This is a genomic window from Nonomuraea bangladeshensis (assembly GCF_039529455.1).
In the GTDB taxonomy this organism is placed as follows: Bacteria; Actinomycetota; Actinomycetes; order Streptosporangiales; family Streptosporangiaceae; genus Nonomuraea; species Nonomuraea bangladeshensis.
In genome coordinates, this window is the sequence record NZ_BAAAMV010000009.1 from 389,491 (window position 1) to 445,591 (window position 56,101).

53 protein-coding genes and 2 riboswitches (2 of these 55 running past the window's edge) are annotated in these 56,101 nt (G+C 71.0%); of the genes, 13 read left to right on the plus strand and 40 right to left on the minus strand.

Translation table 11 applies throughout. From position 1 onward, the window contains the following. The 5 genes from ABD292_RS31125 to ABD292_RS31145 all read right to left on the minus strand — a co-directional run. Positions 1–1,327: the 5' portion of an ATP-dependent Clp protease ATP-binding subunit gene (locus tag ABD292_RS31125; RefSeq protein ID WP_329588530.1), read on the minus strand. The gene continues 1,175 nt to the left of window position 1, outside the view; the window shows 1,327 of its 2,502 coding nt (coding positions 1–1,327); the start codon lies at positions 1,325–1,327; its stop codon lies beyond the left edge, outside the window. An 890-nt stretch (positions 1,328–2,217) separates the two neighbouring features. Beyond that, a complete protein-coding gene (locus ABD292_RS31130; RefSeq protein ID WP_329588529.1) occupies positions 2,218–2,550 on the minus strand; it encodes a histone-like nucleoid-structuring protein Lsr2 in 333 nt (110 codons plus the stop codon). Positions 2,551–3,060: 510 nt separating this feature from the next. Then, entirely contained in the window at positions 3,061–3,549 is a 489-nt protein-coding gene (locus ABD292_RS31135; RefSeq protein WP_344213564.1) for an RDD family protein, read from the minus strand. Positions 3,550–3,675: 126 nt separating this feature from the next. Continuing rightward, complete coding sequence (locus ABD292_RS31140) at positions 3,676–5,064, minus strand: RDD family protein (RefSeq protein WP_344213566.1); 1,389 nt, start codon at positions 5,062–5,064, stop codon at positions 3,676–3,678. 85 nt (positions 5,065–5,149) lie between these two features. Then, entirely contained in the window at positions 5,150–5,719 is a 570-nt protein-coding gene (locus ABD292_RS31145) for an amino-acid N-acetyltransferase (protein ID WP_344213568.1), read from the minus strand. A gap of 276 nt (positions 5,720–5,995) precedes the next feature. Next, positions 5,996–6,146, plus strand: a riboswitch (cyclic di-AMP (ydaO/yuaA leader). A 107-nt stretch (positions 6,147–6,253) separates the two neighbouring features. On the opposite strand from ABD292_RS31145, the gene ABD292_RS31150 reads away from it, so the two are divergent. Further along, positions 6,254–7,195 carry a C40 family peptidase gene (locus tag ABD292_RS31150; RefSeq protein ID WP_344213570.1) on the plus strand — a complete coding sequence of 314 codons (942 nt, stop codon included), beginning with the start codon at positions 6,254–6,256 and terminating at the stop codon, positions 7,193–7,195. Between the two features lie 37 nt (positions 7,196–7,232). On the opposite strand, the gene ABD292_RS31155 is transcribed toward ABD292_RS31150, so the two are convergent. After that, entirely contained in the window at positions 7,233–7,445 is a 213-nt protein-coding gene (locus tag ABD292_RS31155) for a LuxR C-terminal-related transcriptional regulator (protein WP_091081333.1), read from the minus strand. Positions 7,446–7,914: 469 nt separating this feature from the next. On the opposite strand from ABD292_RS31155, the gene ABD292_RS31160 reads away from it, so the two are divergent. After that, positions 7,915–8,952: a cytochrome P450 gene (locus ABD292_RS31160; RefSeq protein ID WP_344213573.1), complete on the plus strand. Its 1,038-nt coding sequence runs from the start codon at positions 7,915–7,917 to the stop codon at positions 8,950–8,952. Here the strand turns inward: ABD292_RS31160 and lysX are convergent. Further along, complete coding sequence (gene lysX, locus ABD292_RS31165) at positions 8,946–10,427, minus strand: bifunctional lysylphosphatidylglycerol synthetase/lysine--tRNA ligase LysX (protein ID WP_344213575.1); 1,482 nt, start codon at positions 10,425–10,427, stop codon at positions 8,946–8,948. The two genes, ABD292_RS31160 and lysX, sit on opposite strands and share 7 nt — an antisense overlap. 146 nt (positions 10,428–10,573) lie before the next feature. Here lysX and ABD292_RS31170 point away from each other — a divergent pair, with 146 nt between their 5' ends. After that, positions 10,574–11,053, plus strand: coding sequence for a hypothetical protein (locus ABD292_RS31170; RefSeq protein ID WP_344213577.1), 480 nt, complete (start codon positions 10,574–10,576; stop codon positions 11,051–11,053). Between the two features lie 102 nt (positions 11,054–11,155). Here ABD292_RS31170 and ABD292_RS31175 read toward each other — a convergent pair whose 3' ends face one another. The 5 genes from ABD292_RS31175 to ABD292_RS31195 form a co-directional block, all read right to left on the minus strand. Further along, positions 11,156–11,938: a type III pantothenate kinase gene (locus ABD292_RS31175; protein ID WP_329588513.1), complete on the minus strand. Its 783-nt coding sequence runs from the start codon at positions 11,936–11,938 to the stop codon at positions 11,156–11,158. A gap of 3 nt (positions 11,939–11,941) precedes the next feature. After that, the gene (locus ABD292_RS31180) at positions 11,942–14,470 is read right to left on the minus strand and encodes an L-aspartate oxidase (RefSeq protein WP_344213579.1); all 2,529 of its coding nucleotides are present in this window, start codon (positions 14,468–14,470) and stop codon (positions 11,942–11,944) included. A gap of 79 nt (positions 14,471–14,549) precedes the next feature. Further along, a complete protein-coding gene (panC, locus tag ABD292_RS31185) occupies positions 14,550–15,386 on the minus strand; it encodes a pantoate--beta-alanine ligase (RefSeq protein ID WP_344213581.1) in 837 nt (278 codons plus the stop codon). Between the two features lie 55 nt (positions 15,387–15,441). Beyond that, a complete protein-coding gene (locus ABD292_RS31190; RefSeq protein ID WP_344213583.1) occupies positions 15,442–16,332 on the minus strand; it encodes a Rossmann-like and DUF2520 domain-containing protein in 891 nt (296 codons plus the stop codon). A gap of 313 nt (positions 16,333–16,645) precedes the next feature. Further along, positions 16,646–16,873, minus strand: coding sequence for a chaplin (locus tag ABD292_RS31195; protein ID WP_329588507.1), 228 nt, complete (start codon positions 16,871–16,873; stop codon positions 16,646–16,648). Between the two features lie 198 nt (positions 16,874–17,071). Here ABD292_RS31195 and ABD292_RS31200 point away from each other — a divergent pair, with 198 nt between their 5' ends. Further along, a complete protein-coding gene (locus ABD292_RS31200; protein ID WP_344213585.1) occupies positions 17,072–18,034 on the plus strand; it encodes an SAM-dependent methyltransferase in 963 nt (320 codons plus the stop codon). A gap of 6 nt (positions 18,035–18,040) precedes the next feature. Here ABD292_RS31200 and ABD292_RS31205 read toward each other — a convergent pair whose 3' ends face one another. Further along, a complete protein-coding gene (locus ABD292_RS31205) occupies positions 18,041–19,237 on the minus strand; it encodes a cytochrome P450 (protein WP_344213587.1) in 1,197 nt (398 codons plus the stop codon). Then, on the minus strand, positions 19,237–20,004 hold the full coding sequence (locus ABD292_RS31210) for a TerC family protein (protein ID WP_423451944.1): 768 nt from the start codon (positions 20,002–20,004) through the stop codon (positions 19,237–19,239). Before ABD292_RS31210 ends, ABD292_RS31205 begins: the two co-directional genes overlap by 1 nt. 114 nt (positions 20,005–20,118) lie before the next feature. Continuing rightward, positions 20,119–20,234: riboswitch (SAM riboswitch) on the plus strand. A gap of 43 nt (positions 20,235–20,277) precedes the next feature. On the opposite strand from ABD292_RS31210, the gene ABD292_RS31215 reads away from it, so the two are divergent. Then, a complete protein-coding gene (locus ABD292_RS31215; RefSeq protein WP_425565196.1) occupies positions 20,278–21,570 on the plus strand; it encodes an aminotransferase class V-fold PLP-dependent enzyme in 1,293 nt (430 codons plus the stop codon). Between the two features lie 23 nt (positions 21,571–21,593). Here the strand turns inward: ABD292_RS31215 and ABD292_RS31220 are convergent, their stop codons facing one another. Further along, entirely contained in the window at positions 21,594–22,301 is a 708-nt protein-coding gene (locus tag ABD292_RS31220) for a DoxX family protein (RefSeq protein WP_344213591.1), read from the minus strand. A gap of 138 nt (positions 22,302–22,439) precedes the next feature. Between ABD292_RS31220 and ABD292_RS31225 the strand changes: the two genes are divergently transcribed. After that, positions 22,440–23,585 carry an NADH-quinone oxidoreductase subunit D gene (locus tag ABD292_RS31225; RefSeq protein WP_344213593.1) on the plus strand — a complete coding sequence of 382 codons (1,146 nt, stop codon included), beginning with the start codon at positions 22,440–22,442 and terminating at the stop codon, positions 23,583–23,585. Between the two features lie 77 nt (positions 23,586–23,662). On the opposite strand, the gene ABD292_RS31230 is transcribed toward ABD292_RS31225, so the two are convergent. The 11 genes from ABD292_RS31230 to dacB form a co-directional block, all read right to left on the minus strand. Continuing rightward, a complete protein-coding gene (locus tag ABD292_RS31230) occupies positions 23,663–24,121 on the minus strand; it encodes a DUF3180 domain-containing protein (RefSeq protein WP_344213595.1) in 459 nt (152 codons plus the stop codon). After that, positions 24,118–24,621 (minus strand): 2-amino-4-hydroxy-6-hydroxymethyldihydropteridine diphosphokinase, encoded by a 504-nt coding sequence (gene folK, locus ABD292_RS31235; protein ID WP_344213597.1) that lies wholly within the window; start codon positions 24,619–24,621, stop codon positions 24,118–24,120. The genes ABD292_RS31230 and folK overlap by 4 nt, the downstream gene beginning before the upstream one ends. Next, the gene (gene folB, locus ABD292_RS31240; RefSeq protein WP_344213599.1) at positions 24,618–24,983 is read right to left on the minus strand and encodes a dihydroneopterin aldolase; all 366 of its coding nucleotides are present in this window, start codon (positions 24,981–24,983) and stop codon (positions 24,618–24,620) included. Before folB ends, folK begins: the two co-directional genes overlap by 4 nt. Beyond that, complete coding sequence (locus tag ABD292_RS31245; RefSeq protein WP_020540842.1) at positions 24,973–25,419, minus strand: nuclear transport factor 2 family protein; 447 nt, start codon at positions 25,417–25,419, stop codon at positions 24,973–24,975. Before ABD292_RS31245 ends, folB begins: the two co-directional genes overlap by 11 nt. After that, positions 25,416–26,273: a dihydropteroate synthase gene (gene folP, locus ABD292_RS31250; RefSeq protein WP_449949618.1), complete on the minus strand. Its 858-nt coding sequence runs from the start codon at positions 26,271–26,273 to the stop codon at positions 25,416–25,418. The genes ABD292_RS31245 and folP overlap by 4 nt, the downstream gene beginning before the upstream one ends. A 67-nt stretch (positions 26,274–26,340) precedes the next feature. Continuing rightward, a complete protein-coding gene (gene folE / locus ABD292_RS31255) occupies positions 26,341–26,946 on the minus strand; it encodes a GTP cyclohydrolase I FolE (RefSeq protein ID WP_051112430.1) in 606 nt (201 codons plus the stop codon). Then, positions 26,943–28,943 (minus strand): ATP-dependent zinc metalloprotease FtsH, encoded by a 2,001-nt coding sequence (gene ftsH / locus ABD292_RS31260; RefSeq protein WP_344213602.1) that lies wholly within the window; start codon positions 28,941–28,943, stop codon positions 26,943–26,945. The genes folE and ftsH overlap by 4 nt, the downstream gene beginning before the upstream one ends. Positions 28,944–29,192: 249 nt before the next feature. Next, positions 29,193–29,744, minus strand: a complete 552-nt coding sequence (hpt, locus tag ABD292_RS31265) for a hypoxanthine phosphoribosyltransferase (protein WP_329588489.1) — start codon at positions 29,742–29,744, stop codon at positions 29,193–29,195. Positions 29,745–29,754: 10 nt separating this feature from the next. After that, positions 29,755–30,756: a tRNA lysidine(34) synthetase TilS gene (gene tilS, locus ABD292_RS31270; protein ID WP_344213605.1), complete on the minus strand. Its 1,002-nt coding sequence runs from the start codon at positions 30,754–30,756 to the stop codon at positions 29,755–29,757. 25 nt (positions 30,757–30,781) lie between these two features. After that, positions 30,782–31,858, minus strand: coding sequence for a zinc-dependent metalloprotease (locus tag ABD292_RS31275; protein ID WP_344213607.1), 1,077 nt, complete (start codon positions 31,856–31,858; stop codon positions 30,782–30,784). A 24-nt stretch (positions 31,859–31,882) separates the two neighbouring features. Further along, positions 31,883–33,310, minus strand: coding sequence for a D-alanyl-D-alanine carboxypeptidase/D-alanyl-D-alanine endopeptidase (dacB, locus tag ABD292_RS31280; RefSeq protein WP_344213609.1), 1,428 nt, complete (start codon positions 33,308–33,310; stop codon positions 31,883–31,885). Between the two features lie 80 nt (positions 33,311–33,390). On the opposite strand from dacB, the gene ABD292_RS31285 reads away from it, so the two are divergent. Then, entirely contained in the window at positions 33,391–33,885 is a 495-nt protein-coding gene (locus ABD292_RS31285) for an inorganic diphosphatase (protein ID WP_091081296.1), read from the plus strand. A gap of 19 nt (positions 33,886–33,904) precedes the next feature. On the opposite strand, the gene ABD292_RS31290 is transcribed toward ABD292_RS31285, so the two are convergent. From ABD292_RS31290 to ABD292_RS31315, 6 genes are all read right to left on the minus strand, one after another. Further along, entirely contained in the window at positions 33,905–35,014 is a 1,110-nt protein-coding gene (locus ABD292_RS31290) for a C40 family peptidase (protein ID WP_344213612.1), read from the minus strand. 81 nt (positions 35,015–35,095) lie between these two features. After that, a complete protein-coding gene (locus tag ABD292_RS31295; RefSeq protein WP_344213613.1) occupies positions 35,096–36,955 on the minus strand; it encodes a hypothetical protein in 1,860 nt (619 codons plus the stop codon). Between the two features lie 104 nt (positions 36,956–37,059). Continuing rightward, positions 37,060–37,779, minus strand: coding sequence for a hypothetical protein (locus ABD292_RS31300; protein ID WP_344213615.1), 720 nt, complete (start codon positions 37,777–37,779; stop codon positions 37,060–37,062). 144 nt (positions 37,780–37,923) lie between these two features. Next, complete coding sequence (locus ABD292_RS31305) at positions 37,924–39,534, minus strand: ABC-F family ATP-binding cassette domain-containing protein (RefSeq protein ID WP_344213617.1); 1,611 nt, start codon at positions 39,532–39,534, stop codon at positions 37,924–37,926. Positions 39,535–39,579: 45 nt separating this feature from the next. Then, positions 39,580–40,515: a phage baseplate protein gene (locus tag ABD292_RS31310; RefSeq protein ID WP_344213619.1), complete on the minus strand. Its 936-nt coding sequence runs from the start codon at positions 40,513–40,515 to the stop codon at positions 39,580–39,582. 86 nt (positions 40,516–40,601) lie between these two features. Then, on the minus strand, positions 40,602–41,570 hold the full coding sequence (locus ABD292_RS31315) for a DUF8094 domain-containing protein (RefSeq protein ID WP_344213621.1): 969 nt from the start codon (positions 41,568–41,570) through the stop codon (positions 40,602–40,604). Between the two features lie 169 nt (positions 41,571–41,739). On the opposite strand from ABD292_RS31315, the gene ABD292_RS31320 reads away from it, so the two are divergent. The 5 genes from ABD292_RS31320 (at position 41,740) to ABD292_RS31340 (ending at position 46,057) form a co-directional block, all read left to right on the plus strand. Then, positions 41,740–42,861, plus strand: coding sequence for a glycoside hydrolase family 183 protein (locus ABD292_RS31320; RefSeq protein WP_344213623.1), 1,122 nt, complete (start codon positions 41,740–41,742; stop codon positions 42,859–42,861). After that, positions 42,858–43,871: a DUF4432 family protein gene (locus ABD292_RS31325; protein ID WP_344213625.1), complete on the plus strand. Its 1,014-nt coding sequence runs from the start codon at positions 42,858–42,860 to the stop codon at positions 43,869–43,871. The genes ABD292_RS31320 and ABD292_RS31325 overlap by 4 nt, the downstream gene beginning before the upstream one ends. Then, on the plus strand, positions 43,868–44,638 hold the full coding sequence (locus ABD292_RS31330; protein ID WP_344213627.1) for an SDR family NAD(P)-dependent oxidoreductase: 771 nt from the start codon (positions 43,868–43,870) through the stop codon (positions 44,636–44,638). The genes ABD292_RS31325 and ABD292_RS31330 overlap by 4 nt, the downstream gene beginning before the upstream one ends. A 109-nt stretch (positions 44,639–44,747) precedes the next feature. Further along, positions 44,748–45,170 carry a peptidase inhibitor family I36 protein gene (locus tag ABD292_RS31335; RefSeq protein WP_344213629.1) on the plus strand — a complete coding sequence of 141 codons (423 nt, stop codon included), beginning with the start codon at positions 44,748–44,750 and terminating at the stop codon, positions 45,168–45,170. 68 nt (positions 45,171–45,238) lie between these two features. Continuing rightward, complete coding sequence (locus ABD292_RS31340) at positions 45,239–46,057, plus strand: hypothetical protein (protein WP_344213631.1); 819 nt, start codon at positions 45,239–45,241, stop codon at positions 46,055–46,057. Here ABD292_RS31340 and ABD292_RS31345 read toward each other — a convergent pair. From ABD292_RS31345 to ABD292_RS31380, 8 genes are all read right to left on the minus strand, one after another. Next, positions 46,016–47,452: a S10 family peptidase gene (locus ABD292_RS31345; protein ID WP_344213633.1), complete on the minus strand. Its 1,437-nt coding sequence runs from the start codon at positions 47,450–47,452 to the stop codon at positions 46,016–46,018. The two genes, ABD292_RS31340 and ABD292_RS31345, sit on opposite strands and share 42 nt — an antisense overlap. Positions 47,453–47,461: 9 nt before the next feature. Beyond that, positions 47,462–48,685, minus strand: a complete 1,224-nt coding sequence (locus ABD292_RS31350; RefSeq protein ID WP_344213635.1) for an enolase C-terminal domain-like protein — start codon at positions 48,683–48,685, stop codon at positions 47,462–47,464. Next, a complete protein-coding gene (locus tag ABD292_RS31355; protein WP_344213637.1) occupies positions 48,682–51,588 on the minus strand; it encodes a glycoside hydrolase family 38 N-terminal domain-containing protein in 2,907 nt (968 codons plus the stop codon). Before ABD292_RS31355 ends, ABD292_RS31350 begins: the two co-directional genes overlap by 4 nt. Then, positions 51,585–52,397: a carbohydrate ABC transporter permease gene (locus ABD292_RS31360; protein WP_091081271.1), complete on the minus strand. Its 813-nt coding sequence runs from the start codon at positions 52,395–52,397 to the stop codon at positions 51,585–51,587. Before ABD292_RS31360 ends, ABD292_RS31355 begins: the two co-directional genes overlap by 4 nt. After that, positions 52,394–53,236 carry a carbohydrate ABC transporter permease gene (locus tag ABD292_RS31365; RefSeq protein WP_344213639.1) on the minus strand — a complete coding sequence of 281 codons (843 nt, stop codon included), beginning with the start codon at positions 53,234–53,236 and terminating at the stop codon, positions 52,394–52,396. Before ABD292_RS31365 ends, ABD292_RS31360 begins: the two co-directional genes overlap by 4 nt. After that, on the minus strand, positions 53,233–54,483 hold the full coding sequence (locus tag ABD292_RS31370; RefSeq protein WP_344213641.1) for an ABC transporter substrate-binding protein: 1,251 nt from the start codon (positions 54,481–54,483) through the stop codon (positions 53,233–53,235). Before ABD292_RS31370 ends, ABD292_RS31365 begins: the two co-directional genes overlap by 4 nt. 25 nt (positions 54,484–54,508) lie before the next feature. Continuing rightward, on the minus strand, positions 54,509–55,225 hold the full coding sequence (locus ABD292_RS31375; protein ID WP_344213643.1) for a FadR/GntR family transcriptional regulator: 717 nt from the start codon (positions 55,223–55,225) through the stop codon (positions 54,509–54,511). Positions 55,226–55,308: 83 nt separating this feature from the next. Then, complete coding sequence (locus ABD292_RS31380; protein ID WP_344213645.1) at positions 55,309–55,848, minus strand: DUF305 domain-containing protein; 540 nt, start codon at positions 55,846–55,848, stop codon at positions 55,309–55,311. Between the two features lie 111 nt (positions 55,849–55,959). Between ABD292_RS31380 and ABD292_RS31385 the strand changes: the two genes are divergently transcribed. Next, on the plus strand, positions 55,960–56,101 hold the start of the coding sequence (locus tag ABD292_RS31385) for an LLM class flavin-dependent oxidoreductase (RefSeq protein ID WP_344213647.1). Its footprint extends 749 nt past the window's final position; 142 of the gene's 891 nt are visible here — the first part of the coding sequence; its start codon is at positions 55,960–55,962; its stop codon lies off the right edge, out of view.

Genomic DNA, 56,101 nt, shown 5'->3' on the forward strand with positions numbered 1-56,101 from the left:
CCTTCTCGAAGTCCTGCGCGTCGATCGCGGACTCCTTGTCGCGACGCACGTTGGCGATCTTCTCGTCGTACTCGCGCAGGTCCGGCGGAGCGGTCATCCGGCGGATGCGCATCCGGGAGCCGGCCTCGTCGATGAGGTCGATCGCCTTGTCGGGCAGGTAGCGGTCGCTGATGTAGCGGTCGGCCAGCTGCGCCGCGGCCACCAGCGCGTCGTCCGTGATGGACACGCGGTGGTGCGCCTCGTAGCGGTCACGCAGACCCTTGAGGATCTCGATCGTGTGGCTGAGCGAGGGCTCGGCCACCTGGATCGGCTGGAAGCGGCGCTCGAGCGCGGCGTCCTTCTCAAGGTATTTGCGGTATTCGTCGAGCGTGGTCGCGCCGATCGTCTGCAGCTCGCCGCGGGCCAGCATCGGCTTGAGGATGCTGGCGGCGTCGATCGCGCCCTCCGCGGCGCCCGCACCCACGAGCGTGTGCAGCTCGTCGATGAACAGGATGATGTCGCCGCGCGTGCGGATCTCCTTGAGCACCTTCTTCAGGCGCTCTTCGAAGTCGCCGCGGTAACGGGAGCCGGCGACCAGGGCGCCGAGGTCAAGCGTGTAGAGCTGCTTGTCCTTCAGCGTCTCGGGCACCTCGCCCCTGACGATCTTCTGCGACAGGCCCTCGACGACGGCGGTCTTGCCGACGCCGGGCTCGCCGATGAGAACGGGGTTGTTCTTGGTCCTCCGGGAGAGGACCTGCATGACCCGCTCGATCTCCTTCTCACGGCCGATGACCGGATCCAGCTTGCCCTCGCGGGCCGCCTGGGTCAGGTTGCGGCCGAACTGGTCGAGCACCAGGGACGTGGACGGGGCCGACTCCTGGGGGCCGCCCGCGGCCGCCGGCTCCTTGCCCTGGTAACCGTGCAGCAACTGGATCACCTGCTGCCGGACACGGTTGAGATCAGCTCCAAGCTTGACCAGCACCTGGGCCGCCACACCCTCACCCTCACGGATGAGCCCGAGCAGGATGTGCTCGGTGCCGATGTAGTTGTGGCCCAGCTGCAGAGCCTCACGGAGCGACAGCTCGAGGACCTTCTTGGCCCGCGGGGTGAAGGGAATGTGCCCCGACGGAGCCGACTGGCCCTGGCCGATGATCTCCTCGACCTGCTGGCGCACACCCTCAAGGCTGATGCCCAGGCTCTCCAGAGCCTTGGCGGCAACGCCCTCACCTTCGTGGATCAAACCAAGAAGAATGTGCTCAGTGCCGATGTAGTTGTGGTTGAGCATCCTGGCCTCTTCTTGGGCCAAGACGACAACACGCCTCGCTCGGTCGGTGAACCTCTCGAACATCTCGTCGCTCCTCACAGAGCGGTCAGTCAGGGCCGGTAAATCCGGTCCCGTCCTCCCGCATGCTAGCCCTGGCTCGGCGAACCGTGCCCACTCGCCTCTGACACGCTCTATAGCAGAGACGTTCCCCGAGAGCAGGGCGTTCACCCTCTATCCAACTACTGTTCGGGGGTCACGTGTTCCCGATACGCCGCAAGCGAACGATGTTTAGGCCGCTACGGGGAGACGACACCGAATTGCCGCCGCGGCGTATGCAGATCGACACGGATCGGCCGCCGGACGCCCGGGTGTGCGGCCCGGCGAAGGGGTCGCGCCCGCCGCATCGCCGATGATGCCGCGTCCGTTTCTCATGCGTAATCATCCTATGTCGTGTGGCGGGGATGGCCAAGCGCGGTCACTACGCCCTGAGCATGACCCGGCACCTACCGCTCCCGTCGCAAAAGCTCATCCGGTCAGCCGGGTTACCGGCCTCATCACGCGGGCGCGTGGGGACCGGGCATTGTGCGCACCCGCCCCGCCAAGCCGGTTTTGCCCCGCCTCTCGCAGACGCTTCCCAGCTTTTACTCAGGAACACCCGCGAGGAACAGCGGGAGGAACAGGCGAGGAACGCGGTGGAGGAGCCCGCGCGCATGCCCGGAGGAACGGACAGCGGGGGCCTTTCGGCTTTGGAGCAGGCCGGGGAGGACGCTTCACATATGCGGGCGCGGCCGGCGAATCGGCGGCCGACACCAGCCGCGACAGCCGATCAAAACGCCCGCATATGTGAGCGCATCAGCAGATCGTCCTCTGGGGCGTTCCACCATTCGAGACGCCCCTGAATACGATCATGCGCTTATGGCGGCCGCCGGGGTCCAAGGCGAACGGCATAAGCGCACGGTCGAGCGACGACTCTTTCAGTGAGCCGCCTCGTACTGCTCGACGACGGTGGAGGCGATACGGCCGCGCTCGCTGACCGGCAGGCCGCGGGACTTCGCCCACTGCCGGATCTCCGAGCTCTTCTCCCGGGTCATCGCACGGTTGCCGCCGCGGGTGCGACGACGCGTGGTGGTGGCGCCCGCCCGGCGCGCGTGCTGCACGAAAGGCGAGAGCGCGTCCCTCAGCTTCTTGGCGTTAAGGTCGCTGAGGTCAATCTCATAGGAGGAGCCGTCAATAGCGAAGCTGACCGTCTCATTGGCCTCGCCCCCATCGAGGTCATCGATGAGAATCTCCTGGATGTGCTTGGCCATCTACGCAATCCTTTCGCGGGCATTGTTTCATTCGCCTGCCCAAACATATACCCGAAAAGGCGCGGAGACAATTCAGCACAGCGGGGATTCGCTGACTGGCCGATCAGTTCTGCTTCTCGGCGGGCTGCTGAGCCTTAGGCCGGCGCCCGGCGCCCTCGTGGCGGACCAACTTCACCACGCCAAAGATGAAGGCTCCGCCGACCACGACCGGGGGGATGAGCGCTGACAATACATCTGTTAGGGCTTCCATTCGTCCTCGCCTCCACGGCTGACGGGGTTTCGAGGGCGCTATATGCGCCCGGGGCCGCTGCCCGGAGGAGCGTGACCCCAGTGCAGCGTACGGCGGCAACCGCCCGCAACTGACCATAGCGGCACACACATGCCCTGCGAGTCTCAGGGGCGCCGACATCCGGCAACCCGGACGCCCCATAGCCTAATGGCAGTCTCTCCAGACTCCTTACCGGATCAAGCGGAAATTTTGCGAAAGGCATCCGCCCAGGTGTGGAAGGCTCAGCGAAGATCTTTTACCACACGCGTTCCGGCCAGCCGGTCGTGCGGGCCGCGCTCCAGCGGCTTGTCCATCAGGATCAGCAGCCCCACCGCGAACAGCAGCATTCCGGCCAGGAGATTGACCACCGGAATGCCGATCAGCATGAGCGCGCCCGGATAGACCAGGGCCCGTTTCAGCGCGGCCCTGGACGCCGGCGCCTCGGGGGACAGGCGAATCCGCATGATCGCCTTGCCGAACGTCCGGCCCCCGCGGGAATGGGCCCACCAGTCGTAGCCGGTATAACCGGCTCCGGCGACCAGGGAGGCGCCCACACCGGGCAACCTGCCGTCGAACAGCTCCAACAACCCGACAGTCCGGAAGACGCCCCAGAGCGCGATGAACAGAATGTAATAGAAGACCCCGAAGACGAGCCCTTCAATCAGCCGGGCGCCGAGGCGTTCCCACCATTCCGCCGGCAGCGTGTCCGCTCGCGGCGCGGTCCCGGTCATAACCTCCACCTCGCGTCGTCGGCGGCCCCGAATGGGGAGTGCGGGTGTCCCCATTCTGGTACGGCCCGGCGGGCAAAACATAGGGGCCGGCGGTAAGCCGGCCCCCAGGTTCGCGTCCCGCGCGGACTACTTGATCTTCACGACCACCGTACGCGCGACCTTGTCGGCGAACGTCTGCTGCAACGGCTTGTCCCAGAGCTGGGATGCGCCGTTGACTCCCACGCCCGCGTAGGCGAGCACCCAGCCGAGCAGCGGGATGGCGTTGAACACCCACCAGCCCCACGTGACGCCGGCCCGCTTGAGCGCGGCGTCGTTCGGCAGGCCCTTGGCAGGCATCGGCTGGCCGACGAGGACGACCTTGATGCCCATCACCATCTTGCCGACGGTCTGGCCGCTCATCTTCAGCAGGAAGAAGTCGTAAGCCACCCAGAGGGCCGCCGCGACGAGCGCCGCCAGGATGCTGGCGAGGAACGACGTGCCGATGCCGCTGCTGGTGCCGTCGAGCGAGCTGTAGCTCGCCACGAAGAAGATGCCGAGGATCAGGCCCACGACGAAGTTGATGACGAACAGGATGACGCCGTCGATCAACCTGGCCACCAGGCGCTGCCACCACTCGGCGAGCGGGGCGGGCGCGCCGGGCGGCTGGACGCCGACCGGCTGGCCGTAGCCGGGCTGGCCATAGCCCTGCTGCTGGCCGTAGCCCTGCTGTCCGTAGCCTTGCTGCTGGCCGTAGCCCTGCTGACCGTACTGCTGGTCGCCGTACTGCTGGCCGTAGCCCGGCTGGGACTGGCCCTGCTGGCCGTAACCCTGCTGACCGTAGTCGGGCTGGGACTGCGGCTGCTGACCGTACTGGGCCTGCTGGCCGTAGCCCTGCTGCTGGCCGTAGTCGGGCTGGGACTGCGGCTGCTGACCGTAGCCCTGGCCGTAGTCGGGCTGGGACTGCGGCTGCTGGCCGTACTGCGGTTGCTGGCCGTAGCCCGGCTGGGTGCCGTACTGGCCCGAGGAGGGCTGCTGGCCGTAGCCGGGCTGCGACTGCGACTGCTGGCCGTACTGGGGCTGCTGGCCGTAGCCCGGCTGGGACTGGGGCTGCTGGCCGTAGCCCGGCTGGGACTGGCCCTGCTGGCCGTAGCCCTGCTGACCGTAGTCAGGCTGGGACTGCGGCTGCTGACCGTATTGGGGCTGCTGGCCGTAGCCCTGCTGCTGGCCGTACTGCGGTTGCTGGCCGTAGCCCTGCTGGCCGCCGTACTGGGGCTGCTGCCCGTAGCCCTGCTGCTGGCCGTAGTCGGGCTGGGACTGCGGCTGCTGGCCGTATTGAGGCTGCTGGCCGTAGCCGGGCTGCTGCTGGTTGTAGGGGGACTGGCCGAAGGCGTCGTCCGTGCGGTAGCCGACCACGGTGGCGTCGGGGTCGGGCTCGCCGGGGTGACGGCCCTGGTGCTGCTGGCCGTAGGGGGGATTGCCAGGCGCGGAGTTCTCGCCGGATTCGTCTTGCGGATACGGCGGCTGTCCGGTGCTCACCGTGTCACCTCGCTTCGCGTGCGCATGTGGCACGTGTCAGGGCACATGCCTGTGCTGCCCAACGTATCGACATAGGTATCAACAATCACCTTTCCAATTGGTCAAGGTCCGCGTCACCCGATGTCAGATGGAGCAGCATGCGGGTGTTGCCCAGGGTGTTCGGCTTGACGTGCTCCAGGTCGAGGAACTCGGCCACACCCTCGTCGTACGAGGCCAGAAGTTCGGCGTAGACCTCCGGTGAGACCGGTGTCCCCTGGATGGGCCGGAACCCGTGCCGGGCGAAGAATTCGATCTCGAAAGTGAGACAGAATACGCGCCGCAGACCCAGATCCTTAGCCTGCTGTATGAGGGCCTCCACGATCCGGTGGCCGATGCCCATGCCCCGGCACTCCGGATCGACGGCGACCGTGCGGACCTCGGCGAGATCCTCCCACAGGACGTGCAGGGCGCCGCAGCCGGCGACCCGCCCGCCGAGATCGGCCACCCAGAACTCCTGTACGTCCTCGTACAGCGTCACCGTGGTCTTCTCCAGGAGCCGGGGACCCGCGCCCGCGTAGGTGTCGACCAGGCGCCTGATGCCGCGGACGTCGGGCGTGCGGGCACGCCGGACCACCACCGCGGTCTCGGGCGCTGTCAGCTCGGCCACCTGCTCCATGGCTCTCCAGAGTACAGATGTCATTACGGCTCGGACCTAACTCCCTCAACCGCCCCGTACCCGGGGTCCGGCACGACTGTCCAGGCGCAGGTCCGACGTTCGCCGACGTCAGGCAAAACCAAGGGCAAAAAGGACATAAAGTCTCTCCTGTACGCTTGATCACGAGATCACCTTGTGACCCTTCGGTTGTGAAACCTCAACAGATCAAGCAGTTCTGGTTGAGCAGGAACCGGGAGTGCATTAGTGTCCAGCGACGACGTTCCCCGCGTGTCGCGCGCGGGAGACACGCCCAATTCCCGCAAGGGAAGCCGGGGACCCGCCGATGGCGCCCGCCGCACGCCATCACTGGGGTGAATCCGAAACGTTCGGTAGGGCTCCTCCGGCCCGAACCCGTCAGCTAACCCGGTAGGCGTCGAGGAAGGGAGTCGGTTGGTGAAGCGCACGCGCACGCGTGGGGACGAGAGGACGGCGGGCGGGAGCGCCCCCCGTCGGGAGCGGTTCCGGCGACCGTTCCGCCTCGGAGCGGCGGTCCTGATGGCCGGCGCCTTACTGGCGGCCCCCATCGCCCCGGCGTCCGCGGAGCCCAAGCCCTCCCTCAAGGAGCTGTCGGAGCGGGTCGAGAAGCTGCACGTCGAGATCGAGACGCTCACGGAGCAGTACAACGGCCAGCGGGAGAAGTACCAAACCGCCAAGAAGGCCGCCGACTCCGCCCAGAAGACCTTGGCCGACAGCCAGGCCGACCTCGCCGCCAAGCGCGCGAAGGCCGTCATGCTCGCCCAGAACGCCTACATCACCGGCGGGCTCAACCGCTCGCTCACCTTCATGCAGTCCGACGATCCTGAAGAGTTCCTCGACCGGGCCGCGACCACGCACGCGCTGGAGACGCAGCAGAGCGAAGAGGTCAACCAGCTGCTCAAGGCCATGGACGCGGCCACCCGCGCCGAGGCCGGCGCCAAGACCCGCATGGAGGAGCTGCGCGGGATCGTGGCCGACCTCGACGCCAAGCGCGACAAGATCACCGCCCTCGTGGCCAAGACGGAGAGCAGCCTCTTCCGCCGCGCCCTCGGCGAGGCCGGGCAGCCCGGCACCCGCGCCGTACGCGTCAACCTGCCGATCCCCGGCACCGGCAAGGCCGCCGCGGCCGCCAGGTGGGCGCTCACGCAGCAGCTCAAGCCGTACGTGTGGGGCGCGGGAGGCCCCAGCTCCTACGACTGCTCCGGCCTGGTCATGGCCGCCTTCAGGCGCGTCGGCATCTCGCTGCCGCACTACACCGGCGACCAGTGGACCGCGGGCCGGCACATCTCCCGTGAGGAGATGCGCCCCGGCGACCTTGTCTTCTTCTACAGCGACCTGCACCACGTCGGCATTTACATCGGCGGGGGCATGATGGTGCACGCCCCGCGCACCGGCGACGTCGTACGGGTGGCCGCGCTCGGCAACCGGCCCTTCGCGGGCGCGGTGCGCATCGCAGACTGAGCCGGCATGACCCGGTGACCCTTGCTCAAGCGTCCCTTCAGATGAGATGGCGGCGTGCCGCCCAGGCCACGGCCTCGATGGCCGTGGCCACACCGATGCGGTCGCAGATGCCGCGCAGTCTTCGGCGCACCGTGCGTCCGCTGATGTCCAGACGTCTCCCCACTCGATCCACAGTGACGCCCTTGGCCAGCTCGCCGAGTAAAGCCAGATCCGCGTGGCTCAGCTCAACGCCTTCAGTGAGCACTTCCATCGGGAGCCCTCCCCCCCAACAGCAGAATTTGGACCTCACAACGGGCCAAAGCCGCTCGTCTCGCAGAAGGTAAACGCATCTCTGAAAGGTCGTCAAGCGTGATAAATCCCGCCCTTGACGAGCGCTATTGACATGATCGCGTATATGTGACCTACTCGCCATATGCCGACCGGATGCTGGACGCGCGATGACCGATCTCGTTGATCAGTCCGGAGGCTCATCTCCCTCCCCTTCGGGTTCGGCGGACCTTCTGGGTTTTGATCCCGCGGACCCCGGCTTTCTGGTTGATCCCTATGCGCGCTATCACGCGCTGCGCGAACGCGGGCCGATCTTCCGTACGCCGGCCGGGCTGTTCGTCCTGACCGATCACGAATTGTGCGGTGCCATGCTCCGCGATCCGCGTTTCGGTCACGGCCCCAGTCCCATCAACCGCGTCAATCCAGGTCAGCCTGTCGAGTCATTTCTGCGTATGGATCCGCCCGATCACACCCGGTTACGCGGTCTGGTCAGCAGGGCGTTCACGCCCCGCATGGTCGAACGGCTGCGCCCGCGCGTCGAGGCCGTCACCGCCGGGCTGATCGCGGCGCTGCCCGAGGAGGGCGACCTGGTTTCCGGCTTCGCGTACCCGCTGCCGGTCAGGGTGATCTGCGAGATGCTGGGGGTGCCGCCGGAAGATCACGAGCGCTTCCAGGGCTGGAGCGAGACGGCCGCCCGCAGCCTTGACCCGATGCTTACAGCGGAGCTGATATCGGAGAGCGGGCGGTCAGGAAGAGAGTTCCGCGACTACTTCCGCGACCTCCTGGAGCTCCGGCGCCGGCAGCCCGGCGACGACCTGCTGAGCGCACTCACCCGGGTCGAGGAGCTGACCGAGGGCGAGCTGCTGGCCACCTGCGTGCTGCTGCTCGTGGCGGGGCACGAGACGACCGTCAACCTCATCGCCAACGGGGTGCTCGCCCTGGTCCGGCACGGCCTGCTCGCGTACGCCGCCGAGCGGCCGCGGCAGGTCGTCGAGGAGGTGCTGCGCTACGACCCGCCGGTCCAGCTCACCGGACGGGTGGCGCTGCGCGACGCGGAGCTGGGCGGGACGCCGGTGCCCGCGGGGACGGCCGTGGTCGCGCTGATCGGCGCGGCCAATCGCGACCCCGCGGTCTTCCCCGACCCCGACCACTTCGACCCCGGCCGATCCGACCCCGGCCGATCCGACCCCACCCGATCCGACCCCACCCGATCCGACCCCACCCGATCCGGCCCCGGCCGATCCGGCTCCGGCCGATCCGACGCCATCCGCTCGGATGGCGCTCGTGAGCCGGGGCGGCATCTCGCCTTCGGGCTCGGCATCCACTTCTGTCTCGGGGCGACGCTGGCCAGGATGGAGGGCGAGATCGCGCTCTCCGCCCTGGCCGCCGCGGCGCCACGGATGGAGCTGCTCGATCCCGCGCCACCGTACAAGCCGAACCTGGTGCTGCGGGGGCTCGCGCGGCTCCCCGTGCGGCTCAATCGTCAGTGAGTGGGCTTCACCAGCGGGAACAGGATCGTCTCGCGGATGTTCTTGCCGGTGAACGCCATGATCATTCGGTCGATGCCCGCGCCCATGCCGCCCGTGGGCGGCATGCCGTACTCGAGGGCCGCCAGGAAGTCCTCGTCGAGCTGCATCGCCTCGGGGTCGCCGCCGGCGGCGAGCAGCGACTGCTCGACCAGCCGGTGCCGCTGGTCGATCGGGTCGTTGAGCTCGGAGTAGCCGGTGCCCAGCTCGGTGCCGAAGCCGATGAGGTCCCACTTCTCGGTGAGCAGCGGGTTGTCGCGGTGGAGGCGGGCCAGCGGCGAGGTCTCCAGCGGATAGTCCATGACGAACGTCGGCTGCACCAGCGTGTGCTCCACCAGCGCCTCGAACAGCTCCTGCACGAGCTTGCCCGAGCCCCACTTCGGGTCCCAGTGGACCTCGCGCCGGTCGGCGATCTTGCGTAGCTCCTCCAGCGTGGTGGAGGTGGTGATCTCCTCGCCGACGGCCTCGGAGACCAGGCCGTAGAGCGTCGCCCGGGGCCACTCGGCCATGCCGAGGTCGATCTCGACGCCGTCGTGCACCACGACCGTGGTGTCCAGGGCGGCCACGACGGCCTTCTGGTACATCCGCTGCGTCAGGTCGGCGATGTCGTGATAGTCGAGGTAGGTGCCGTACGCCTCGAGCATGGTGAACTCGGGGTTGTGCGTCGAGTCGGCGCCCTCGTTGCGGAAGTTGCGGTTGATCTCGAAGACCTTCTCGACGCCGCCGACCACGAGCCGCTTGAGATAGAGCTCGATCGCGATGCGCAGATAGAGCTCCATGTCGTAGGCGTTGATGTGGGTGCGGAAGGGCCGGGCCGCCGCGCCGCCGTGGATCGGCTGCAACATCGGCGTCTCGACCTCGAGGTAGCCCTCCTCGTGCCAGAACTCGCGCACCGCGCGCACGGTGGCGCTGCGGACGCGGGCCATCTTCCTGGCCTCGTCGTTGACGATGAGGTCGACGTAGCGCTGGCGTACGCGGGCCTCGGGGTCGGTGAGGCCGACGTGCTTCTCCGGCAGCGGGCGCAGGCACTTGGCGGTGATCTGCCAGTCGTCGGCGAGCACGGACAGCTCGCCGCGTCGCGAGGTGATGACCTCGCCGGTGATGCCGACGTGGTCGCCGAGGTCGACGTCGCGCTTCCAGCGGGCCAGCGACTCCTCGCCCACCCGGTCGAGGGAGATCATGACCTGCAGGTCGGCCTCGCCGTCGCGGAGGGTGGCGAAGCAGAGCTTCCCGCCGACGCGGCTGAGCATGACGCGACCGGCCACCGACACGCTCTCGCCGGTGGCGGTGTCGGGCTCAAGGCCCTGGTATTTCTCCCTGACCTCGGCGTTGGTCGCCGTACGGGGGAAATTCACCGGGTAAGGATCGACGCCCTCACTGCGAAGGCGGTCGAGCTTCTCCCTCCGGATCCGCATCTGCTCGGGAAGTTCTTCGCTCACAGCACTAAAGCGTAGGGGATATGGCGAACTGCAAGGGCTCGTCGGCCCGTTGCAGGGTGCCTGCAAGAGGGCTCTTTTATCAATGACTCACGAGCTCAGGGGGAGGCCGGCAGGGAGCCGGCCCAGGGGAGCTCCAGGAGAGAGAAATGTTCAAGAAGCTCGCGATCGGCACCCTCGCCGCCGCCGCCACCACCGCAGTCGCCCTGTCGATGCCCACCGCCGCCTTCGCCTCCGCGCCCCACGCCGACGACTACTCCTCGCACTGGGGCCCGGTCTACGCCAAGCACTTCCAGGCCAAGGCCGAGGGCAGCGTCACCGTCAACTGGGACGACGACGGCGAGTCGAACGAGGTCCACGTGCGCGGCAAGCTCTGGGACCGCGACAACCGCAGCTACGACGAGGGCGGCAAGTGCGCGTACGTGCGCTTCCAGGCCGAGGACTTCGACGGCGACTGGTCGCCGGTCTTCTGGCGGAAGTACTGCGGCTACCCCAGCTTCCAGCGCTTCCACTTCGAGGAGAACGACGTCCAGACCCTGCGCGTGCAGGTCTGCCAGATCGGCCTGAACAGCAGGTTCCCCACCAAGTGCGGCCGCTGGGACTACATCTACACCAACGAGAACGAGTAGTGACGCCTGAGCTCGCATCCGAGCACCCTGGCGCCATGACGACCGAGCACCCGAAGACCGCGGGCGGCCCCTTATCCGAGCGGGGGGCCGCCTGCTCCTGTGTCAGCCCGCGTTGCGGTGGTAGATCAGGCGCAGGCCGATGAGCGTGAGCCACGGCTCGTGCACGTCGATCGAGCGCGACTCGCCGACCACCAGCCCGGCGTGCCCGCCGGTGGCGACGACCGTGACCTCGTCGGGGTCGTCGGCCAGCTCGGCCGTCATGCGCTCGACGATGCCGTCCACCTGGCCGGCGAAGCCGTAGATGATGCCGGCCTGCAGGGCCTCGACGGTGTTCTTGGCGATCACCGAGCGCGGCCTGACCAGCTCCACCTTGTGCAGTTGCGCGCCGGCGGAGGCGAGAGCGTCCACCGAGATCTCGATGCCGGGCGCGGTGACCGCCCCGATGTACTCGCCCTTGGCCGAGACCGCGTCGAAGGACGTGGCGGTGCCGAAGTCGACGATCACGCAGGGGCCGCCGTACTGGTCGATGGCGGCGAGTGCGTTGACGATGCGGTCGCTGCCGACCTCCTTGGGGTTGTCCATGCGGACCGGCACGCCGGTGCGGATGCCCGGCTCCACGATCACCGCCGTGACGTCGCCGTAGTAGCGGCGGCACATCTCCCGCATCTCGTTGAGCACGCTCGGGACCGTCGAGCAGATGGCGATGCCGTCGACGTCGGCGCCCTTGAGCAGCGGCGACTGCGCCAGCAGCCCTTGCAGGACGACCGCGATCTCGTCGGCGGTGCGGCGGGCGTCGGTGGCCAGCCGCCAGTGCTCGATGACGTCCTCGCCCTCGAAGAGCCCGAGCACCGTGTGCGTGTTGCCGACGTCGATCGTGAGCAGCATCAATTACCCCCGTAGATCCAGTGCGATGTCCAGGGCCGGCGCCGAGTGCGTCAACGCCCCTACCGCCAGGTAGTCAACGCCAGTTTCGGCCACAGCACGGGCCGATTCCAAGGTCAATCCCCCGCTCGCCTCAAGGGCAACCCTGTTTTTCGCCTGCTTTTTCACGAGTTGTACGGCACGCTCTGTGTCCTCCACCGTGAAGTTGTCCAGCAGCACCTCCCGCGCGCCCTCGTCGAGCACCGGCTGGAGCTGGTCGAGCCGGTCGATCTCCACCTCGATGGGCAGGTCGGGGTGGCGCTCGCGGACCGCCCGGAACGCCTCGGCCACGCCGCCGGCCGCCACCACGTGGTTGTCCTTGATCAGCGCGGCGTCCGACAGCGACATGCGGTGGTTGACGCCGCCGCCGCAGCGTACGGCGTACTTCTCCAGCGCGCGCAGGCCGGGCAGCGTCTTGCGGCTGTCGCGGACGCGGGCCCCGGTGCCCTTGATCGCCTCGACCCACCTGCCGGTGAGCGTCGCCACCCCGGACAGGTGCGTGAGCAGGTTGAGCGCCGTGCGCTCGGCGGTCAGCAGCGCGCGCGTGGGCCCCTCGACGGTGAGCAGCACGTCGCCCGCCCGGACCCGCTCGCCGTCCTTGGCCCGGCGCTCGGTCCGGTCCGCCCCCAGCCGGACGAACACCGCCTCCGCCACCGCCAGTCCCGCCACGACGCCGTCCTTGCGCGCCACCACGTCGCCCGACGAGCGCTGGTCGGCGGGGATGGTGGCGAGGCTCGTCACGTCACCGGCCTCCCACAGGTCCTCCTCCAGCGCGCGGGCGATGAGCGCGTCCACCTCGGCCGGGTCGAGCCCGGCGGCCGACAGCTCCTGCGCCAGCCGGGCCGGCATCGTGTCCTCGTGCGGCGTGTACGTCATGCGAAGGCCCTCCTCCGTCAGGGTCACGTCGAGGTGGCCCAGCCATTCGTTGTCGTCGCGCGTCTCATGATCCTCGCGCCAGTGTGAGCCACGGGTCTCCAGCCGGGCCGCCGCCGCGCCGGTGAGCACGGTGGCGACGGTGAGCAGGTTCGCCGCCTCCCAGGACTCGGTGCACGGCGGCACCGCGACCGGCGTCCAGCGGGCGTCGAGCAGCGCTTTGGCGGTGGCGCGCAGCGACTCGCGGCTGCGCAGCACGCCCGCGCCCCTGCTCATGTGCGCCTGGATCCGGGCCCGGACGCGCGGATCCACCAACCCGGACTCTCCCTCGGCCGGCACCGGGTCGCCGGGGGCCGGGCGGGCCGCGTGCACGTCCTCGGCGATGCGCTCGGCGAACACCAGGCCCTCCAGCAGCGAGTTGGAGGCCAGCCGGTTGGCGCCGTGCACGCCGGTGCAGGCCACCTCGCCGCAGGCGTAGAGGCCGTCGATCGAGGTACGGCCGCGCAGGTCGGTCCGTACGCCGCCGCTGGCGTAGTGGGCGGCCGGGGCCACGGGGATCGGCTGGGTCACCGGGTCGATGCCGTGCTCACGGCAGACCGCGTAGATGGTGGGGAACCGGGTCTCCCACTTGCGCCGGCCGAAGTGGCGGCCGTCGAGGAAGACGTGGTCGCGGCCGGTCGCGCGCATCGTCCGCATGATCCCCTTGGCCACGACGTCGCGCGGGGCCAGGTCGGCCAGCTCGTGCGCGTCGGCCATGAAGCGGTTGCCCTCGTGGTCGGTGAGGTACGCCCCCTCGCCCCGCACCGCCTCCGAGATCAGCGGCTGCTGGCCGGTCGAGTCGGCGCCGAGCCAGAGCACGGTGGGGTGGAACTGCACGAACTCCAGGTCGCGCACCACCGCCCCGGCCCGCAGCGCCAGCGCGACGCCGTCGCCGGTGGAGACCACGGGGTTGGTGGTGGCCGCGTACACCTGGCCCATGCCGCCGGTGGCGAGCACGACGGCCCGCGCGAGCACCGCGCCGACGCCGTCGCGGGCGCCCTCGCCCATCACGTGGAGGGTGACGCCCCTGGCCCGGCCGTGGGCGTCCTTGAGCAGGTCGAGCACCAGGGCGTGCTCGATGACCTCGATGGAGGGGCGGGCGCGTACCGCCTCGATGAGCGCCCGCTGCACCTCGGCGCCGGTCGCGTCGCCGCCCGCGTGCACGATGCGGCTGCGGCGGTGGCCGCCCTCGCGGGTGAGCTGGAGCTCGCCGTCCGGGGTGCGGTCGAAGCGGGCGCCCCGCTCGATCAGCCGGCGCAGCGCGCCGGGGCCCTCGGTGACCAGCGTCCGCACCGCACGTACGTCGCACAGCCCGACGCCGGCGATGAGCGTGTCGTTCAGGTGCTCCTCGGGCGTGTCGCGGGGGTCGAGCACGGCCGCGATGCCGCCCTGCGCCCAGCGCGTCGAGCCCGAGGACAGCACGTCCTTGGTGACGACCAGGACCTTGGCCTCGGGCTCCAGCTCCGTGTAGCGCAGGGCCACGGTCAGGCCCGCGATGCCGGAGCCCACGACGACCAGGTCGGCCTCGGCGCTCCAGCCGGGCGCGGGAGCGGTCAGCCGCAGGGGAATCGCCGGTGCGCTCATTGGGCTCTCCTCCACTCGGGCGATTTCGTCAACATGACGATAACGCCTCCGGGAGCGCGTGCATGCCCAGGGGTCAGGCTCAGGCCGGATTCACCGTCAGGACGACGTTGTCGATCAGCCGGGTGGCGCCGATCCTGGCCGCGACGGCGAGCACGGCCTCACCCGCGTGCTCCTCGCCCACCTCGGTGAACGTCGCGGGATCGACCAGCACCACGTAGTCCAGGTCGAGCCGGGGGCCGGCGGCGGCGAGGACCGCGCGGGCGGCCTCACGGATCGCGCCGGGCCGCCGCTCGGCCTCGCCGGCGCGCAGGGCGCGGGAGAGCGCCAGCGCCACCTGCCGGTCGTCCTCGGACAGGTAGCGGTTGCGGCTGGACAGGGCCAGGCCGTCGTGCTCGCGTACGGTGGGCGCGCCGACGATCTCGACCGGCACGTCCAGGTCGGCGACCATGCGGCGGATCAGGGCGAGCTGCTGGGCGTCCTTCTGGCCGAAGACCGCCACGCTCGGCTGGACGAGGTTGAACAGCTTGAGCACCACCGTCAGCACCCCGTCGAAGTGCCCGGGGCGGGACTCGCCCTCCACGATCTCGCCCATCCGGCCGGCCAGGAGGCTCACCTGGCGGTCGGGGCGGTACATGTCCTCGGCCGACGGGTGGAAGACCACGTCCACGCCCTCGGCCCGGCACACCTCCAGGTCCGCCTCGAACGTACGGGGATAGCGGGAGAAATCCTCGTTGGGCCCGAACTGCAGCGGGTTGACGAAGACGCTGACCACCACCTGGTCGGCCCGCGACCGGGCGAGCCGCATGAGCGAGCGGTGGCCCTCGTGCAGCGCGCCCATGGTCGGCACCAGCGCCACCTCGCCACCGCCACGCGCCTTGACCAGGTCTTCCCTGTTCCTGGCGACGATCAAGTCCATCGGGCGGCCCCTCGCGTTCATGGCCTCCGCTTCGCGGCGGCGCTTCCTCGCACGGTCAGGTCCATATATTGCCGCCCAGCGCGTCGAGCAGCCGCTCCGCCTCCTCCGGTTTGAGCAGCCCGGCGGCGAGCGCGCGGTCGGCCGTGAGCCTGGCCAGCGCGATGTAGGCGTCGGCCGCCTCGGGGGCGGCCAGGATGAGCGCGTCGACGTGCTTGCGCACGGTGCCGGCGTCGCCGCGTACGACCGGGCCGGTGAGGCCGGCGATGCCGAGCCGCAGGACGTTGTCGAGCGCGGCGCCGAGCAGCGGTCCCAGCATCCGGCCAGGATGCTCGACGCCGATGCGCCCGAGCAGGTCGGAGGACTCGGCGATGAGGGTGACCATGTGGTTGGCGGCTCCGGCCAGGGCCGCGTGGTAGAGCGCGCGGTCGGCGTCGGCGATCCAGACCGGCTCGCCGCCCATCTCGATCACCAGGGCCTCGGCGATCGGGCGCAGCGCGTCGGGGGCGGTGACGCCGTAGGAGATGCCGGTGAGCTTGTTGAGGTCGTCGTCGCGGCCGGTGAACGTCATCACGGGATGCAGCGCGAGCGGCAGCGCGCCGCGCTCGGCGGCCGGGTCGAGCACCGACAGCCCGTACGCGCCGCTGGTGTGCACGACCAGCTTGCCCTGCAGGTCGGCGCCGGTGGCGGCGAGGCCGCCCACGAGGTCGGGCAGCGCGTCGTCGGGCACGGTCAGCAGGATGAGCTGGGCCGCGTTCACCACCTCGTCGGGCCGCGACGGCGTCACGCCGAGCCGCTCGGCCGCCCAGCGCTGGGAGTTGTCGGACAAGCCGCTGGCGGCGACGACGCGGTGGCCTGCCTGCCGCAACGCGGCCCCGAGGGCCGAGCCGACCTTGCCCGCCCCGAGCACGCCCACGCTGAGCCGCGCCGGGCGATCTCCTGCCTCCATGACGTCTCACCCCTGTCGACCGGATGGCACTGCCGCCCAGCGTAACGGCCTCTCCGTCCAGGGAATGTGACTGGTGCTTTGCTGGAGGTTGAGTTATTGGCAAAAGCGACAAGGGCAGACAAATAGTGCACCCCCTGTCGGAAGAGATGAGGAGAGGGGTTCACCGCATAGCAGCGGGCGCCGAGTCCGCAGTGGACCCGACGCCCGCGGGGTGTGACCTCTTGGAGGTGCGCCTGGCCGGCGCGACCGCCGACTGCCCGGCCGGGAGTCCGAGCCCGGACCGGACCGCGCCGGTCCGGGCTCCCCGCTTTGGTCAGCGGCTCGTCTGGTGGGAGTAGGCCCCGCCCTTGCAGCCGGCGATGCCGAGGCCGATGACCGCGACGGTGTTGCCGCAGACGTTGATCGGCGCGCTGATCGGGATGCGGATCTGGTTGCCACCGAGGATGCTGCCGTTGCCGCTGGTGATGTCGGCGTGGGCGGCGGGCGCGCCCAGCGCGAGAGCCGCGGCGGCACCGACCAGGACCAGGGTCTTCTTCAGCATGTGTGCTCCTTCTTGACAGCGCGGCACTGGGGCCGCGGACGTTGGCTTGTGCCGGGAACGGCCGCCGCAGTCGCCACTGGGGGTTGGCGCAACGCGACCGTCTGGCGACAGAACGTAAACAATAGCGCAAGCGCACGACAATGAGTAGTCACATGATGACCAAGCGTGCCGTCGGCCGGTCGTGAGATAGTCCATGACATGTGGCTGACCTGGCGCGCGGCGACCCAGCGAGCGCTGTACGGCGAGGCGGGCTTCTACCTCCGCGAGCGCCCCTCGGGCCACTTCCGCACGTCCGTCAGCGCCTCGGCGGCGTTCGCCGAGGCGGTGCTCGCGCTGCTCCGCGAGGTGGACGCCGAGCTGGGCAAGCCCGACGCGCTCGACCTGGTGGACATCGGGGCCGGCGAGGGCACGCTGGTCACCCGTGTGCTGGCCGCCGCCGAGCCCGGCCTGAGCGAGCGGCTGCGGGTCACGGCGGTCGATCTGTCGTCCCGGCCCGAGGGCCTGCCCGAGCGGATCGAGTGGCGCGGCGGGCTGCCCGACTCCATCCAGGGCCTCGCCATCGCCAACGAATGGCTCGACAACGTGCCGGTGGACGTCGTCGAGCAGACCGCCGGCGGGCCGCGGCTGGTCATGGTGGACGTCCACACGGGCGAGGAGCGGATCGGCGGACCCCTGCGGCCGGCCGACCGGGAGTGGCTGGAACGGTGGTGGCCGCTGCCCCGGGTGGGGGCGCGAGCCGAGATCGGCCGGCCGCGCGACGAGGCGTGGGCGGCCGTCGTCACCCGCCTCACCAGGGGCCGGGCGATCGCCGTCGATTATGCACACCCTGTGGACAACCGTCCCCCCTGCGGCACGCTGACCGGCTATCGGGACGGGGCGGTCGTCAGCCCCATACCCGACGGCACCTGCGACATCACCGCGCACGTGGCGCTCGACGCGTGCGCCGAGGCGGGCCGCCGGGCGGGCGCGATATCCACAACCTTGTCCACACAGCGCGCGGCGCTGCGCTCCCTGGGGCTGACCGGCGCAAGGCCGCCGGTCGAGCTGGCGCACCGGGATCCGCGCGGCTACCTGCGGGCGCTGGCTCGGGCGTCGGAGGAGGGCGAGCTCATCGACCCGTCCGGGCTCGGCGGCTTCGGCTGGCTCGACCAGCGCCGCTGACGGCGCTCAGGCGGGGGTGGCGGTGAGGTGGAGTGCCTCCAGGCCGCGGATGACGTAGCCGGGCTTCCACGAGGGCTCCTCGCGCAGCTCCAGGCTCGCCGTACGGTCCAGCAGCGCCCCGAACGACTCGATCAGCTCGATGCGGGCCAGCGGCGCCCCCAGGCAGAAGTGGATGCCGGCGCCGAAGGAGATGTGCGGGTTGTCGGCCCGGCCCACGTCCAGCCGGTCCGGGTCCTCGAACACGGCCGGGTCCCGGTTGGCCGAGCCGAACAGCAGCGCCACCTCGGCCCCGCGCGGGATCTCCACCCCGTGGACCTCGATGTCCTCCAGCACCCACCGCTCGAACATCTGCAGCGGCGTGTCCCAGCGCAGCAGCTCCTCGACGGCGGTGGGCAGCAGCGAGCGGTCGGCGCGCAGCCGGGCCAGCTCCTCCGGGTTCCTGAACAGCGACCACCAGCCGTTGCCGGTGACGTTCACGGTGGCCTCGTGGCCGGCGTTGAGCAGCAGCACGCAGGTGCCGATCAGCTCGTCCTCGGTCAGCTCGGGGATCTGGGCGAGCGCGCTGATCAGGTCGTCGCCGGGGGCGGCGCGGCGGGCGCGGGCCAGGTCCCTGAGGTAGGCGGCGAACTCCGTGGCCGCGCGGACGGCGGTGTGCTGCGCCTCGACGGCCGGGTTGAGCTCGTACATGCCGCAGATGTCGGCCGACCAGGGGCGCAGCAGGTGGCGGTCGGCCTCGGGGATGCCGAGCATCTCCGCGATCACCGTGACCGGCAGCGGCTCGGCGACCTCGGCGAGCAGGTCGCCCCCGCCCTTCGCCACGAACGCGTCCGCGAGGCCGCCCGCGATGGCCCGCACGCGCGGGCGCAGGGACTCGACCATGCGCGGCGTGAACGCCTTCGACACCAGCCGGCGCAGCCTCGTGTGCACCGGCGGCTCGACGTCCAGCATGCCCGCCCTGATCACCCGCCAGAACGGCTCCTGGAACTCCGGCTCCTGCTGCCTGCCGAACTCCTCGTGCGTGGCCACGTGCAGGTACGACCGGCCCAGGCGGCGGTCCCTGAGCAGGGCGTTGACGTCCGCGTGGCGGGAGACGAGCCACTGGTTCGTGGGCTCGTAGTAGCAGACGGGCCGCTCGCGCCGCAGCTCGTCGTAGACCGGGTACGGGTGGGCTACGAAATCCGGATTCCAGGGGTCAAAGCGCACTATTGCATCTTAGGAGGCTCCCCCTCCTGCTCGGCAGCCTCCACCTGCCGCTGCCTGGCGTTCTTGCTGCGCACCCGGATGTTCAGCAGCTCCACGACCACCGAGAACGCCATCGCGAAGTAGATGTAGCCCTTCGGGATGTGCTGGTCCAGCCCCTCGGCCACGAGCACCACGCCGATCAGCACCAGGAACGCCAGCGCCAGCATCTTGACGCTCGGGTGCTGGTCCACGAAACGGCTGATCGGCCCCGAGGCGAACAACATCACCAGCACCGCCACCACGACCGCCGCGATCATCACGCCGAGCTCGTCCACCATGCCGACCGCGGTGATGACCGAGTCCAGCGAGAAGACCACGTCCAGGACCATGATCTGCACGATCACCGACGTGAACGAGACGGCGGCGGCGTTCTTGCCGTCCTTGCCCGCCGGGCCGTCCATGGTGTGACCGATCTCGGTGACGCTCTTGCCGAGCAGGAAGAGCCCTCCCAGCAGCAGGATGAGGTCGCGCCCCGAGATCTCGTGCCCGAGCACCGTGAACAGCGGCTCGGTGAGCTGCACCACCCACGACAGGCCGAGCAGCAGGAGCAGCCGGCTGACCAGGGCCGCGGCCAGACCGAGCACCCGGGCCCTGTCGCGCTGCTCGGGCGGCAGCTTCCCGGCCAGGATGGAGATGAAGATGATGTTGTCGATCCCCAGGACGATCTCCAGGGTGACGAGGGTGAAGAAGCCGATCCAGATTTGGGGATCGGCGACCCAGTCCAACATCTGCATACCTCCGTGACACGCGGGCCGAGAACTTTTCGGGCACAACGCATTACCCGCCGCATAAGTTCACGGGCTTGCGTCCGGCCGCGGGGTGTCGGTTATAGTGCGGGCGTAGGTCATGAGTGCCAGCGACAAGCCCCGGCTAGCTGGCCGGCAACCCTCGCGTCCGCGGCGGGGTGCCCCGGGTGAAGACCTGGTCCGTCACGAGGTGTGGCGGGCAAGCGCGGGCTCCGAGGCCGTTTCCTGGGGTCCGATGACCCGAGGAGCAGTGCTGTGCCCACGCTGACGATCTTCAACGACGCCGCCGCCCCCGCCGAGGCCCCCGCCGCCGCCGCGCCGGAGAGCGCCCGGCCCATCCCCGCCGTGGTCGGGGCCGACCTGGAGGTGCCGGTCAAGGGCGGCCGCCTCGTCCGGTACGCCAACCTCGACTACGCCGCCAGCGCGCCCTGTCTCGAGCCGGTCAGCGCCGCCGTCGCCGCCGCGCTCCCGGCCTACTCCAGCGTCCACCGCGGCGCCGGCTACGCCTCCCAGCTCACCACCGCCAGGTACGAGCAGGCCCGCCACACCGTACGGGCGTTCGTCGGCGCCCGCCCCTCCGACGCCGTGATCTTCACCCGCAACACCACCGACGCCACCAACCTGCTGTCCCGCTGCCTGCCCGCCGGCACCACCGTCGTGGTCTTCGACACCGAGCACCACGCCTCGCTCCTGCCCTGGGGCGAGGCCGTCCGGCTGGCCCCGCCCGCCTTCCCCGGCGAGGCCGTACGGGCCGCCGACGAGGCGCTGGCCGCCATCGACGGGCCCAAGCTGCTCGTCGTCACCGCCGCCTCCAACGTCACCGGCGAGCTGTGGCCGATCGCCGCGCTGGCGCACATCGCGCACCGCCACGGGGCGCGCATCCTGGTGGACGCCGCGCAGCTCGTGCCGCACCGGCGGCTCAACCTGACCGCCCTGGACCTCGACTACGTGGCCTTCTCCGGGCACAAGCTGTACGCGCCGTTCGGCGCGGGGGCGCTGGTGGGACGCGGGGACTGGCTGGCGGGCGGGGAGCCGTACCTGAAGGGCGGCGGCGCGGTGCGCGCGGTGGGCGAGGAGGCCGAGTGGCACGAGGACCCCGAGCCGCGCCACGAGGCGGGCACCCCCAACGTGCTCGGCGCGATCGCGCTCGCCGCGGCCTGCGACGCGCTCAGCGCCACCGGCTGGACCGCGCTGGTGCGCGAGGAGGAGCGGCTGCTCGCGCGGCTGCGGGCCGGGCTCGCCACCATCGAGGGCGTACGCGAGCTGGCCCTGTGGGGTGACGACCACCCGCGCGTGGGCATCGTGTCGTTCACCGTGGACGGGCACACGGCGCGGGAGGTGGCCGAGGCGCTGTCCGGCGAGTACGGCATCGGGGTGCGCGACGGCAAGTTCTGCGCGCACCCGTTCGTCCGGCACCTGCTGGGCACGGCCGACGGCGGGTGCGAGGACGGCACGGCCTCGGCCGTACGGGCCTCCATCGGCATCGGGACCACGCAGGAGCACGTGGACCGGCTCATCGAGGCTCTGCGCGCCATCGTCTCCCGCTGACCGCGGGCGACCCGGGCGCCCGGTCAGCGGTTCGGCGGCTTGCGGTGCTCCGGCTGGTCCTCGGAGACCAGGGCGTCGATGTCGCGCATGTCCGCGTCGTCGAGGCCGCCCGCGTGGGTGCGCGGCGCGGCCGGCTGCCGGGGGGGCTCCGGCCGCTCGGCGGGCATCCCCGGCTCCGCGGGCGTCATCGGCCCCCCGGCGCCCGGCTGGTAGGCGCCCTCCGCGCCGCCGGGTCTGACGTTGACGTTGGACGGGCCCGGACCCATGGCCGGGCCGCGCCGGTGCTCGATCAGCTCGTCCTCGGCGACCCGCTGCCGCGCGCGGCGCCGGAAGATCGCGCCGAACAGCCCGTCCAGCCCGATCCGGCCGCCGCCGAGCGCCAGGAACAGCAGGCACAGCGCGCCGAGCGCGCCCGCCAGCTCCCATCCGCCCTCGCCCACCAGGACGCCCCTGTTCCCGTGCACGAAGACGATCGCGCCGATCATGTCGATCAGCAGCAGCAACGCCACCGGCCGCACCAGCAGCCCGAGAATGAGGAAGACGCCGCCGACGGTCTCGACCACGGTGGCGAAGCCGGCGGCCGCGCCGGGCAGCGGGATCCCCATCCCGCCGAACATCTGCGTCGTCGCGCCGAGACCGCCCTGCCACTTCTGCAAGCCGTGCGCCACGAAGATCACACCGGTGACCACCCGGGCGATCAGGGCCGCCACATCGAACACAACTCTCTTCATGGTGCTTCTCCCCCCGTCTCCCGTCTTCTCCCCACGACCACCCCAAGTCCCCGCAGGTGCGGCGAATCCGTACCGATCCTTGACCAACGACCGTGCCCCGCGCTGGCTCACCTCCATGGACGGTGGGAGCATGGCCGTATGACGGAACGTGTGGTCGGGATGGGCGCGGGCGCGAAGGAGCTGGCCACCGAGGACATGATCCTCAACATCGGCCCCCAGCACCCCTCGACGCACGGCGTCCTCCGCCTCCGGCTCACGCTCGACGGCGAGCGCATCGCCACCGCCGAGCCGATCATCGGCTACATGCACCGGGGCGCGGAGAAGCTGTTCGAGGTCCGCGACTACCGCCAGATCATCATGCTGGCCAACCGGCACGACTGGCTGGCCGGGTTCGCCAACGAGCTGGGCGTGGTGCTCGCCGCCGAACGCCTCCTCGGCATGGAGCCGCCGGTGCGGGCCGTGTGGGCGCGCACCCTGCTGGCCGAGCTCAACCGGGTGCTGAGCCACCTCATGTTCCTCGGCTCCTACCCGCTGGAGCTGGGCGCGATGACGCCGATCTTCTACTCCTTCAACGAGCGCGAGCGCATCCAGGCCGTCATGGAGGAGATCTCCGGCGGACGCATGCACTACATGTTCAACCGGGTCGGCGGCCTCAAGGAGGACCTGCCGCTGGGCTGGCTGGACCGGGTGTCGGAGGCCGTCGCCGAGACCCGCCGCCGGGTGCCGGTCATCGAGGACCTCATCCTGCACAACGACATCTTCGTCGCCCGCACCAAGGGCGTCGGCGTGCTGACCCGCGAGCAGGTCATGCAGTACGGCGTCAGCGGCCCCATCGCCCGTGCCTCCGGCGTCGACCTCGACCTGCGCCGCGACGACCCCTACCTCGCCTACCCCGAGCTGCCCGTCAAGGTCGTCACCCGCGACGCCGGCGACTGCCAGGCCCGCTTCGAGGTCCTGTTCGAGCAGGTCAAGGTCTCGCTCGACCTGGCCGACATGTGCGTCGAACGGCTGCGCTCGCTGCCGCCCGGGCCAATCAACCAGCGGCTGCCGAAGGTGCTGAAGGTGCCGGAGGGGCACACGTACGCGTGGACCGAGAACCCGCTCGGCATCAACGGCTACTACCTGGTCTCCAAAGGCGACAAGACGCCGTGGCGGCTCAAGCTGCGCTCGGCCTCGTACAACAACGTCCAGGTGCTGCGCGAGATGCTGCCAGGACACCTGGTGGCCGACATGGTCGCCATCCTCGGCTCGATGTTCTTCGTCGTGGGGGACATCGACAAATAGCGCTCAAACCCGGGACGGGCCGACGCCCGGCGCGCGCCCGGCGCCGGCCTGCCGGACGAGCAGGACGGCGACTGGCGCTACCGGGGCTTCTGATCCTCCGGGTCCTTCGGCACCCGGCAGGCGTGCTCCAGGTAGAGCGCCGCGACCACCAGCACCACGCACGCCGCGAACGACCCCGTGGCGATGAAGAACTCCGAGCGCGGCGTCTCGCGGTCGAGGATGCCCACCGTGTGCAGCGCGAAGCCGGCGAACCCGCCGCCGAAGGCCGCCCCCGCGTACGCCGACGCCTTGGCCAGCGCCGCCAGCCGGGCCACGGCCAGCGGCTCCACCGGCTTGGTGCCCGGCTTGCGGGCGATCCTGGCCTTGGTGATCCAGCCGCTGTAGCCCTCGCCGAGCGCCAGCAGCAGCAGGGTCGGGATCGCGGTCCACGGCAGGAGCCACGCGATGTCGCCGTAGAACCGGTGCAGCAGCGCCCAGGTGAGCAGTGCGAGAACGACGAGGATGCCGACCAGGTGGCCGGGGTGCGTGGGCCTCAATCGGGCCTCTGCAAGGTCAGGTCGGGCCGCGGCCGCACGCCCTGCCGGTCGAGCCCGGCCAGCAGGTCGACCACCCGGCCGTGGCCGGGCACGACGGCCGCCGGGTCGGCCTCCAGCCAGGGCACCAGCACGAACGCCCGCTCGTGCGCCCTCGGGTGCGGCAGCGTCAGGTCGGGGTCGTCGCAGACGGTCTCGCCCACGACTATGAGATCGACGTCGAGGGTGCGCGGCCCCCAGCGCTCGGCGCGCTCCCGCCCGAAGGCGTTCTCGACGCTGAGCGCCCGCTCCAGCAGCGTGCGCGGCTCCAGCGTGGTCTCGGCGACCACGATCGCGTTGAGGTAGGGGTCCTGCCCCTCGGGGCCGCCCACCGGATCGGTCTCGTAGACCGGGGACGCTTTCACGAATTTGAGGCCCGGCGCGTCGAACAGGGCGTCGACCGCTCCCTGGAGGATCTGGAAGCGGTTGCCCAGGTTGCTGCCGAGCGCGATGACGGTCTTCATACGCGACTCCGCTCGATCGTCACGACCACGTCGTCGAAGGGCAGCGGGATGGGCGCCGCCGGCTTGTGCACGCTCACCTCGACCTTGACCACCGGCTCGTACGCCAGGCAGACCTCGGCGAGGCGCTGCGCCAGCGTCTCGATGAGCTGCACCGGCTCGCCCGACACCACCCGCGTCAGCTCCTCGGCCAGCTCGCCGTAGTGGACGGTCGCCGTGAGGTCGTCGCCGGCCGCGGCCGGCGCGGTGTCGAGGAACAGCGTGGCGTCGATCACGAACTCCTGGCCCAGCTCGCGCTCGGCCGGGAGCACGCCGTGCCGCCCGCGGGCCCGCAGGCCCTTGAGCGCGATGCGATCAAGGCTCAAGCTCGCCGTCCTCCTCCTCGTCGTCGTCGCCCTGGAGCACCGGCGAGCCGTGGTGCATCCACAGCCGCCAGCCCTGGGAGGTGCGGAGGTAGACGTTGCTCGCGACCACCTTGCCCGCCGCGAAGCTCGCCTCCCCCTCGTCGCCGGCGGTGAGGATGTTCTCGACGCAGGTGAGGACGGCCACGTCGCCCAGCACGGTGGTGTTGACGTCGGTCAGCACGAACTGGATGTAGGTCGTGTTGGCCATGATCAGGGCCCACGAACGCAGCACCTCGGACCGCCCGGTCAGCAGCGCCCACCCGGGGTGCACGCAGCTCACCTGGTCGTCGGCGGTGTCCTCGGCCCAGATCTCGGTCATCTTGTCGAGGTCGCCGCCCTCGATCGCGGTGTAGAACTCCTGGTTGACCGTCTCGATGGCGGCCGTGTCGACGCTCATGTGCCTGCTCCCGCTCGTGTCCATGCGGCGGCCACGCGCACCGCGTCGGCGTTGGGGCCGACCTCGTGCACGCGTACGCACCAAGCGCCCGCCTGAGCCGCCAGGGCGGTCACGGCCAGGGTGGCGTCGTCGCTCCTGCTGAACGGCCGGGGTGTGCCGTCGGGGTCGGCCAGCAGCCGCCCCAGGAACCTCTTGCGCGACGCCCCGATGAGCAGCGGATAACCCAGCTCCGCCAGCTGGGGGATGCCGGCCAGCACCGCCCAGTTGTGCTCGGCGTTCTTGGCGAAGCCGAGGCCGGGGTCGAGCACGATCTGCTGCTCCGACACGCCCTCGGCCAGCACCAGGCTCACCCGCTTGCTCAGCTCCTCGCGCACCTCGCCGACCACGTCGTGGTAGACGGCCCTGGTGTGCATGTCGTGGCTGTGGCCGCGCCAGTGCATCACGACGTAAGAGACGCCGGTCGCGGCCACCACGCGCGGCATCTCGGGATCGGCGAGGCCGCCGCTGACGTCGTTGACCAGCCGCGCGCCCGCCTCGACCGCGGCCCGCGCCACCTCGGCGCGCATGGTGTCGACGCTGACGGCCACGCCCTCGGCGGCCAGCGCCCTGATCACCGGGACGACCCGCGCCAGCTCCTCCTCCAGGGAGACCCGGGCGGCGCCGGGACGGGTGGACTCGCCGCCCACGTCGACGAGGTCGGCCCCCTCATCGACCAGCTCGAAGCCGTGCCTGATCGCGGCCGCCTCGTCGAACCAGCGGCCGCCGTCGGAGAAGGAGTCGGGGGTCACGTTGACCACGCCCATGACGAGACACCGCTCCGCCCCTCCCGGCACGCTGATGGGCATGCTAGTCATGGGCCAAGCCTAGGCGTTCCACCACACCTGCTGACATCGCGGGTCCCCGGTTGTGGATAAGGATGGCTCACCTGCCGAGGATGAGCGCCATCGCCTCGGAACGGGTCTTGTCGCTGGTGCGGAAGTCGCCGCGGACCGCCGAGGTCACGGTCTTCGCGCCCGGTTTGCGTACGCCGCGCATGGTCATGCACAGGTGCTCGCACTCGACCACCACGATCACGCCGCGCGGCTCCAGCACGCGCATCAGCGCGTCGGCGATCTGGGACGTCATCCGCTCCTGCACCTGCGGGCGGCGGGCGAAGACGTCCACCAGCCTGGCCAGCTTGGACAGGCCCGTCACCTGGCCCCGCTGGTTGGGGATGTAGCCGACGTGGGCCAGGCCGTGGAACGGGACCAGATGGTGCTCGCAGGTCGAGTAGACCTCGATGTCCCTGACGAGCACCATCTCGTCGTGATCGACGTCGAACACCTTGTTGAGCACGTCTTCGGGCGTCTGGCCGAGGCCGGAGAACTGCTCGGCCATGGCCCTCGCCACACGGGCGGGCGTCTCGACCAGGCCGTCGCGGTCGGGGTCCTCGCCGATGGCGGCGAGGATCTCGCGGACGGCCTTCTCGATGCGGGCGAGGTCGACGTCGTGCTGTGTCACAAAGTGCTCCGGTGGTGCTTGCTTCAGACGCCGTCGCCGCCGGCCGGCAGCGCGTCCTGGTGGCCCGAGGTCAGCGAGCCGTTGGCCGACTGCTTCTCCTTCGGCGTCAGGATGGGCGGCCGGTCCGAGGGCAGGCGCTTGCCGTATCCCGCGTAGGACGGACGGTGCTCCTTGACGACCACCGGCGCGAAGATCTGCAGGACCTGCTCGCGGGAGAGCGTCTCCTTCTCCATGAGCTCCAGGACGAGGTTGTCGAGGACGTCGCGGTATTGGACCAGGATGTCCCACGCCTGGTCGTGCGCCGTCTCGATCATCCGGCGGACCTCCTCGTCGATCGTGGAGGCGATCTTCTCGGAGTAGTCGCGCTCGTGGCCCATCTCGCGGCCGAGGAACACCTCGGCCTGGCCGCTGCCGAACTTGCGGGCGCCGAGCTGCTCGCTCATGCCGTATTCGGTCACCATGCGGCGGGCGACCGCCGTGGCCTTCTCGATGTCGTTGGAGGCGCCGGTGGTGGGCTCGTGGAAGACGAGCTCCTCCGCCGCGCGGCCGCCGAGCAGCATCGCGAGCTGGTCCATCATCTCGGACCTGGTGGCGAGGAACTTGTCCTCCATCGGCAGCGTCATCGTGTAGCCGAGCGCCCGGCCGCGGGACAGGATCGTGATCTTGTGCACCGGGTCGGAGTTGGGCAGCGCGTGCGCCACCAGCGCGTGACCGCCCTCGTGGTAGGCGATCATCTTCTTCTCCTTGTCGGACATGACCCGCGTCTTGCGCTCGGGCCCTGCCATGACACGGTCGATCGACTCCTCGAGGAGCTCCATCGTGATCAGCTTCTGGTCGGCCCGCGCGGTGAGCAGGGCGGCCTCGTTGATCACGTTGGCCAGGTCGGCGCCGGTGAACCCGGGGGTGCGGCGGGCGATGGTGTCGAGGTCGACGTCGGGCGCGAACGGCTTGCCCCGGCCGTGGACCTTGAGGATGCCCTTGCGGCCCTCCAGGTCGGGACGGTCGACGGTGACCTGCCGGTCGAAGCGGCCCGGACGCAGCAGCGCCGGGTCGAGGATGTCGGGCCGGTTGGTCGCGGCGATGAGGATCACGCCGCCCTTGACGTCGAAGCCGTCCATCTCGACGAGGAGCTGGTTGAGCGTCTGCTCGCGCTCGTCGTGACCGCCGCCGAGGCCGGCGCCGCGGTGACGGCCGACCGCGTCGATCTCGTCGATGAAGATGATCGCCGGGGCGTTGGCCTTCGCCTGCTCGAACAGGTCGCGCACGCGGGAGGCGCCGACGCCGACGAACATCTCGACGAAGTCGGAGCCGGAGATCGAGTAGAACGGCACGCCCGCCTCGCCCGCGACCGCGCGGGCCAGCAGGGTCTTGCCGGTGCCGGGCGGGCCGTAGAGCAGCACGCCCTTGGGGATCTTGGCGCCGATCGCCTGGAACTTGGCCGGGGCCTGCAGGAACTCCTTGATCTCCTGGAGCTCCTCGATGGCCTCGTCGGCCCCCGCGACGTCGGCGAACGTGGTCTTGGGAGTGTCCTTGCTGATGAGCTTGGCCTTCGACTTGCCGAAGTTCATCACCCGGGAGCCGCCGCCCTGCATCTGGTTCAGCATGAACAGGAAGATCAGCACGATGATGACGATCGGCAGGAAGCTCATGAGGATGCTGACCAGGAGGTTCTCCTGGGGCACCTCAGTGGTGAAGCTGTCCGTCTTCTTGGCGTCGACCTGCGCCTGGAGCTCGTCGGTCAGCTTGCTGCCGTAGCCCGTGACCCAGTAGGCCTGGACGAGCTTGGTCGGCTGGTCGCCTTTGCGCACGGTGACGGGGTTCTTCAGCGTCACCTCGATGCGGTTGTCCTTGTCGACGACCTTGGCGTTGCTGACATTGCCGGCGCGAATCTGCTGGAGCACCAAGGACGTGTCGGCCTGCTTGAAGTTTCCGCCGCCACTCCACAGCTGGGTGACGAGCAGGAGCAGCACGACGATGCCCAGGATCCACAGCAGTGGCCCACGTGTAAATCGCTTGAGATCCATCCGATGCGGAACCCCTTGCGGGCCCGTCCCTTCCTGACCATGGCCTGGAACCCCGGGCGTGCCCGGGGCCGCGGCATCCGGCACCGCGACTTCTGACTACCCGAAGGGGACTCAAGGTCACCCTTCCGGAGTCTGAAGGTACACCGGCAGAGCGGGCGGAGGGACCGCCCGCTACACCGGCCTTGCCCTATCAACGTACGTCACGTTGCGCGATGTTCCCGGCCGTGGCAAGAGAGAACGCTTAACGTTCTAACGGTAAACGTGGGGCGCGAGAGTGCCGATGAACGGCAGGTTGCGGTAACGCTCGGCGTAGTCGAGCCCATAACCGATGACGAACTCGCTGGGAATGTCGAAGCCGACGTATTTGACGTCGATGGGCACCTTCACGGCGTCGGGTTTGCGCAGCGCGGTGCAGATCTCCAGCGAGGCGGGATTGCGCGACTTCAGGTTTTCCAGCAGCCAGTGCAGCGTCAGCCCGGAGTCGATGATGTCCTCGACGATCAGCACATGGCGGTTCAAGATGTCGGTGTCCAGGTCTTTCAGCACGCGGACCACCCCGGACGACTTGGTGCCTGCGCCGTAGGACGACACCGCCATCCAGTCCATCTGCACGGGCACGTGCAAGGCCCTGGCCAGGTCGGCCATCACCATGACGGCGCCCTTGAGCACGCCCACGAGCAGAACGTCCTTGCCCGCGTAATCGTCGTCGATGCGCCCGGCCAGCTCTTTGATCCTGGCCTGGAGGTCGTCCTCGGAGATGAGCACTTTTTCCAGGTCATTGCCCATGTCGGCAGCGTCCACCTGTGGTTCCTTACGCGTGGGGACTCTTGGCGAGTATCAGGGTGCCATACCGCCGTGCGGCGCTCAGACCCCCGGGCAGATCGGCGGGCTTCTGCCCCCGCCAGCGGGTGACCAGCCGGTCCACGGCCAGCACGTGCGTCGCGGAGAGCGCCCCGGACGGCGCTCCCGCGGCGATGGCCGCCCGGCGGAGCACCCGCCGCCTGACGGCGTCCGGCAGCCGCTCCAGCTCCGCCACCGAGAGGGTGACGGATCCGGCGATATCGCTTAGAGCGCAATCCCGGTAGGCCGAATCGGCCCATGCGTCGAGCGCGTCGGCGTCCTCGCGAGCCATCCGCGCGGTACGCGCGAGCGCGTCCGCCACCCCCGGCCCGAGCTCCTCCTCCAGCACGGGCAGCACCCGGCGGCGGACGCGGACCCGGGTGTAGCGGGGGTCGTCGTTGTGGGGATCGTCCCAGGGGTCGAGCCCGAGCGCCCGGCAGGCGGCCACGGTGGTGGCCCGCGGCAGGTCGAGGAAGGGGCGGCGGTAGAGACCGGCCCGCGCCGCCATCCCGGACAGCGAGCGCGGCCCGCTCCCCCTGGCCAGCCCGAGCAGCACGGTCTCGGCCTGGTCGTCCCTGGTGTGGCCGAGCAGCACGGCCGCGGCGCCGTACCGGTCGGCGGCCGCGGCGAGCGCGGCGTAACGGGCCTCCCTGGCCGCGGCCTCGGGACCGCCCGCCGTGCCCACCGTGACGGTGAGCACCTCCGCGGGGTCGAGCCCCAGCCACGCGCCCTGGGCGGCGACCGCCCGCGCCCGCTCGCCCGACCCCTCCTGGAGCCGGTGGTCGACGGTGAGCAGCCCGCCGCGCAGCCCGGCCCGCGGGGCGGTGAACGCCAGCGCGGCGGCCAGCGCGGTGGAGTCGGCCCCGCCGCTGCACGCCGCCAGCACCAGGGCCTCGGGCGGCAGGTCGGCGAGCGCCTCCCGTACGGCTCTGCGGACGTCGGCTACGGCTGGATGTGGGCCCACGACCGTCATTGTCGCGGGTCCGGGCCGCTCCGGGTCAGGCGGGCAGGGCCGGGGTGTCGATCACCCGGTTGATCCACAGGCCGGGGTCGGCGATCTCCTGGGTGGTGGGCAGGGTCTCGGCGCTGGTCCAGATCTTGTTGAAGCCGTCCATGCCGACGCGGCCGACGACCGTGCGCACGAAGGCCGAGCCCTCGGCGTACTGCTTCATCTTGACCTCGATGCCGAGCAGCCGGCGGACGGTGCGGTCGAGGCGGGAGCCGCCCTCGCGGCGATGGGCGAACTTGCCGCGGATCTCGGCCACCGACGGCACCACGGACGGGCCGACGGCGTCCATCACGTAGTCGCCGTGCCCCTCCACGAGGGTCATCACGGCCGTGAGGCGATCGAGAATGGCCTTCTGGGCGGGCGACTGGATGACGTCGATGAGGTTGCCCTCGCCGCCCCGCACCACGTCGGCGACCGTGTCGGCGGCGCCGCGCAGGCGTTCGAGCAGCGTGGGCAGGTCGAGGTCGGAGGCCAGCAGGAACTCGGTCATCTGCGAGCGGACGTATTCGCGCAGCCAGGGCACGCCCGTGAACTGCACGCGGTGGGTCTCCTCGTGCAGGCACACCCACAGCCGGAAGTCGTGCGGGTCGACGCCCATCTCGCGCTCGGCGTGGACGATGTTGGGCGCGACGAGCGTCAGCCGCCCGGCCGGCTCCTGACCGGTCGGGTCGGGCGGCAGGAACAGCTCGTACTGGCCGAGCACGCGCGAGGCGAGGAAGGCCAGCACCGCGCCGACCTCGACGCCGGTGATCCGCGAGCCCACGGCGGTGACGATGGCGGCCGGCGGGTTGGGGCTGTTGCCCACGCGCTGGGTCAGTGGTTCGAGCACCACGCGGAAGCCCTCGACGTTGGCCCTGATCCAGCCGGGCCGGTCCACGATGGTCGCCGGCTGCGGCGCGGTCTCCGTGTGGATCTTCGTGAACTCGCGTACGTGGCCCTCTGCCTCACGCGACAGGGTGCGGAGCTCGGTGACGGCCTGCCTGGCCTCCTCCCGGCTCACTTGAGGACCGGGGCGCACGAGGCGCGTGCCGGTCGTGACGGCCAGATCCCAGTCGATCACCTGCATACCGTCCACCGTACGTGCTTCCGGTCAAGACCGCGCGACGATGGCCGCGAGCCGGTCGAGCACGGGCTCGGCGTTGACCGGCACCTGGTCGGCCAGGAAGGCGAAGGTGACCAGCCGGCCGTCCTTCGTCGTGGCCAGCCCGGCCAGGGTGTTGACGTTGTTGAGCGTGCCGGTCTTGGCGCGTACGAGGCCCACCTGGCCGCGGCTGTCGCGGCCGGTGAAGCGGCGGCCGTTGCCGAGCGTGCCGGAGAACCCCGCGATCGGCATGCCGGAGGCGACCGCGTGCAGGCCGGGCGAGGCCGGCGAGCCCGCCATGGCCACCAGCTTGGCGAGGGCGGCGGCGCTGATGCGGTTGCGGATGGACAGGCCGCTGGCGTCGGACAGCGCGACCCCCTGGGCGGCGCCGAGCCGCTGGAGCACCGCGATGATCGCCTTCGTCCCGCCGTCGAACGACGCGGGCTGCCCCTCCTTGATCGCCACGTGCCGGGCGAGGGCCTCGGCCAGGTCGTTGTCGCTGTGGGTCAGGGTGTGCTCGACCAGCGCGTAGACGGGTGCCGAGTCGACCCGGCCCAGCTCGGCGGCCCCGGCGGGGGCCTTGCCCGGCCGGACCGACTTGGCCACCGTGACGCCCTTCCCGCGCAGCAGCCGGGCGAAGGCCGCGGCGGCGTGGGCGGGCGGGTCGGACACGCGGGGGGTGTTGGAGCGCGGGTTCTGGCGGCCCTCGTCGATGGCGAGCGCGTGGACGGGGGCCACGTTGCCCTCGGGGATGTAGCCGGGCTTCCAGCCGGGGGCCGTGGCGGGGCCGGTGTAGAGCGACGTGTCGTAGGTGAGGGTGACCTTCTTCACGTTGCGGGCCTTGAGCGCGGCGGCCGTACGGGAGGCCAGGGTGGCGAGGCTCGCCTGCTTCGGGTAGCCGCCCTGCCGGGCCGAGGGACCGGCCAGCAGCGGGTCGCCGCCGCCGACGAGCACCACCGTGTCAGGAGCCGCGCCCTGCACCACGCGGGTGGACAGCCGGGCGTCGGGGCCCAGCGAGGCGAGCGCCGCCACGCAGGTGACGATCTTGGTGGTGGAGGCGGGGGTGATCGGGGTGTCGGCGCCGGCCGCGAAGATCCGCTCGCCGGTGGCCGCGTCGAGGACCACGGCGCCCACTCGTTTTCCGAGCGCTTCGTCACCCAGCGCGTCGGTGAGCTGTCGCGTCAAAGTACCCTTGGTCGGGAGAGGTCCGCCTCCTGACTTCACCGAAAGCCCGGCCAGCACCGGCCCCGAGGTGACCACGGGGGCGGGAGGAGGAGACCCTTCCGGCGAGGACGCCGTCGGCTCGGTCGGTGACGTCTGCCTCGTCAGCGCGCCCAGGCTGAAGTCGGTGGTCATCGCGTACACGCCGGTGACGACCGTCAGCACCTGGAGCACGGCGAGGGTGGCCAGCATCACCAACCGGTCGTGCCGCGCCACGTCTGCCCTCTCTCCTGTGTTCGCCTAGAGACATTAACGCCCGTCCGGGGGTGCCCGGGGGCTTGAGCGGAGGAACCGCGGTGGAGTTCGACGTTGTCGTTGAGATTCCCAAGGGGCAACGGAACAAGTACGAAGTGGACCACGAAACCGGGAAGATCAGGCTCGACCGGCTCCTGTTCACCTCCACGCAGTACCCCGCCGACTACGGCTTCATCGAGAACACCCTGGGCGAGGACGGCGACCCGCTGGACGCCCTGGTGCTGCTCCAGGAGCCGACGTTCCCCGGCTGCTACATCACGTGCCGGGCGGTGGGCATGTTCCGGATGACCGACGAGAAGGGCGGCGACGACAAGGTCCTGTGCGTGCCGTCCACCGACCCGCGGATGCACCACATCCAGGACATCCATCACGTGTCGGAGTTCGACCGGCTGGAGATCCAGCACTTCTTCGAGGTCTACAAGGACCTGGAGCCCGGCAAGTCCGTCGAGGGCGCCAACTGGGTGGGCCGCGCCGAGGCCGAGGCCGAGATCGAGCGCTCCTTCCAGCGGCTCAAGGAGTCCGGCGGGCATCACTGACACGCTCATGGGGCGCGTTTCACAGGGGCCTGGTGGCGCCCACCAGGTCCCCCCGCCAGATGGAGGCCACCCGCACCACGTCGCCGGTCTGCGGGGCGTGCACCATCAGGCCGCGGCCCACGTAGATCCCGACATGGTGGATCGTGCTCGGGTCGCTCGTCACGTGCGCGAAGAACAGCAGGTCGCCGCGGCGTAGCTGGTCGAGCGGGACGTGCGGGCCGGCCGTCCACTGGGTGCCCGTCCAGTGGTCGAGCGCGACGCCGGCCCGCTCCCACGCGCGCATGGTCAGGCCCGAGCAGTCGAAGGTCGCGGGGCCGTCGGCCGCCCACACGTACGGCTTGCCGAGCTGGGTGAGCGCCCAGTCGGCCGCCACGTCGCCCATCGCCGAGCCGCCGGTCATCAGCCCGGCGGCGGAGGCGGCCACCGCCCGCCGCCTGGCCAGCAGGTCGGCCCGCGTGCGGGCGGCGTCCACCCGGCGCTGCAGGCGGTGCTCGCGGGCCCGCAACGCCGTCGTCTCGCGGCGCTGATTCTCCACCGCCTCCCTGGCGGCGTCCTTCGCCGCGCGGGCGCGTTCGGCCATCACCTGCTGCTCCGCCCGCGCCTCCGCCGCCTGCGTCCGCAGGATCGCGGCCACCTGCTGGGCGTCGCGGAGCCTCGCGAGCATCGCCGCCCGCTCGCCGCTGAGCTGGCCGAGCACGCTCGCGCGGTGCAGCGCGCCCTCGTCGTCGCCGTGGTCGGTGAGCAGGCCGAGGATCGGGCCCAGCATGCCGAGTCCGCCGTACGCCTCGGCGGCGAGCAGCGCGACCGGCTGCCTGGCCCGTTCGACCTCGGCGTCGGCGGCGGCCAGGCGGGCCTGGGTCTCGCGGGCCTTCTCCTCGGCGGCGCGCAGGCTCACCAGCTGGCCGTTGTAGGCCTCGACCAGCCGCTCCACGTGGGCGGCCAGGGTGGCGAGCCGGGACTGCGCCGTAGCCAGCCTGGCGCTGGTGGTGGCGAGGGCGAGGGAGCGTTCGCGTACGGTCTGGCGGGCCTTGCGGAGGTCGTGGGCGCCGGGGCGCGGCTCGGGGTGGGCGGCCGGGCACAGGGCCACCAGGAGGCAGCCCGCCAGCAGCGTGGCCCGAATCGTGCGCATAGGTCCCCCCGAAAACAATGGTGACTCTATGCACACGATTCCCACCTGTTTCGCTCACGTAACGTGACGGAGCGGCCCGGGTCACGGGGTCGTGGCCGACGGCTCCTCGGCGGTGGCTGTCGTGGTCGGCGCGGTCGGTGCCGTGGTCGGCGGCTCGGGCGAGGACGCGGGCGGTGCCGTGGTCGGCGGCGTGGTCGGCTCCTGTGTCGGAGGCTGCGTCGGCGCCTCGGTGACCGTCGGGGTCGGCCGCGGCGGCAGGCAGTGCGGACGGAAGCGGCCCCGGCAGGGGCGGTCGGGCCGGCCGTGGTGCGAGGGCGTGGCCGAGCTGCCCGGGATCGGGCCGCGAGGGCCGTGCGGGTTGCCGGGGTCACGGGGATTGCCGGGATTTCGTGGATCGCCGGGATCGATCGGGCTGGGCGACTCGGCGGCGGCGGGATCGCCGGGCCGGCGGTCGGGCGGACCGGCTTTCGGCTCCGTCGGGTCGCCGGCGGCAGGGGGACGGCCGGTCGGCGCGGAGCGCGTGACGACGGCGGCCGGCTCGGCCGCCGCCGGGATGCCCGTGGCGTTCGCGACGGGCTCCACGGTCACGGGAGCGTCCTCGGGGCGGTCCTGCCAGGGCAGACGTACGGCGGGCGGCTCACCCGCGGGCGGGAACGCGGCCGTCGCCACGTCCGAGACGACGCCGTCGCGGCCGAGCCCTTGGAGGATGACCGCTATCGCCACCACGGCCCCGACCGCCGCCAGGAGGCACGCCAGCGCCCGCGGCCACCGCCGAGCCGCCTTCTTCTGGGGGAGGGGAAACCCGGCGACGCCCAGGCGCGAGGTGCGGCGGGCGACGTACCGGCGGTAGGGCGCGAGCTCGGGGTCGGCGAAGCAGCTCAGCACCCGCAGCCGCAGCGCGTCGGGCAGCTCCGGCTTCGGGAGCAGCTCGAAGACCTTGGCCGCGGCGACCTGCCGGCCCCGGCGCGGGGCGCAGATCGCGCACTCCGACAGGTGGCGGACCAGCCGCTCGCGCTTCTCCGTGGTCAGGCGGCCGGAGAAGCCCCTCAGGATGGCGGCCCGGCGCGGGCAGTCGCCCGGGTCCTGGCCGGCGAGGAGTTCGACGGTGATGGCGTCGCGCAGGCGGCGGAGCGCGGCCTCGCGCGCGGGCTCGACCTGGCGGCCGGGGATGCCGAGCACCAGGGCCAGCTCGGCGTCCGGCAGCTCGTGCTGGATCGTCAGCTCCAGCAGCTCGCGGTCGGCGGGCGGCAGGCTGTGCACGGCGTCCCACGCCATGATCTGCAGCCGCGAGTCCCCCGGGCCGTCCGGCAACTCGCCCAAGGGCCACTCGGCGTCCGGCGTCCACTCGGCGTCGGGCGCGCCGGCGCCTGGTGCGCCAGAGGCGGACGTGCCGACGGCGGGCGGGACGGGGGCGGGCGGGACAGCGGCAGGTGGGACGGGGGCGGGTGAACCTGGGGATCGCGGACCGGCGCCCGACGAGGCGGAGCCGGGCGAGCCCGAGGATGGCGGGGTGGAGGAGGGCGGGGTGGAGCCGGGCAAGCCCGAGGAGGGCGAGCCAGAGGAGGGCGGGCTGAAGCCGGGCAAGCCCGAGCCGGCCGCCCCCGAACCTGCCGCTCCCGAACCTGCCGCTCCCGAGCCGGCCGCGCCGGAGCTGGGCGGGGTCGAGGAGGGTGGGGTGCGGGTGGTGGCGGTGCGGCGGCGGAGGCATTCGGCGCGGGCCAGGGCGTACAGCCAGGACCGCAGCCGGGCGGGCTCGGCCAGGGCGTCGGCGTGCGCCTCGGCGGCGATGAGCGCGTCGCGGAGCGCCACCTGGGCGGCGTCCGCGTCGCGGAGGAGGGACCGGCAGTAGCGGTAGACGCCCTCCGCGTACGCGTCGTAGAGCACGGCTGGGGCTCCGGGATCGCGGGCGCGAAGGGCTTCCACCAGGTTGCGGTCGTTCATATGACCGAGGGTAATGGATTGGTAACTAATAGTTCTACCGTTTCCGCGCCGATGGCATCGCTTGTCGCGCTACCACCAAGAATTACATGCCGACTTTTCGGTATCTATTGCTGAGTATCCGCAATGATTTGCGTGCGCCGATCCTCCGCGAACGGCTCGGTCGTCGGCTTCACCGTGTGCACCGGCACCGCCCCGGCCAGCGCCAGGTCCTCGAAGGGCCGCCCGGTGGAGCCCCACGTACGGGCCGTGACGTCGGTCCTGGCCACGTCGGTGCCGCGGGGCAGCCCCGAGACGGTCAGGATGAAGCGGGGCGGGCTGCCGGCTTTGACGTCGTCCACGAACGTGCTGCCGCCGCCGAGCAATTTGCCCGCCTTGTCGCGCAGCAGCGCGTTCACCACCAGACTTCCGGCCACCAGCTGGTACGGATTTCCCACATATCCCGTAATAAGGTAAGAACCGTCTTTCTGGCGCATTGTCTGCACCCGAGTGACGGGAAACCGCTGAAACGCGGACGGGACCCGCGCCGCCTGCCGCCACTGCGCGGGACGGTACTGGATCGACACCTTGGCGGGCCGCTCGGCGGCGGTCGCCTGGCCGGTGAACTCCAGCGTCCCGCCCGGCGGCACGGCGTCGAGCGGCTGGTCCAGCCGGACGACCTCCGCGCCCTTGGCGTCCTGGCCGACGATCGTGGCCACCACGTGCTCGCCGAAGTGCCACGGGTTGGCGTTGCTGAGCACGCCGGCCCAGCTGACGGCGTACCCGTCCGCCGACTTGGCGATGGTCGAGACCTGTTCCTTGAGCGCGAGAGGCTTGAGCTCCTGCACGGGCTGCTTCTCGCTGGAGCACGCCGCGAGGCAGATCGCCCCGAGTGCGAGAAGGCTGACGGTTCGGCTGCGTGGGATCACTTTGCCGTGATAACCCGCGCATGGGCACGGCCGGCGGTGACACGCGCCAGCCGTACCAACTCTTTAACGCGGGCGCGCCACCCTGGTCTCGTCCCACACCGGCTGCGGCGACTCGTAGACGTTGCCGTCGGAGCCGAAGACGAGGTAGCGGTCGAAGTCGGCGGCGAACCAGCGGTCGTGGGTGACCGCCAGCACCGTGCCGTCGAAGGCGTCGAGCCCCGCCTGCAGCGCCTCGGCGCTGGCCAGGTCGAGGTTGTCGGTCGGCTCGTCGAGCAGCAGCAGCGTCGCCCCGGACAGCTCCAGCAGCAGGATCTGCAGCCGGGCCTGCTGGCCGCCGGACAGCGTCTCGAACCGCTGCTCGGCGACCCGGCCGGCCAGCTCGTAGCGGGCGAGGGCCTTCATGGCCTCGTTCTTGAGCCGGGCGTGCTCGGTCATGACGATCTCGACCGGGGTGCGGCCTCTCAGATCGGGCCTAGCGTGGGTCTGGGCGAAGTGGCCGGGCACCACGCGGGCGCCCAGCCGGGCCACGCCCTCGTGCGCGACCGGCTCGCCGGCGACCAGGCGCAGGAAGTGGGACTTGCCCGAGCCGTTGGAGCCGAGCACCGCGACCCGTTCGCCGTACCAGACCTCCAGGTCGAACGGGCGCATGAGCCCGGTCAGCTCCAGCCGCTCGCAGATCACCGCGCGCTTGCCGGTGCGTCCGCCGCGCAGCCGCATCCGGATGTTCTGCTCGGCGGGGGCCACCTCGGGCGGGCCCGCCTCCTCGAACCTGCGCAGCCGCGTCTGGGCCGCGTGGTAGGCGGGGGCCATGCCGTCGTTGTACCTGGCCTTGTTCTTCAACATGTTGACCAGGGCCTTGAGCTTGGCGTGCTCCTCGTCCCAGCGCCGGCGCAGCTCGTCCAGGCGCTCGTTGCGGGCCTTGCGCGCCTCGGCGTACGTCCCGAAGCCGCCGCCGTGGATCCACACCCCGCCGGACTCGACCGTGACGATCCGGTCGGCGGCGTTGGCGAGGAGCTGGCGGTCGTGGCTGACCAGCAGCACCGTCTTCGGCGTCTCCCTGAGCTGCTGCTCCAGCCACTCCTTGCCGGGCACGTCGAGGTAGTTGTCGGGCTCGTCGAGCAGCAGGGTCTGGTCGGGGCCGCGCAGCAGCGCCTCCAGCACGAGCCGCTTCTGCTCGCCGCCGGACAGCGTCGCCACGTCCCGGTATTTCACCCGCTCGTACGGCACCCCGAGCGCCGCCACCGTGCAGGTGTCCCAGAGCACCTCGATCTCGTAGCCGCCCGCGTCGGTGTAGTCGGCGATGGCCTGCGCGTAACGCATCTGCGTCTTCTCGTCGTCGCGCTCCATCATCGCCAGCTCGGCCGCGTCGAGCCGCTCGGCGGCCTGCCGCACGGCCGGCGGCGCGACGCCGAGCAGCAGCTCGCGCACCCCGCTGCCGTCGCGCACGCTGCCGATGAACTGGCGCATCACGCCGAGACCGCCGGAGCTCGTGACCGAGCCGTCCACCGGCTGGAGGTCGCCGGCGATCAGGCGCAGCAGCGTCGTCTTGCCCGCGCCGTTGGGCCCGACGAGTGCCGCCTTGACGCCTTCGCCGATGCGGAAGGAGACGTCGTTGAGCAGAGGGCGCCCGTCGGGCAGCACGTATGTCAGATGTCCTACTTCGACGTGGCCCACCCGCGCAGGCTATCCGGGCGCTTCCGCCCCTCGCATCCGATTTTTCTACACGAGCGCGCTCTTGTAGAAGATGCTCGCCCTGCGCGCCCCCGACGCCCCGGAGGCCAGGCCCAGGCACAGCCGGGGAGCGCCCGAGACGATCTGGATCGCCATGCCCTCGGGCTCGCGGTGGTCGAGCGACTTGCCGGCCTGGGTGAGCGAGCGTTGCACCTGCTCCCCGGTACGCAGGTCGACGCAGGTGATGTAGGTGTTGCCCGGCGCGGGGTTGGAGGCGCTGTAGGCGGTGCCGTCCAGCAGGTAGAGATAGTCGCCGTAGGCGGCGTAGCCCTGGAAGACGCCGAGCCCGGACGGCTGCGCGACGTCGTACAGCTTGTCCTTCCCGCCCGCCTTGACGGCCGACAGCGCGTAGACCGCGTACCGCATCTGGCCGTCGAGCAGGTAGCGCATGACCAGGCGGCCGGTCGAGGGGTCGATCGCGCAGGTGGTGTTGGTCGCGCCGGAGATCAGCGTGTATTTGGTGACGCCGGAGGAGGACGGCGTCAGCGTGCGCCCGTCGGCGAAGGAGAAGCGGGCCAGCCGCCTGCCCCACATGGCGCCCGAGCTGTCGGGCGCGGCGTCGGTCTCCGTCCAGAGGACGCCCGGCGACTCGACGCCGATCTGCACCCCGTGGCCGAAGCCCTTGAGATACATGTGGCCGAGCACCGCGCCCGACAGGCTGAGCCTGGTCAGGCAGAGGTCGCCGGCCGCGGCCGAGGCGGCGCCGTTCTTGAGCTGGACCGCGTAGATGTGCCCCTTCGGGTTGTCGAAGGCGAACGACTGCAGCACGGTCTCGTCGTACAGAGCCTTCTTCCAGATGAGCTGGGTGGCGGGTGCGGCCAGGTCGAAGCGGCCGGCGGCGGCCGAGGCACGCGACGTGCCCGCGGCGACGGTCGCGGCGAGTCCCGCGCCGATCGTGAGCAGACCGCGACGGCTCAACGACATGTGACCTCCACTCGGGGTGTTTCGCGGAGTCAACACCCTAGTGGGCGAAGATCGGAAAAGACTGCGAAAAGCACGATCTCGCCGCGCTAGCGGCCACTGCCCGACGTGATGCCGCTGTAGGAACCGATCACCTCGACCTGGCCGGGTCCGGCCGTCCTCGGCGGGATGTGGGCGACGATCTGGATCAGCTCGGTGAACTTCATGTACGTGTAGTACTTGCCGGGCAGGAACCCGCTGTTCTTCTGCTGGACGTAGTTGCGCTGCGGCCCCTGGCGTACGTCATAGCGCCGGGTCCGTTCGACGGTGGTGAAGGCGAGCGCTCCGCCGTCGGCCGTGCGCACGGCGTAGGAGGGATACGCGGCGGCCGGGCGGGCGCTCTCGGTGAGCTTGGCGTACGGGGCCATCTTGATGCGGGTGCTCGCGGCGCCGGTGGTGAGCCGGTCGGCGGCGAAGCGGCTCTTGGACGCCGCGGCGCCCTTGCCCACCAGGTGGGCGGCGTAGCTCCTGGCGAACGCGGCGGGCGACATCATCAGCCCGGCGGCATCGGCCTGGGCCACTTCCACGGCCGCTCCCGAGGCGTCCTTCGCGATCTCGGGGAGTTCGTCCACGGCCTGGTCGCTGAAGACGTCGGGGGCGTACATCTGCAGCCACGACTCGCCGTCGCGGGCGAACAGCAGGTACGTCGGCTCCTTGGCGGTTTCCTTCTTGCCCTTCCAGTACGCCGTGGTCACGAACCAGCCCCCACCCTTGACGGCCGCCACGGTGGGAGTGGGCTGGGTGTAGCCGAACGGCTCGTGGTCGCGGTCGCCGAGCTTGAGCTGGGAGAGGTAGCCCGCCTTGTCGATGGCGAGGCTGGAGCCGCCCTCGTAGCCCGCCAGCAGTTTGGCGCTCATGGCCTTGTTGGCGGCGTTGTTGCGCTTCACGTAGTCCGCCAGGAACGCGGCGATCCCCTCGGGCGTGCCGGGCCCGGCCGAGGCCGCCGGCGTGCTGGTGGGCGATGCGGCCGGGGTCTGCGCCTTCGGCCCGATCCCTGGCAGGACTGAGCACCCAGCCATTGCCCAGCACCCCACCAACCACATGAATCGCCGCATCGAGTCAACCTCACCAACTTTTCCTGTCAAAGCGCACAAAGCTAGCAGCTACTCGGGAGAAGCCCGGGGACCCTGGACAGCAAGTGATCTAATGACTAGAACTGTAGGGAACCTCACCCCCCTAGGAACCACCATGACGCGATTCCGTCCCGCCCTCGCACCCCTGGCCATCGCGTTGCTCGGGTTCACGGCGGTGCCGCTCCCGGCCGCCGCCGCGCCCCCCGCCGCCTGCACCCCCGCCGTGGTCGCCAGCGCGACCACGGACGCCCGGCTGACCAATTTGTTCACCGCGTACGGCAACGACAACAGCCGCCTGGACGACTGGACCGGCGCCGACGGCACCTACTCGCTCCGGCTGCCGAGCGGCAAGGAGCTGTGGATCTTCTCCGACACCTTCCTCGGCCAGGTCAACGCGGACGGCTCGCGCCCGCCCGTGGTCGAGGAGGGCGGCACGACGGTCTTCCTCAACAACTCCTTCGCCGTCGAGCGCGACGGCCGCCTGTCCACCATCCACGACGGCACCGCCGCCAAGCCGACGGCCGTGATGCCGCCGCGCGACGAGAACCACTGGTACTGGGCCGGCGACGCGACGCTGGCGGGCGGCATCGTCGAGGCCACCTACCAGGAGTACGAGCGTTTCGGCACCGGCGCGTGGGACTGGCGCTGGCACCGCAACGTGGTCGCCAGGTTCGCCCCCGGGCGGCTGGAGCGGCCGATCAGCGTGCACGACCTGCCCTCGGGGCACGGCGTCGCCTGGGCCTCCGCCACGCTCAAGGACGGCGGTTACACCTACGTGTACGGGGTCGAGGACCTGGGCTCGCCGAAGTACATGCACCTGGCGCGGGTGCGGGGGCAGAGCCTGCTGGGGACGTGGGAGTTCCTGACGGCGGAGGGCACGTGGTCGCGGAACGAGACCGACTCGGCGCGGATCATGAGCGGGGTGGCGAACGAGTACAGCGTCACCAAGGTCGGATCCTCGTATGTCCTGATCACGCATGACACGTCCGAGCCGCTGAGCCCCAACATCGTGGCCTACACCTCGTGCTCCCCCGCCGGGCCGTTCACCGGCAGGCAGCACGTCTACACGACGCCCGAGACCGGCGGGAACATCTTCACCTACAACGCCCACGCCCATCCCGACGTGGCGGGGGACGGGCTCGTGGTGTCGTACAACGTCAACAGCTTCGTCAACACCGACCACTACCGCGACGTCACCATCTACCGTCCCCGCTTCCTGGACGTGACCTTCAGGTGAGGCGCAACTGGGGGGCTCGGCTGCGGGAGGTCGTGCTCGGCGGCCTGCGGGCCGTCGAGTTGGAGAACGAGTCGCTGCGGGTAACCGTCCTGGCCGACAAGGGCGGGGACGTGGTGGAGTTCCTGCACAAGCCCACCGACACCGACTTCGTCTGGCTCTCGCCGCAGGGCCTGCGCAGTCCGCGCGACCACCTCCAGGGCGCGGCCGACGACGTCGCCCAGTTCGTGGACCACTACGAGGGCGGCTGGCAGGAGGTCTTCCCGAACGGCGGCGCGCCCAGCGAGTACGAGGGCGCACGGCTGGCCCAGCACGGGGAGGTCGCGGGGCTGCCGTGGTCGTACGAGATCGTCGCCGACCGCGAGGACGAGGTCGCGGTCCGGCTCGCGGTGCGGACGCGGCGGCTGCCGTACCGGCTGGAGAAGGTGCTCCGGCTGCGGGCGGGCACGGCCGCGCTGGAGGTCGAGGGGGCGGCCACGAACGACTCCCCGGTCCCGCTGCACGCCATGTGGGGTCAGCACATCGTGTACGGCCGGCCGTTCCTGCGCCCGGGGGCCAGGATCAGGCTGCCGGAGGGCGTGCGGGTGATCCCGCACGCGAGCGCGATCGGCGCCGGCGGGCGGCGGGTGCGCGCGGGCGGGCCGTGGGAGTGGCCGCTGGTCCCCGCCGACGCGGGCGGGGTGACGGATCTGAGCGTGGTGCAGGAGCCGGGGTCGCCGAGCGACATCGTGTACGTGACGGGCTTCGGCGACACAGGTTGGTACGAAATTTCCGAAAATATCGGCATGCGGGTGGAGTGGGATGCCACGCTCCTCCCCTACCTGTGGATGTGGCAGGAGCTGGGCGCGTCCACCGGCTACCCCTGGTGGGGACGGGCGTACACGGTGGGCCTCGAACCGTTCTCCAGCCTGCCGACCGACGGCCTCGCCGCCGCGGTGGCCAACGGGACGGCCCTCGCCCTAGGCCCCCACGAGACGAAGAGGTTGCGGATGCGCGCGGAGGTGCTGGCGTGAGCGAGTTCGACGGCAAGGTGGCGCTGGTCACGGGCGGCTCGACGGGGATCGGGCGGGCGGTGGTCGACCGGCTGGCCGCCGCAGGCGCGTCCGTGGTGTTCTGCGGGGTGGACCAGGATGCCGAGCTCGACGGCGAGCGGGTCGTCGGCCGGGTCGCCGACGTGCGGCGCGCCGACCAGATGCGCGACCTGGTGGAGCTGGCCGTGTCCAGGTTCGGCGGGCTCGACGTCGTGGTGACCTGCGCGGGCGTGCAGCGCTACGGCACCGTCGAGGACACCCCCGAGGAGGTCTGGGACGAGGTCCTGGACATCAACCTCAAGGGCGTCTACCTCACCTGCAAGGCCGCCGTCCCCCGGCTCAGGGAGCGCGGCGGCGGCTCGATCGTGCTCATGTCGTCGGTGCAGGCGTTCTCCTCGCAGGCCCAGGTGGCGGCCTACACCGCGAGCAAGGCCGCGATCAACGGCCTGACCAGGGCCATGGCGCTCGACCACGCGGCCGACGGCATCAGGGTCAACGTGGTGTGCCCGGGGTCGGTGGACACGCCGATGCTGCGCTGGGCGGCCGACCTGTGGCGGGGCGAGCTGTCGCAGGAGGAGCAGGTCCGGCAGTGGGGGCGGGCGCATCCGCTGGGCCGGGTGGGGCGGGCGGAGGAGGTGGCGGAGCTGGTCGCCTTCCTCGCCGGGCCGCGCTCGTCGTTCATCACCGGGGCCGAGCACCGCGTGGACGGCGGCCTGCTGGCGCAGAACCCGGCCGCGCTCCCCGAATAGGCGTTTTTCCTTTCCTGAATGGCAAGAATTGCGTCAACGCCGAGAACTCACAGGTCACTCCCGCGATTGGGTGGTCGCGACAACCCACCCGACAGAAGGAGAGACCCTCGTGAGGCTCAGCAAAAAGGCCGCCGGCTTCGTCGTAGCGGCCGCCGCCCTGTTCACCGTGGCCGCCCCGGCCGCGAGCGCGCTGGCCAGCCCCCGTTCGACCTGCTACGGCGGGCGCGTCTGCCTGTACGCGGGCTTCGACTACAACCGCGGGCAGACCGACCTCTGGCGCGACTTCGTCGCCGACGACGCGAACTTCGCCGACAACAACTGGCTGAACTGGGACTTCAGCAATTCCTGGCGAAGCATCGACAACGACACCAGCTCGGTGCGCAACCGCGTCGGTTGCAGCGCCACGCTCTGGCAGCACCCGGGTTACACGGGCGCGCACAGCACCTTCACCCACAACTCCAACGACGGGTTCCTGGAGAACAACGCCATCGGCAACAACCGCGCCAGCTCGCTCGACATCTGGTGCCGCTGACCGTGAACGCAGGCGCCGGTTCCCGGAACTGGCCGCTGGGAACCGGCTGTCGCGCTCTTCTCGCAGGCATGTCACTGCTGGCCGTGACCGCCTGCGGGGCGGAGGAGCCGGCCGCACCGGTGAGCACCACCACGCCGCTGACGCTGCCCTTCGACGCGTACAAGACCACCCCCGAGCAGCGGGCCACGCTGGGGAACGCGCACAACCTGCTGGTGGCGCGGTGCATGCGCGAGCGGGGCGTCGCCGTCGAGCCGCCCGCCGAGGACCCGGCGCTCCTCGCCGCGCTCGACCCGGGCAACTCCCGCCGCTACGGCGTCACCGACACCGCGGCGGCCGGCCGCTACGGCTACCACCTCGCCCGCCCGCCGTCCCCCGACACGACCGCCGCCTGGGCCGAGCTGCCCGCCGCCACGCAGAGCCACCTGTACGGCGCCGGCGAGCGGCGCGGCTGCCTGGACCGGGCCTCGCTCGTCCTGGAGCGCGGCGCGCGCAAGGCGGACTGGCCGTGGCTCTCCCGCCAGGACGTGCTCACGCTGGAGCGCTCCGCCAAGGCTCCCGAGGTGGTCGCGGCGGCCGGCCGCTGGCGGGCGTGCATGAGCCGGGCCGGCCACGACTACCCGTCGCCCGAGGCGGCCATCACCGACAGCCGCTGGAACCTCGACGAGCGGGCCGTCACCGAGGACGAGAAGCGGACCGCGGTCGCCGACACGCGGTGCAAGTGGTCCTCGGGCCTGGTCGCCGCCTGGCACGCGGCCGACGCGGCGCTGCAGCGGGCGCTGGTCCGCGACAACGCCGCCCGCTTCGCCGCGCTCCGCGCCGATCTGGCGTACCGGCTGCGGCGGGCCTCAGCCGTTCTCGCCGCGCACGAAAGCGGCCAGGTCGGCTGACTGGCGCAGCCGGCTGGGCTCGTGGACGTACATCATGTGCCCGGCCTCGTAGTAGGCGAACTCGACGTTGCCCGCCAGCTCGGGCGGCACCGGCAGGTGCGCGAAGCTGTGCTCGGCCGCGAAGTACGGCGTCGCGCCGTCGTGGTAGCCGCAGGCCACGTGCACCCGCAGGTGCGGGTTGGCCCGCATGGCCGCCGCCAGCTTGTCGACGACCTGCACGTGCGCGCCCTCGAACTCCTTGTACGACCACGGGTGCACCCGCGAGGTGAGCAGCTCGTACGGCAGGTCGTTCGCGTAGTCCAGCTCGGTCCGCAGGTAGTGGTTGAGCGCGGCGCTGTACGGCCCCATGATCGCGTTCATGCTGGGGTCGGCCGTGAAGTGCTCGCGCCCGGCGTCGGGGTCCCAGCCGACGAAGCGGCCGTCGAGCCGCCCGACGACCTGGCGGCGCGAGCGCAGCAGCTCGGTGAAGAACCTGATGTGCTCGACGCGCAGGTCCACCCGGTCGACGTAGTCCTCGCTCAGCCCGGTCAGCGCGGCGATCTTCGCGACGGCGGCGGCGCGCTCCTCCGGGGTGAGGCGGGCGCCGCGGGCCAGCGCCCACGGGTAGTCGCGGGCGGCGTACTCCTCGGCCTCGCGCAGCACGTCGGCGAGCGGCCGGTCGCCGTGCAGCCCGTGGTAGTGGGCGATGGCGGCGTAGGTCGGCAGGTAGAGGGCGTAGGCGAGGTCGTTGCCCTGGTTGAAGTCGCCGGTGATGAAGTCGAGCACCGAGGAGATCAGCATGACGCCGTTGAGGTACATGCCGTAGCGCGACTGCAGGTGGTCGGCGAGGCCGGCCGCCCTGACGGTGCCGTACGACTCGCCGGCGAGGAACTTCGGCGACATCCAGCGGCCGTTCCTGGTGGTCCAGAGCCGGATGATCTCGCCGACCGACTCCAGGTCGCCGGTGAAGCCGTGGTACGGCTCCGCCTTCTCCCCTTCGGCGGCCCGCGAGTAGCCGGTGGAGACCGGGTCGATGAAGACGAGGTCGCTCACCGTGAGCAGGGTCTCCTCGTTGTCGGCCAGCCCGTACGGGGGCGGCAGCAACGCTCCCGCGTCGCCCATCACCACCCGGCGCGGCCCCAGCACACCGAGGTGCAGCCACACGCTGGACGAGCCGGGCCCGCCGTTGAAGGCGAAGGTGACGGGCCGGCTCGCGGGGTCGGCGCCGTCCAGCGTGTACGCCGTCACGAAGACCTCGGCCTTCGGCCGGAGCCCGTCGAACCTGCCTTCGGTGAACACCTCCTCGCGCAGCACCATCGTGCCGGTCACGGCGGTGTACGTCTGGCCGGAGGGGAGGGAGTGGGAGGTGGTCACCAGGTTGTCAGCGGGAGGGGCAGGCTGTGATGTTTCCGACATAGCGCCCCATTATGGAGTGGCTACCTCGGGGTCCGCGAAACGCTCGTTCGGGACGGTGGCGTACCAGCCGGGCCGGCCCGGATCGCGGTCGTACGGATAGCCGCCGAGCTCCCGGTACAGCTCGGCGTAGCGCTCCACCCGCTCGCGGTCCAGCTCGACCCCGAGCCCCGGCCCGGTCGGCACCGCGATGGCCCCGCCCGCGTAGGCGAGCTTGCCGCCCTCGATGACGTCGTCGCGGAGCTGGTGGTAGTGGGCGTCGGCGGAGTAGGTGAGGTTGGGCAGCACCGCGCCGAGGTGCAGCATGGTCGCGAGCTGGATGCCCAGCTCCCCAGACGAGTGCACGGCCACGCCGAGCTGGAACGTCTCGCACACCCCCGCCGCCTTCACGCACGGCCGGATCCCGCCCCAGAACGTGGTGTCCAGCAGCACGACGTCGGCGGCCCTGCGCAGCACGTTGGAGGCGAGCTGCTCGAAGTTGACGACGACGGTGTTGGTCGCGAGCGGCACCCGCACCTGCTCGCGCACCGCGCGCAGCCCCTCCAGGCCCCAGACCGGGTCCTCCAGGTAGTCGTTGTTCAGCCCCTCGATGGCCTTGCCGAAGCGCAGCCCCTCGGCGACCGACAGGACGGCGTTGGGGTCGTACCTGAGCCGGTCGCCGGGGAACGCCGCGGCGAGCGCCCGGTAGCACTCCAGCTCGTAGTCCGGCGGGAAGACGCCGCCCTTCAGCTTGTGGACGGTGAAGCCGTGCGCCTCCTTCAGCCGCCGGGTGTGCTCCACGAGCTGGTCGGGGGTGCGGACCTCGGCGTACCCGTCGTCGGCGTAACGGAAGAACAGGTAGGAGGCGAACGGCACCTCCTCGCGCACCCGCCCGCCGAGCAGGTCGCACACCGCCACCCCGAGGTGCCGCCCGATGAGGTCGAGGCAGGCGAACTCGATCGCGGCGAGGAGCTGGGTGCGGTTGTTGTAGAGCGAGGCCGTCGGGTTGGCGATCTTGAACCGCAGGGCTTCGAGCTGGAACGGGTCGTGGCCCTTCAGGTACGGCAGCAGCGCGCGGAAGGCCGACTCCGCGCTCTCGCCGCCGCCGCCCATCTCGCCCAGGCCGACGAGCCCGTTGTCGGCCTCGACCTCGACGATCGTACGGACGAAGCGCCCCCAGTGCGCGCCGTTGCTGTGCCGCAGCGGCGCCTCCAGCGGCACGGCCACCGTGGTGGCCCGGACGTCGACGATCTTCACAGGCGCGTTCCCTCCGCGACCGCCACCCCGCAGGCGGGCAGCCGTACCGTTGTGGTCTCGTTCCCCAGGGCGACCGTCGCCTCGACCGGCTCGGCGGCCAGCGACTGGAGCCTGACCCCGTTCTGCCCGATCGAGGTGATGAGCACGTCGGGATGGTCCACCGAGGCGTACGTCGTGGTGACCGGCGCGGCGTCGGTGACCAGCGCGCCGACGAACGGCTCGGTGAGCCCGGCCGCCGCCGCCGCGCCCAGCCGGCGGGCGGGGGCGCCCGCCTCGGAGGCGACGGCGTACCTGAACGTGGTCTCGCCCTGCTGCTGCGCGGGGAAGTTGGTGTCCCAGATGTTGTTGAGCGCCCAGGAGTAGACCGTGCCGTCCTCCTGGTCGAGCGTGGGCGGGAACGGCGCGTACGGCATGTGGATGGTGCCGAGCTGCACCAGCGGAGCCTCCAGCGTGGCCCAGGCCACGGTCAGCTCGGGGTCCTCGAAGGCGATCCAATGCCTGATGGGCAGCATGTACGCCGCCGAACCCGGCACCCGCGGCACGTCGGGCCCGCCGACGCCCCCGGTCAGCTCCCACGCCGAGGGCGGCCCCGCGGCGAACGGGAAGGCCAGGAACACCGCCTCCTTGGCCGGGGTGCCCTGCTTGGCGAGCTGGTAGGTCAGGTCGAGCCGGGGCACGCCGTAGTGCAGCTCGATCGTGGTGCGGATCCAGTCGACGCCCTTGCCGCGCAGCTCGACCACCAGCCGCTCGCCGACCGCCGTGCGCCGGCACTCGGTGACCGTGGCGTGCCGGCCGATGGCCCGGTCGCCGAGCAGCGTGCGGTCGTGCGCGCCGACGTGGCCGGACAGGTGGTTGAAGTGGGGGGCGGTGGCGTACTGGTCGTAGACGTACTGGCCGAAGCCGGCCGCGGCGTCGCCGTTGACCAGCTCGCGCCCGGCCCGCTTGTCGAAGACCGAGCTGAGGTGGCCCTCGCGCACGTCGTAGGCCACCCGGTAGAACTCGTTCTCGATGACCGCGTCGACCGGCGGCTCGGCGGGCTCGGGAGGCTGCGCCTCGGCCCGCACCACGTCGAGCCGGACGTGCCCGAAGCCCGGCACGTCACGGACCACCGCGTGCACGTGCCGCCCGATTGGCCGGGTCGGCCAGTCGTCGGGGTCCACGAACTCCTCGTGGTGCGGCACCGTCTCCCCGGTCCGCGCGTCCACCAGCGCGATCGGCACGTCCACCGGCACCACGTCGCGCGGCAGGAACGCGCGCACGACGTCGGTCCGCGCGCGGGTGGCCGGGTTGAACACCGCGAACGCGGGCCGGCCCTCCCCCTCGGCCAGCGCGGCGGCGAAGCGGCGCACGGCCGCGTGCAGCAGGTCCGCCGCGTCGTCCTGGGCCTGGTAGGCGCCGGAGGACTTGCGCGTCCACTGCAGGCCGCCGGAGTCGCCGGCCTCCTCGGCGTCCTCCCACGGGTTGGCCGCGCCCCAGGTGTGCTCGTTGAACAGGGCGACCCCGTCGTAGGCGGCGTCCACCTGCGCGGTGACGTCCACGCCGGCCAGCGTGTGCAGCGTCTCGGCCACCCGCAGCGCCGACTGCGCCCGGCGTACGTAGCCGAGCGGCCGGGCGCCCGAGCCGAGCCCGTCGGCCCACCAGTCGGTCCAGTCGCCCTCGTGCACCGCCAGCCGGTCCAGGTGGTGCTCCTCGACGTGCGCGAAGAAGTCGCTGTTGACCGCCGAGCGCAGCCGCGGCCAGGCCCACTGCTCGTTCCAGCGGCGGGCGATCGAGGCCGGCACGATCGACGGCCCCGCGTTGTCGGCGTGCGCGCCCTGCACCCGCAGGTGCAGCACGTCCAGCTCGTACGGCTCCCGAGGCGCGTCAGGGCCCTGCCACCCGAATGTCCCCGGCCCGTACGGATAACCGCGCGTGGCCAGCGCCGCCAGGTAGCGCGGCAGCAGGTCGTCGGCCAGCTCGTAGGAGTCGGTCAGCCCGACCGTGTTGCCCTCCATGTACGCCATCCCGTGCGGCGTGTCCGTGAACCAGACGAGGATCTCGTTCCCGCTCGGCGCCCGCCACCGGAACGGCCGGGTGAGCTTGTCGCCGCCGTGCAGGTAGGGCACCGACCGCCCGGCCCAGTTGTGCGCCGCCGCGAGATAGCGCACGCCGGCCGCGCTGAGCGCGTCCACCAGCCCGACGACCGCGCCCGGCACGTCGGTGTGCATGGCGGAGGTGACCGGCAGCCCCGACTCGCGGGCGAAGCGGAGCTGCCGGTGCAGCTCCTCCGTCGAGCACGCCTCGGTGTGGAGCTGGAACGGCAGCGCCGTCACCTCGATCACGCCCTCCCGCGCGAAGCGGCGGAACGACTCCACCGCCTCGGCGGGCCGCGCGGCCAGCCACTTCTGCGCCGGCCACGACGACTCGACCGTCCAGCGGAACTTCGCGTCGTCCGGCCAGGACGCGGTCTCCTCCGCCAGCCGCACCGCCGCGTCGAGGTAGTCGAGGTGGTGGCGGAGCACCGTGCCCTGCGGGTCGGTGTAGCCGATGTCGAGATGTGAGTGGTGCACGACGAACACGCTCCACTTGCGCTGCGGCGTCACCGTCACCCGGGCGGTGCCGACCACGCCGCTCTCGTCGCGGCACTCCAGCGTCAGCGCGCGCGGCGCGTCCACCTCGGGCACCAGCAGCGTCACGTCCGTGCCCGTCGCGCTGTCCACGCCCACCAGCACGTGCGTCAGCGGCACGGTGCTCGACACCCTGACCGCCTGACGCCCGTCGTGGGTGAACAGCGGCACCACCGCCACCCGCACCTCCAGCCCGCGCTCGCTGATCACGGGCGTCGAGGTGTCGTCCCGCAGCGCCTGCCTGATCCCGTCGTAGTCGGGGCTCCCGAGGCTCCGCTGGAGCAACCGGCTGGTCATTGCACACTCCCTAGGGAAAGGCCTCGGGCGAAGAGGCGCTGGGTGGCGAGGAAGAGCACGACCGTCGGCAGCGAGACCACCAGCCCCGCCGCGAGGCCGACCGGCACCGGGGTGCCGGCGTAGACGTCGGTCATGAGCCCCGCGATGGCGGTCATGACCGGCCGTACGTCCGCGGTCTGGCTGAGGGTCAGGCCGAAGACGAGGTCGTTCCAGATGAAGGTGAACTCCAGGATGAACACGGCGGTCAGCGCGCTGGCCGACATCGGCAGGTAGATCCGCCAGAAGATGCGCCAGGTGGACGCGCCGTCCATGCGGGCCGCCTCGAAGATGGAGAAGGCGACGCCCTGGTAGAAGTTGCGCAGCACGAACGCGCCGAGCGGCACGTTGATCGCGGTGTAGACGAGGATGAGGCCGAGGCGGGTGTCGTACAGACCGGCGTCGCTGTAGCTGACGAACAGCGGCACCAGCAGCATCTGGGACGGGAACACGGTGCCGCCGAAGATCAGCAGGAACCACCAGAAGCCGTGCCGCAGCCGCAGCACCACGATCGTGTAGCCGGCCAGCGCCCCGATCAGCACGCCGAGCAGCGGCGAGACCACGGCGTAGAGCGCGGTGCTGGCCAGGCTGCCGCCGAGGTCCGCGCCCTCGACGGCCCGCGCCACGTTGTCGAGCAGCGCGAAGTCGCCGGCGGGCGCCCAGGCCCGCGACGGGTCGTACGACTCGGCCGGCCGCGCGGCGTTGACCAGCAGCAGGTAGGTGGGCCCGAGCCAGACCAGCCCGAGCACGATGAGCACGGCCCTGCGGATCATCGCACCTGCCTCTTCAGGTAGAGGTAGGACGCGAGGCCGGTCACCACCGTGAGCAGCACCGCCACGGCCGAGCCGTAGCCGTACTGGCTGGCCACGAACGTCTCCTTGTACATCGTCACCGCCAGCGTCTCGGAGTTGCGCCCGGGACCGCCCTGCGTGAGCACCCACACGATGTCGAACGTCTTCAGGCTCGCCACCAGCGCGAGGCCCACCACGACCGCCGTCAGCGGGCGCATCAGCGGCCAGATCACGTGCCGGAACAGCCGCCACCCCGACGCGCCGTCCAGCCGGGCCGCCTCGATCGGCTCCTTCGGGATGGACTGCAGGCCGACGACGAACAGCAGCGTGTTCACGCCGAGCTGCTGCCAGGTCCAGACCAGCAGCATGGCGAGGGTGTTCTGCGGCGCCTCCTGGAGGAACGCGGTGTCCACGCCGAGCAGCAGGTTCGCGATCCCGTCATGGGACAGGACCGGGCTCCACACCATGGCGAGGCCCGCGCCGCTCAGCGCGTACGGCAGCATGAACGGCACGCGGTACCAGACGCCGCCCTTGAGGTCGTACGACAGGACCGCCACCAGCAGGCCGAGCCCGACCGGCAGCACCATCGTGCCGGCCACCCAGATCAGCGTGTTGCGGACCGAGGTGAGCAGGGCCGGGTCGCCGAACAGCTTGACGAAGTTGTCCAGGCCGGCCCATGCCGGGGGCTCCAGCCCGTCGTACCGGGTGAGGCTCAGGTAGGCGGTCCACACGAACGGCGCGTAGAGCAGCACCGCGACCAGGACGGCCGCGGGCGCCACGTACCCGTGCCGGAACCTCCCGAGCACCGGTGAACGGGTCACTGATGCGTGCTCCAGTACTCGTCGGCGGCCTTCTGGATGGTCTCCAGGACCTCCTTGTAGGTGCCGGGCTCGGTGACGAACTTGCCGAACCCGTCGAGCGCGGCCGTCAGCACCGGCGGCGGCGTCGCCTCGAAGTAGCGGTTGACCAGGCGGTACTTGCCGCTGCCCGCGTCCTTGGTGACCGCGCCGAGCGCCTCGTCCTGGATGGCGACCTTGGGGTTGGCGCTCACGTCTCCGCGGCTGGTCGCCCACTTCTCCTGCGCCTCGGCGCTGGTCCACCACTTGAGGTACTTCATGCTCGCCTCGGGGTCGGCGGCCTTGGTGAGCGAGCAGAGCGGCCCGCTCTCGAAGATCATCGACGTCTTGGGGAGTGCCGCGTTGACGTTGGGGATGACGAAGAAGCCGTAGTCGGTGCCGGCCTTCATGTCCCGCTGGGTCATGCTGGTGTTGAACCAGGTGCCGAACGACACCATCGCCGCCTTGCCGTTCTTCAGCACGTCACCGGGGTCGGTCTTGTCGCCCGGGTTGATGAAGTAGCCGGCGTCGATCATCGACTTCCAGCGCTCCATCACCTGGACCACGCCGGGGTCGGTGTACTTCGCCTGGCCGGTGGACAGGCGGTCGTACAGGTCGGGGTCGGTGCCGGCCATGAGCTGCTCGAACCAGACGAACGAGAACAGCACGCTCGTGTGGTAGAACGCCTTGACGCCGTTCTGCTTGAGGGTGTCGGCGACCTTGATCAGCTCGTCCCAGGTCTGCGGCGGGGTCAGGCCGTGCTGGTCGAAGACCTTCTTGTTGTAGAACATCCCCCAGTAGGCGACGTTCATCGGCACGCAGTACTGCTTGCCGCCGATCGTGTAGTAGGGCGCGAGGTCCTGCGACAGGTCGCCCGCCTTGATCGCCTCCTGCCAGACGGCCGTGGTGTCGGCCACCTGCTTCTGCTTGACGATCTCCTCCAGCATCCCCCCGGTCTGCCAGGTGAACAGGTCGGGCTTGACGTTCGTGCGGAACGACGCCTTGATGAACGCCTGGTACTGCGCCGAGTCCGTGTATCCCGTCGGCTTCATGCCCAGGCCGATCCGCTGCTTGGACAGGGCGCCCATCTCGTCGAAGAACTTCGTCCACGCGCCCTTGTCGTTGTAGAGCGTCAGCTCGGTCTTCTTCTCCTGCGTGGTGGCGCCGTTGCCGCCGCACGCGGCGAGGACGAGCGCCGCCACGCCCAGCGTGGCAACACGTGACCGGAACATGGGCCGGCCTCCTTGGTTCTTGTTTCTATCGGGGGGATGCGTCTCCCGGAGGAGACTGGAGCCGACGCTCGACGACCGTCTTCACGTCGGCCAGGTGAGCCCGCATGCGGGCCTCGGCCGCCGCCGCGTCACGCGCTTCGATGGCCGCGAGGATCGCCAGGTGCTCGTCGTAGTCGCGCCGCCGGTCGTCGAAGATCTGCAGGATCTCGCGCTGCTCGGGGCCGTGGACGGTGAGCAGCGAGTCGACCACCTCGTGCAGGACGCCGTTGCCCGCCGTACGGGCGGTGGCCCGGTGGAAGGCCATGTTGGCGTCGTGCAGCTCGGCGTCCTCGCCGCGCAGGTGCCGCCCCGCCTCGTCGAGCACCCGCCGGAACGCGGCCAGCTCCTCGTCGCCGGCCCGCTCGGCGGCCAGGGCGGCCAGCGGGGGCTCGATGACGAGGCGGGCCTCCAGCAGCTCCAGCAGCCGGGCGGCGCGGATCTCGCGCATGTTGGGGTTGGGCAGGACCAGGCGCTCGATGTCGGCGCCTACGTAGATGCCGGAGCCGTGGCGCAGCTCGATCGCGCCGGTCGCCTCCAGCCTGCGGAGCGCCTCGCGCAGCGTCGGCGTGGTGACGGCGAAGCGCTGCGACAGCTCCCTCGTGGACGGCAGCCGGTCGCCCGGCCGGTGCCCGCCCGTACGGATGAGCTCCAGCATGCGCTCGGTCAGAGCGTCGGACAGTGTCGGCCGCGTCACCTCGGACATATCAAGTGATCTAATCACTTCTCGCGGGCGGCGTCTATGAGGAGTTGGCTGTTTCCTCGTTTTTCAGCCTTGGACCAGCTTTTTCAGCTTTTGGCCAGCTTTGTCATCAGCTGGGCCATCATCTCCACTTGGCCGCGCCGCGAGCTCTCCACCTGCCCGGCCCACGCCTTGGCCGCCGGGTTGATCCCGCTCGCGACCTCCTCCTGCGCCATCCTGGCCGCGTCGCCCTGGTGCGCGATCAGCAGGTCGAGCAGGTCCCGCTCGAAGTCCTTCGACTTCCTCAGCGCCCGGATCCGTTTCACGTCGGTCTCCGGCATGCCGCCGTGGTGGTCGTGCGCCCCCTCGCCGGCCTGCAACGGCTGCTCCCAGTCGTGCAGCCAGCGCAGCATCATCTCGACCTCGTCCTGCTGGGTCGTCTCGATGGCGGCGGTGAGCGTTCTGACCTCGGGCGACCTGGCGCGCTCGGCGCCCAGCTTCGCGATCTCGATGCCCTGGCGGTGGTGCTGGACCATCATCTGGACGAACATCACGTCGTCGGCGTTCAGCGGGGGCTCGGCGGGCGGGGCGCCGCAGCCGGCGACGGCCAGCACGATCCCGAGGACGACGACCGCAATCCCGCGCACTCTCGTCACCCCTCTTCTTACAGGAAACTTTCCTAAGAGTTGACGATTTCTCCTGCGGGCGCAAGCTCTCCTTTGACATCAACCGAACTTGAGCTTGCATGGTGGATCTCCATGGAGCCCTTCACGATCGGCGTCATCCTGCCCGGCATCCCGGTGCAACGCCGCGACGGTCTCGACCTGCCCGCCGCCGCCCGGCACGCCGAGCAGGCCGGCCTCGACGGCGTCTGGCACGGCGACCACCTCGCCATCGGCG

What these genes read in the sequence shown, in the direction of transcription:
- ABD292_RS31315 (WP_344213621.1), bottom strand. Translation starts at nt 41,570, where the DNA reads ATGGCTGGGTGCTCAGTCCTGCCAGGGATCGGGCCGAAGGCGCAGACC.
- ABD292_RS31220 (WP_344213591.1), bottom strand. Translation starts at nt 22,301, where the DNA reads ATGAAGAGAGTTGTGTTCGATGTGGCGGCCCTGATCGCCCGGGTGGTC.
- ABD292_RS31290 (WP_344213612.1), bottom strand. Translation starts at nt 35,014, where the DNA reads ATGCGCACGATTCGGGCCACGCTGCTGGCGGGCTGCCTCCTGGTGGCC.
- ABD292_RS31155 (WP_091081333.1), bottom strand. Translation starts at nt 7,445, where the DNA reads ATGGAAGTGCTCACTGAAGGCGTTGAGCTGAGCCACGCGGATCTGGCT.
- ABD292_RS31210 (WP_423451944.1), bottom strand. Translation starts at nt 20,004, where the DNA reads ATGTTGGACTGGGTCGCCGATCCCCAAATCTGGATCGGCTTCTTCACC.
- ABD292_RS31175 (WP_329588513.1), bottom strand. Translation starts at nt 11,938, where the DNA reads ATGCTGCTCACGATCGACGTCGGCAACACGCACACGGTGCTCGGGCTC.
- ABD292_RS31135 (WP_344213564.1), bottom strand. Translation starts at nt 3,549, where the DNA reads ATGACCGGGACCGCGCCGCGAGCGGACACGCTGCCGGCGGAATGGTGG.
- folP (WP_449949618.1), bottom strand. Translation starts at nt 26,273, where the DNA reads ATGACTAGCATGCCCATCAGCGTGCCGGGAGGGGCGGAGCGGTGTCTC.
- ABD292_RS31275 (WP_344213607.1), bottom strand. Translation starts at nt 31,858, where the DNA reads ATGCAGGTGATCGACTGGGATCTGGCCGTCACGACCGGCACGCGCCTC.
- ABD292_RS31310 (WP_344213619.1), bottom strand. Translation starts at nt 40,515, where the DNA reads ATGTCGTTGAGCCGTCGCGGTCTGCTCACGATCGGCGCGGGACTCGCC.
- ABD292_RS31150 (WP_344213570.1), top strand. Translation starts at nt 6,254, where the DNA reads ATGGCCGGCGCCTTACTGGCGGCCCCCATCGCCCCGGCGTCCGCGGAG.
- ABD292_RS31195 (WP_329588507.1), bottom strand. Translation starts at nt 16,873, where the DNA reads ATGCTGAAGAAGACCCTGGTCCTGGTCGGTGCCGCCGCGGCTCTCGCG.
- ABD292_RS31360 (WP_091081271.1), bottom strand. Translation starts at nt 52,397, where the DNA reads ATGATCCGCAGGGCCGTGCTCATCGTGCTCGGGCTGGTCTGGCTCGGG.
- ABD292_RS31145 (WP_344213568.1), bottom strand. Translation starts at nt 5,719, where the DNA reads ATGGAGCAGGTGGCCGAGCTGACAGCGCCCGAGACCGCGGTGGTGGTC.
- ABD292_RS31340 (WP_344213631.1), top strand. Translation starts at nt 45,239, where the DNA reads ATGTCACTGCTGGCCGTGACCGCCTGCGGGGCGGAGGAGCCGGCCGCA.
- ABD292_RS31375 (WP_344213643.1), bottom strand. Translation starts at nt 55,225, where the DNA reads ATGTCCGAGGTGACGCGGCCGACACTGTCCGACGCTCTGACCGAGCGC.
- ABD292_RS31170 (WP_344213577.1), top strand. Translation starts at nt 10,574, where the DNA reads ATGTTCAAGAAGCTCGCGATCGGCACCCTCGCCGCCGCCGCCACCACC.
- ABD292_RS31190 (WP_344213583.1), bottom strand. Translation starts at nt 16,332, where the DNA reads ATGGAGGCAGGAGATCGCCCGGCGCGGCTCAGCGTGGGCGTGCTCGGG.
- ABD292_RS31245 (WP_020540842.1), bottom strand. Translation starts at nt 25,419, where the DNA reads ATGAGCGTCGACACGGCCGCCATCGAGACGGTCAACCAGGAGTTCTAC.
- ABD292_RS31295 (WP_344213613.1), bottom strand. Translation starts at nt 36,955, where the DNA reads ATGAACGACCGCAACCTGGTGGAAGCCCTTCGCGCCCGCGATCCCGGA.
- ABD292_RS31320 (WP_344213623.1), top strand. Translation starts at nt 41,740, where the DNA reads ATGACGCGATTCCGTCCCGCCCTCGCACCCCTGGCCATCGCGTTGCTC.
- ABD292_RS31225 (WP_344213593.1), top strand. Translation starts at nt 22,440, where the DNA reads ATGACGGAACGTGTGGTCGGGATGGGCGCGGGCGCGAAGGAGCTGGCC.
- ABD292_RS31355 (WP_344213637.1), bottom strand. Translation starts at nt 51,588, where the DNA reads ATGACCAGCCGGTTGCTCCAGCGGAGCCTCGGGAGCCCCGACTACGAC.
- ABD292_RS31200 (WP_344213585.1), top strand. Translation starts at nt 17,072, where the DNA reads ATGTGGCTGACCTGGCGCGCGGCGACCCAGCGAGCGCTGTACGGCGAG.
- ABD292_RS31130 (WP_329588529.1), bottom strand. Translation starts at nt 2,550, where the DNA reads ATGGCCAAGCACATCCAGGAGATTCTCATCGATGACCTCGATGGGGGC.
- ABD292_RS31180 (WP_344213579.1), bottom strand. Translation starts at nt 14,470, where the DNA reads ATGAGCGCACCGGCGATTCCCCTGCGGCTGACCGCTCCCGCGCCCGGC.
- ABD292_RS31370 (WP_344213641.1), bottom strand. Translation starts at nt 54,483, where the DNA reads ATGTTCCGGTCACGTGTTGCCACGCTGGGCGTGGCGGCGCTCGTCCTC.
- ABD292_RS31160 (WP_344213573.1), top strand. Translation starts at nt 7,915, where the DNA reads ATGGATCCGCCCGATCACACCCGGTTACGCGGTCTGGTCAGCAGGGCG.
- folK (WP_344213597.1), bottom strand. Translation starts at nt 24,621, where the DNA reads ATGAAGACCGTCATCGCGCTCGGCAGCAACCTGGGCAACCGCTTCCAG.
- ftsH (WP_344213602.1), bottom strand. Translation starts at nt 28,943, where the DNA reads ATGGATCTCAAGCGATTTACACGTGGGCCACTGCTGTGGATCCTGGGC.
- ABD292_RS31345 (WP_344213633.1), bottom strand. Translation starts at nt 47,452, where the DNA reads ATGTCGGAAACATCACAGCCTGCCCCTCCCGCTGACAACCTGGTGACC.
- tilS (WP_344213605.1), bottom strand. Translation starts at nt 30,756, where the DNA reads ATGACGGTCGTGGGCCCACATCCAGCCGTAGCCGACGTCCGCAGAGCC.
- panC (WP_344213581.1), bottom strand. Translation starts at nt 15,386, where the DNA reads ATGGACTTGATCGTCGCCAGGAACAGGGAAGACCTGGTCAAGGCGCGT.